Annotated in this window: 51 protein-coding genes, 3 tRNA genes, 2 pseudogenes and 1 riboswitch (2 of these 57 only partly in view); of the genes and pseudogenes, 21 read left to right on the top strand and 35 right to left on the bottom strand. The window is 61.5% G+C overall.

Going from position 1 to position 56,193, the window contains the following annotated elements:
• From nuoN to EEQ99_RS13905, 18 genes are all read right to left on the bottom strand, one after another.
• A protein-coding gene (gene nuoN / locus EEQ99_RS13820) for an NADH-quinone oxidoreductase subunit NuoN (protein ID WP_048338649.1) crosses the window boundary here: on the bottom strand, positions 1-564 show its 5' end (the start). It extends 882 nt beyond the left edge of the window; 564 of the gene's 1,446 nt are visible here — the first part of the coding sequence; the start codon lies at positions 562-564; its stop codon lies beyond the left edge, outside the window.
• Between the two features lie 18 nt (positions 565-582).
• Positions 583-2,094: an NADH-quinone oxidoreductase subunit M gene (locus tag EEQ99_RS13825; protein ID WP_047616524.1), complete on the bottom strand. Its 1,512-nt coding sequence runs from the start codon at positions 2,092-2,094 to the stop codon at positions 583-585.
• The gene (gene nuoL / locus EEQ99_RS13830) at positions 2,094-4,094 is read right to left on the bottom strand and encodes an NADH-quinone oxidoreductase subunit L (RefSeq protein WP_127430621.1); all 2,001 of its coding nucleotides are present in this window, start codon (positions 4,092-4,094) and stop codon (positions 2,094-2,096) included. Before nuoL ends, EEQ99_RS13825 begins: the two co-directional genes overlap by 1 nt.
• Before the next feature lie 7 nt (positions 4,095-4,101).
• Entirely contained in the window at positions 4,102-4,410 is a 309-nt protein-coding gene (gene nuoK / locus EEQ99_RS13835) for an NADH-quinone oxidoreductase subunit NuoK (protein WP_063474307.1), read from the bottom strand.
• Positions 4,411-4,433: 23 nt separating this feature from the next.
• Complete coding sequence (locus EEQ99_RS13840; RefSeq protein WP_047616520.1) at positions 4,434-5,048, bottom strand: NADH-quinone oxidoreductase subunit J; 615 nt, start codon at positions 5,046-5,048, stop codon at positions 4,434-4,436.
• A gap of 141 nt (positions 5,049-5,189) precedes the next feature.
• Positions 5,190-5,681: an NADH-quinone oxidoreductase subunit NuoI gene (nuoI, locus tag EEQ99_RS13845; RefSeq protein ID WP_003547385.1), complete on the bottom strand. Its 492-nt coding sequence runs from the start codon at positions 5,679-5,681 to the stop codon at positions 5,190-5,192.
• A gap of 40 nt (positions 5,682-5,721) precedes the next feature.
• Complete coding sequence (gene nuoH / locus EEQ99_RS13850; RefSeq protein ID WP_047616518.1) at positions 5,722-6,765, bottom strand: NADH-quinone oxidoreductase subunit NuoH; 1,044 nt, start codon at positions 6,763-6,765, stop codon at positions 5,722-5,724.
• Between the two features lie 12 nt (positions 6,766-6,777).
• On the bottom strand, positions 6,778-8,859 hold the full coding sequence (gene nuoG, locus EEQ99_RS13855) for an NADH-quinone oxidoreductase subunit NuoG (protein WP_127430622.1): 2,082 nt from the start codon (positions 8,857-8,859) through the stop codon (positions 6,778-6,780).
• A 218-nt stretch (positions 8,860-9,077) separates the two neighbouring features.
• A complete protein-coding gene (locus tag EEQ99_RS13860; RefSeq protein WP_063474304.1) occupies positions 9,078-9,833 on the bottom strand; it encodes an NADH-quinone oxidoreductase subunit E in 756 nt (251 codons plus the stop codon).
• A gap of 2 nt (positions 9,834-9,835) precedes the next feature.
• Entirely contained in the window at positions 9,836-11,140 is a 1,305-nt protein-coding gene (nuoF, locus tag EEQ99_RS13865; RefSeq protein WP_003547378.1) for an NADH-quinone oxidoreductase subunit NuoF, read from the bottom strand.
• A 10-nt stretch (positions 11,141-11,150) separates the two neighbouring features.
• Positions 11,151-12,317 carry an NADH-quinone oxidoreductase subunit E gene (locus tag EEQ99_RS13870; RefSeq protein WP_047616510.1) on the bottom strand — a complete coding sequence of 389 codons (1,167 nt, stop codon included), beginning with the start codon at positions 12,315-12,317 and terminating at the stop codon, positions 11,151-11,153.
• Positions 12,318-12,333: 16 nt separating this feature from the next.
• Positions 12,334-12,606 (bottom strand): hypothetical protein, encoded by a 273-nt coding sequence (locus EEQ99_RS13875; protein WP_047616508.1) that lies wholly within the window; start codon positions 12,604-12,606, stop codon positions 12,334-12,336.
• Positions 12,606-13,796, bottom strand: a complete 1,191-nt coding sequence (locus tag EEQ99_RS13880) for an NADH-quinone oxidoreductase subunit D (protein WP_047616506.1) — start codon at positions 13,794-13,796, stop codon at positions 12,606-12,608. Before EEQ99_RS13880 ends, EEQ99_RS13875 begins: the two co-directional genes overlap by 1 nt.
• A gap of 63 nt (positions 13,797-13,859) precedes the next feature.
• Positions 13,860-14,462 carry an NADH-quinone oxidoreductase subunit C gene (locus EEQ99_RS13885; protein WP_047616504.1) on the bottom strand — a complete coding sequence of 201 codons (603 nt, stop codon included), beginning with the start codon at positions 14,460-14,462 and terminating at the stop codon, positions 13,860-13,862.
• Between the two features lie 19 nt (positions 14,463-14,481).
• Positions 14,482-15,066, bottom strand: a complete 585-nt coding sequence (locus tag EEQ99_RS13890) for a NuoB/complex I 20 kDa subunit family protein (RefSeq protein WP_003578567.1) — start codon at positions 15,064-15,066, stop codon at positions 14,482-14,484.
• Complete coding sequence (locus tag EEQ99_RS13895; RefSeq protein ID WP_010055493.1) at positions 15,057-15,422, bottom strand: NADH-quinone oxidoreductase subunit A; 366 nt, start codon at positions 15,420-15,422, stop codon at positions 15,057-15,059. The genes EEQ99_RS13890 and EEQ99_RS13895 overlap by 10 nt, the downstream gene beginning before the upstream one ends.
• 246 nt (positions 15,423-15,668) lie before the next feature.
• Positions 15,669-15,745 (bottom strand) — tRNA-Asp (locus EEQ99_RS13900).
• Positions 15,746-15,830: 85 nt separating this feature from the next.
• Positions 15,831-15,907: transfer RNA gene (locus EEQ99_RS13905), tRNA-Asp, on the bottom strand.
• 428 nt (positions 15,908-16,335) lie between these two features.
• On the opposite strand from EEQ99_RS13905, the gene EEQ99_RS13910 reads away from it, so the two are divergent.
• From EEQ99_RS13910 to EEQ99_RS35485, 3 genes are all read left to right on the top strand, one after another.
• Positions 16,336-16,411: transfer RNA gene (locus tag EEQ99_RS13910), tRNA-Val, on the top strand.
• A 102-nt stretch (positions 16,412-16,513) separates the two neighbouring features.
• A complete protein-coding gene (locus EEQ99_RS13915; protein WP_127430623.1) occupies positions 16,514-16,912 on the top strand; it encodes a hypothetical protein in 399 nt (132 codons plus the stop codon).
• A gap of 464 nt (positions 16,913-17,376) precedes the next feature.
• Positions 17,377-17,589: a hypothetical protein gene (locus tag EEQ99_RS35485; protein WP_048338652.1), complete on the top strand. Its 213-nt coding sequence runs from the start codon at positions 17,377-17,379 to the stop codon at positions 17,587-17,589.
• Between the two features lie 55 nt (positions 17,590-17,644).
• Here EEQ99_RS35485 and EEQ99_RS13925 read toward each other — a convergent pair whose 3' ends face one another.
• Both EEQ99_RS13925 and EEQ99_RS13930 read right to left on the bottom strand, forming a co-directional pair.
• Positions 17,645-18,193: a glutathione peroxidase gene (locus EEQ99_RS13925; RefSeq protein ID WP_047616651.1), complete on the bottom strand. Its 549-nt coding sequence runs from the start codon at positions 18,191-18,193 to the stop codon at positions 17,645-17,647.
• Between the two features lie 129 nt (positions 18,194-18,322).
• Positions 18,323-18,676, bottom strand: coding sequence for a hypothetical protein (locus tag EEQ99_RS13930; protein ID WP_097543023.1), 354 nt, complete (start codon positions 18,674-18,676; stop codon positions 18,323-18,325).
• 164 nt (positions 18,677-18,840) lie between these two features.
• On the opposite strand from EEQ99_RS13930, the gene EEQ99_RS13935 reads away from it, so the two are divergent.
• The gene (locus tag EEQ99_RS13935; protein ID WP_047616496.1) at positions 18,841-19,446 is read left to right on the top strand and encodes a class I SAM-dependent methyltransferase; all 606 of its coding nucleotides are present in this window, start codon (positions 18,841-18,843) and stop codon (positions 19,444-19,446) included.
• A gap of 5 nt (positions 19,447-19,451) precedes the next feature.
• On the opposite strand, the gene EEQ99_RS13940 is transcribed toward EEQ99_RS13935, so the two are convergent.
• Positions 19,452-19,853 carry a (R)-mandelonitrile lyase gene (locus EEQ99_RS13940; protein ID WP_244604801.1) on the bottom strand — a complete coding sequence of 134 codons (402 nt, stop codon included), beginning with the start codon at positions 19,851-19,853 and terminating at the stop codon, positions 19,452-19,454.
• Between the two features lie 242 nt (positions 19,854-20,095).
• Here EEQ99_RS13940 and EEQ99_RS13945 point away from each other — a divergent pair, with 242 nt between their 5' ends.
• Complete coding sequence (locus EEQ99_RS13945) at positions 20,096-21,082, top strand: aldo/keto reductase (protein ID WP_047616494.1); 987 nt, start codon at positions 20,096-20,098, stop codon at positions 21,080-21,082.
• A gap of 181 nt (positions 21,083-21,263) precedes the next feature.
• Here EEQ99_RS13945 and EEQ99_RS13950 read toward each other — a convergent pair whose 3' ends face one another.
• The 6 genes from EEQ99_RS13950 to clpP all read right to left on the bottom strand — a co-directional run bounded on the left by EEQ99_RS13950 (position 21,264) and on the right by clpP (position 30,465).
• Positions 21,264-23,462, bottom strand: a complete 2,199-nt coding sequence (locus EEQ99_RS13950) for an esterase-like activity of phytase family protein (protein WP_127430625.1) — start codon at positions 23,460-23,462, stop codon at positions 21,264-21,266.
• A gap of 95 nt (positions 23,463-23,557) precedes the next feature.
• Positions 23,558-24,466 (bottom strand): riboflavin transporter RibN, encoded by a 909-nt coding sequence (ribN, locus tag EEQ99_RS13955; RefSeq protein WP_425299665.1) that lies wholly within the window; start codon positions 24,464-24,466, stop codon positions 23,558-23,560.
• An 85-nt stretch (positions 24,467-24,551) separates the two neighbouring features.
• Positions 24,552-24,810, bottom strand: a riboswitch (FMN riboswitch).
• Positions 24,811-24,950: 140 nt separating this feature from the next.
• Positions 24,951-25,226, bottom strand: coding sequence for a DNA-binding protein HupB (gene hupB, locus EEQ99_RS13960; RefSeq protein WP_003558438.1), 276 nt, complete (start codon positions 25,224-25,226; stop codon positions 24,951-24,953).
• A 206-nt stretch (positions 25,227-25,432) separates the two neighbouring features.
• The gene (gene lon / locus EEQ99_RS13965) at positions 25,433-27,850 is read right to left on the bottom strand and encodes an endopeptidase La (RefSeq protein ID WP_047616487.1); all 2,418 of its coding nucleotides are present in this window, start codon (positions 27,848-27,850) and stop codon (positions 25,433-25,435) included.
• Positions 27,851-28,254: 404 nt separating this feature from the next.
• Entirely contained in the window at positions 28,255-29,532 is a 1,278-nt protein-coding gene (clpX, locus tag EEQ99_RS13970; RefSeq protein WP_003573940.1) for an ATP-dependent Clp protease ATP-binding subunit ClpX, read from the bottom strand.
• 303 nt (positions 29,533-29,835) lie between these two features.
• Entirely contained in the window at positions 29,836-30,465 is a 630-nt protein-coding gene (gene clpP / locus EEQ99_RS13975; protein ID WP_003573944.1) for an ATP-dependent Clp endopeptidase proteolytic subunit ClpP, read from the bottom strand.
• Positions 30,466-30,856: 391 nt separating this feature from the next.
• Between clpP and EEQ99_RS13980 the strand changes: the two genes are divergently transcribed.
• Positions 30,857-32,110 (top strand): GGDEF domain-containing protein, encoded by a 1,254-nt coding sequence (locus EEQ99_RS13980; protein WP_047616484.1) that lies wholly within the window; start codon positions 30,857-30,859, stop codon positions 32,108-32,110.
• A gap of 56 nt (positions 32,111-32,166) precedes the next feature.
• Positions 32,167-33,411 carry a cytochrome P450 gene (locus EEQ99_RS13985; protein WP_063474299.1) on the top strand — a complete coding sequence of 415 codons (1,245 nt, stop codon included), beginning with the start codon at positions 32,167-32,169 and terminating at the stop codon, positions 33,409-33,411.
• A gap of 20 nt (positions 33,412-33,431) precedes the next feature.
• On the opposite strand, the gene EEQ99_RS13990 is transcribed toward EEQ99_RS13985, so the two are convergent.
• The 4 genes from EEQ99_RS13990 to EEQ99_RS14005 form a co-directional block, all read right to left on the bottom strand.
• Positions 33,432-35,561 (bottom strand): bifunctional diguanylate cyclase/phosphodiesterase, encoded by a 2,130-nt coding sequence (locus EEQ99_RS13990; protein ID WP_127430627.1) that lies wholly within the window; start codon positions 35,559-35,561, stop codon positions 33,432-33,434.
• Between the two features lie 223 nt (positions 35,562-35,784).
• Positions 35,785-36,135 carry a cupin domain-containing protein gene (locus EEQ99_RS13995; RefSeq protein ID WP_047616480.1) on the bottom strand — a complete coding sequence of 117 codons (351 nt, stop codon included), beginning with the start codon at positions 36,133-36,135 and terminating at the stop codon, positions 35,785-35,787.
• A 17-nt stretch (positions 36,136-36,152) separates the two neighbouring features.
• Positions 36,153-37,436, bottom strand: a complete 1,284-nt coding sequence (locus EEQ99_RS14000) for an O-acetylhomoserine aminocarboxypropyltransferase (RefSeq protein WP_047616478.1) — start codon at positions 37,434-37,436, stop codon at positions 36,153-36,155.
• A 117-nt stretch (positions 37,437-37,553) separates the two neighbouring features.
• Positions 37,554-37,982, bottom strand: a complete 429-nt coding sequence (locus tag EEQ99_RS14005) for a CoA-binding protein (protein ID WP_048338657.1) — start codon at positions 37,980-37,982, stop codon at positions 37,554-37,556.
• 121 nt (positions 37,983-38,103) lie between these two features.
• Between EEQ99_RS14005 and EEQ99_RS14010 the strand changes: the two genes are divergently transcribed.
• Entirely contained in the window at positions 38,104-38,427 is a 324-nt protein-coding gene (locus tag EEQ99_RS14010; RefSeq protein ID WP_127430628.1) for a hypothetical protein, read from the top strand.
• 478 nt (positions 38,428-38,905) lie between these two features.
• Positions 38,906-39,742: an EamA family transporter gene (locus EEQ99_RS14015; RefSeq protein ID WP_127430629.1), complete on the top strand. Its 837-nt coding sequence runs from the start codon at positions 38,906-38,908 to the stop codon at positions 39,740-39,742.
• 1 nt (position 39,743) lies between these two features.
• Here EEQ99_RS14015 and EEQ99_RS14020 read toward each other — a convergent pair.
• Together EEQ99_RS14020 and EEQ99_RS14025 are read right to left on the bottom strand one after the other, a co-directional pair.
• Positions 39,744-40,575 (bottom strand): annotated as a pseudogene (locus tag EEQ99_RS14020) (enoyl-CoA hydratase).
• 99 nt (positions 40,576-40,674) lie between these two features.
• Positions 40,675-40,905: a DUF1127 domain-containing protein gene (locus EEQ99_RS14025; protein ID WP_127430630.1), complete on the bottom strand. Its 231-nt coding sequence runs from the start codon at positions 40,903-40,905 to the stop codon at positions 40,675-40,677.
• Positions 40,906-40,978: 73 nt separating this feature from the next.
• Between EEQ99_RS14025 and EEQ99_RS14030 the strand changes: the two genes are divergently transcribed.
• The 7 genes from EEQ99_RS14030 (at position 40,979) to EEQ99_RS14060 (ending at position 47,784) form a co-directional block, all read left to right on the top strand.
• Entirely contained in the window at positions 40,979-41,878 is a 900-nt protein-coding gene (locus EEQ99_RS14030) for a LysR family transcriptional regulator (RefSeq protein WP_174824456.1), read from the top strand.
• A gap of 316 nt (positions 41,879-42,194) precedes the next feature.
• Positions 42,195-42,659 carry a 50S ribosomal protein L13 gene (gene rplM, locus EEQ99_RS14035; protein ID WP_012483399.1) on the top strand — a complete coding sequence of 155 codons (465 nt, stop codon included), beginning with the start codon at positions 42,195-42,197 and terminating at the stop codon, positions 42,657-42,659.
• Between the two features lie 2 nt (positions 42,660-42,661).
• Positions 42,662-43,129: a 30S ribosomal protein S9 gene (gene rpsI / locus EEQ99_RS14040; RefSeq protein ID WP_047616469.1), complete on the top strand. Its 468-nt coding sequence runs from the start codon at positions 42,662-42,664 to the stop codon at positions 43,127-43,129.
• A gap of 318 nt (positions 43,130-43,447) precedes the next feature.
• Entirely contained in the window at positions 43,448-44,632 is a 1,185-nt protein-coding gene (cml, locus tag EEQ99_RS14045; RefSeq protein WP_127430631.1) for a CmlA/FloR family chloramphenicol efflux MFS transporter, read from the top strand.
• Between the two features lie 223 nt (positions 44,633-44,855).
• Positions 44,856-45,818: an agmatinase gene (speB, locus tag EEQ99_RS14050; RefSeq protein WP_127430632.1), complete on the top strand. Its 963-nt coding sequence runs from the start codon at positions 44,856-44,858 to the stop codon at positions 45,816-45,818.
• Between the two features lie 61 nt (positions 45,819-45,879).
• The gene (argC, locus tag EEQ99_RS14055; protein ID WP_127430633.1) at positions 45,880-46,812 is read left to right on the top strand and encodes an N-acetyl-gamma-glutamyl-phosphate reductase; all 933 of its coding nucleotides are present in this window, start codon (positions 45,880-45,882) and stop codon (positions 46,810-46,812) included.
• Positions 46,813-46,992: 180 nt separating this feature from the next.
• Positions 46,993-47,784 (top strand): sulfite exporter TauE/SafE family protein, encoded by a 792-nt coding sequence (locus tag EEQ99_RS14060; RefSeq protein ID WP_127430688.1) that lies wholly within the window; start codon positions 46,993-46,995, stop codon positions 47,782-47,784.
• An 18-nt stretch (positions 47,785-47,802) separates the two neighbouring features.
• Here the strand turns inward: EEQ99_RS14060 and EEQ99_RS14065 are convergent, their stop codons facing one another.
• On the bottom strand, positions 47,803-48,906 hold the full coding sequence (locus EEQ99_RS14065) for a COX15/CtaA family protein (RefSeq protein ID WP_127430634.1): 1,104 nt from the start codon (positions 48,904-48,906) through the stop codon (positions 47,803-47,805).
• Positions 48,907-49,021: 115 nt separating this feature from the next.
• Here EEQ99_RS14065 and EEQ99_RS14070 point away from each other — a divergent pair, with 115 nt between their 5' ends.
• Positions 49,022-49,231 carry a DUF2842 domain-containing protein gene (locus tag EEQ99_RS14070; protein ID WP_018483581.1) on the top strand — a complete coding sequence of 70 codons (210 nt, stop codon included), beginning with the start codon at positions 49,022-49,024 and terminating at the stop codon, positions 49,229-49,231.
• Positions 49,232-49,349: 118 nt separating this feature from the next.
• Entirely contained in the window at positions 49,350-50,591 is a 1,242-nt protein-coding gene (locus EEQ99_RS14075; RefSeq protein WP_127430635.1) for a GNAT family N-acetyltransferase, read from the top strand.
• 107 nt (positions 50,592-50,698) lie between these two features.
• Here EEQ99_RS14075 and EEQ99_RS14080 read toward each other — a convergent pair whose 3' ends face one another.
• Positions 50,699-52,867, bottom strand: coding sequence for a GumC family protein (locus tag EEQ99_RS14080; RefSeq protein WP_127430636.1), 2,169 nt, complete (start codon positions 52,865-52,867; stop codon positions 50,699-50,701).
• 192 nt (positions 52,868-53,059) lie between these two features.
• Here EEQ99_RS14080 and EEQ99_RS14085 point away from each other — a divergent pair, with 192 nt between their 5' ends.
• The 3 genes and pseudogenes from EEQ99_RS14085 to EEQ99_RS14095 all read left to right on the top strand — a co-directional run.
• Positions 53,060-53,635, top strand: coding sequence for a polysaccharide biosynthesis/export family protein (locus tag EEQ99_RS14085; RefSeq protein WP_047616454.1), 576 nt, complete (start codon positions 53,060-53,062; stop codon positions 53,633-53,635).
• A gap of 3 nt (positions 53,636-53,638) precedes the next feature.
• A pseudogene (locus EEQ99_RS14090) lies at positions 53,639-54,809 on the top strand (glycosyltransferase family 4 protein).
• A gap of 73 nt (positions 54,810-54,882) precedes the next feature.
• Positions 54,883-56,193, top strand: partial view of an undecaprenyl-phosphate glucose phosphotransferase gene (locus EEQ99_RS14095; RefSeq protein WP_047616450.1) — the 5' portion only. Its footprint extends 252 nt past the window's final position; the window shows 1,311 of its 1,563 coding nt (coding positions 1-1,311); it begins with the start codon at positions 54,883-54,885; its stop codon lies beyond the right edge, outside the window.

Here is a 56,193-nt window from a genome sequence, read left to right on the forward strand (position 1 = left end):
GTGGGTGTGGCCGGTGAAGCCATAGACCAGCGACATGCCGTAGAGCAGCATGCCGGAGGACAGCGCGCCGAGGACGAAATATTTCAGCCCTGCTTCGGTCGACTTCAGGCTGTCACGGTTGATCGCGGCGACGACATAAAGCGCCAGCGACTGCAGTTCCAGCGCCAGATAGAGCGAGATCAGGTCGTTGGCCGAGATCATCAGCAGGATGCCGAGGGTCGCAAGCACCAGCAGGACCGGGAACTCGAACTTGTCGAGCTGGTTCTCGCGGGCGTGACCGATCGTCATGAACAGAGCCACCAGCGAACCGATCAGCGCCACCAGCTTCATGAAGCGGGAGAAGCCGTCGGCCATGTAGACGCCGCCATAAGCAAGGCCTTCTGCGGGCACGAAGAGCAGCCACAGGCCCGAGGCCAGGAGCAGGACGATGGCGAGGCCGGTGACGACAAGGCCCGACCGCTCGCCTGAGAAGACGCCGACCATCAACAGGACAAGGGCGCCGACCGCGAGGATGAGCTCCGGCGCGGAAAGATGCAGACTGAGGAGAATTGTTTCAGCGGTCATGTCCAATAAGTCCCGTCATCATTTCATAGACAGCGCAACATTCTGCGCTGCGTGCACGGCGGCCGTGTAGTTGTTGACCAGCAGATCCACCGAGGCGGCCGTCGCATCGAAGACCGGAGCCGGGTAAACGCCGAAGAAGATGGTCAGCGCGACCAGCGGGTAAAGGATCAGTTGCTCACGCGGCGACAGATCGAGCAGCGCCTTCAGCTTCTCCTTCTCCAGCGCGCCGAAGATCACCCGGCGATAAAGCCAGAGCGCGTAGGCAGCCGAGAGGATGACGCCGGTGGCGGCAAAGAGCGCGACCCAGGTGTTGACCCGGAAGACGCCCATCAGCGTCAGGAATTCGCCGATGAAGCCCGACGTGCCGGGAAGCCCGACATTGGCCATGGTGAAGACCATCATCGCGACGGCATATTTCGGCATGTTGTTGACGAGGCCGCCATAGGCGTTGATCTCGCGGGTGTGGGTGCGGTCGTAGACGACGCCGACGCAGAGGAAGAGCGCGCCGGAGACGATGCCGTGCGACAGCATCTGGAAGATCGAGCCCTGAACGCCCTGCATGTTGGCCGCAAAGATGCCCATGGTCACGTAGCCCATATGGGCCACGGAGGAATAGGCGATCAGCTTCTTGATGTCGTCCTGCATCATCGCCACCAGCGAGGTATAGATGATGGCAATCACCGACATGGCGAAGACGAGCGGCGCGAAATAATCGGAGGCGACCGGGAACATGCCGAGCGAGAAGCGGATAAGACCGTAGCCGCCGAGCTTCAGGAGCACGCCGGCCAGGATCACCGAGCCTGCCGTCGGTGCCTGAACGTGGGCATCGGGAAGCCAGGTATGGACCGGCCACATCGGCATCTTCACCGCGAAGGAGGCGAAGAAGGCAAGCCATAACCAGGTCTGCAGCGCCGGCGGGAACTTGTAGGCGAGCAGCGCGGTGATGTCGGTCGTGCCGGCCTGCCAATACATCGCCATGATGGCGAGCAGCATCAGCACCGAGCCGAGCAGCGTATAGAGGAAGAACTTGTAGCTCGCATAGACGCGGTCCTTGCCGCCCCACACGCCGATGATCAGGAACATCGGAATGAGGCCCGCTTCGAAGAAGACGTAGAACAGCACGATATCGAGCGAGACGAAGACGCCGACCATCATCGTTTCCAGGATGAGGAAGGCGATCATATATTCCTTCAGGCGCTTCTCGATCGAGAGCCAGCTCGCCAGCACGCAGAAGGGCATGAGGAAGGTCGACAGGATGACGAACAGCATCGAGATGCCGTCGACGCCGACGTGGTAGCCGATGCCGGTGCCGAGCCAGTTATGCTTCTCGACCATCTGGAAGCCCGGATTAGCATTGTCGAAGCCGGTCCAGATCAAGAGCGAGACGACGAAGGTGAAGACGGTGGTGATGAGCGAGATCCACAGCACGTTCTTCCGGCCGGTTTCGCTCTCGCCGTTCATCAATAGCAGGAGCACCACGCCGACGAGCGGCAGGAAGGTGACCGTTGAAAGAATAGGCCAATCGGTCATCAGAAGGAACTCCCGAGCATCATCCAGGTAACGAGCGCCGCAATGCCGATCAGCATGGCGAAGGCGTAGTGATAGAGGTAACCGGTCTGCAGGCGGACGACGCGATCGGTGACGGCGACGACGCGGGCGGCGACGCCGTTCGGGCCGTAGGTGTCGATGACACCGACATCACCCTTCTTCCACAGGAAGCGGCCGAGCGCCTTGGCGGTGCGGACGAAGAGGAAGTCGTAGAGCTCGTCGAAATACCACTTGTTGAGCAGGAACTGGTAAAGCACGCGGTGCTGCTTGGCGAGGACGCGCGGCGTCTGCGGCGAGCGGATATACATGTACCACGCGGTGACGAAGCCGAGCACCATGGCGATGAAGGGGCTCAAGCCCACCAGCGCCGGCACATGGTGGAACTCTTCGACCAGTTCGTTCTCGGCGCCGGTAAAGAGCGCGCCCTTCCAGAACTCGGCATATTCCTCACCGTAGAACCGGCCTTCGAAGAAGTAGCCCGCAAGCACCGCGCCGATCGCCAGCAGATAGAGCGGCACCAGCATGACCTGCGGCGACTCGTGGACGTGATGCATGACCTCGTGCGAGGCGCGCGGCTTGCCGAAGAAGGTCATGAAGATCAGGCGCCAGGAATAGAAGCTCGTAAACAGAGCCGCGATGACCAGCAGCGAGAAGGCAAAGCCCGAGACCGGCGAATGCGATGCATAGGTCGCCTCGATGATCACGTCCTTGGAGAAGAAGCCGGCAAGGCCGACCGGCGTGAAGGGAATACCGACGCCGGTGATCGCCAGCGTGCCGATGAACATCATCCAGAACGTCACCTTTATGTGCGGATACAGGCCGCCCATGTAGCGCATGTCCTGTTCGCCATCCACGGCATGGATGACCGAGCCGGCGCAGAGGAAGAGCAGCGCCTTGAAGAAGGCGTGGGTGAAGAGATGGAAGATCGCCGCGCCATAGGCCCCTACCCCGAGCGCCACGAACATGTAGCCGAGCTGCGAGCAGGTGGAATAGGCGATGACGCGCTTGATGTCGTTTTGCACCAGGCCCACGGTCGCCGCGAAGAAGGCGGTGATCGCGCCGATCACGGTGACGACGACAAGCGCATCCGGTGACAGTTCGAACAGCGGCGACATGCGGGCGACGAGAAAGACGCCGGCGGTGACCATGGTGGCGGCATGGATGAGGGCCGAGACCGGGGTCGGGCCTTCCATGGCGTCCGGCAGCCAGGTGTGCAGCAGGAACTGCGCCGACTTGCCCATCGCGCCCATGAACAGCAGCAGGCAGATGCCGGTCAGCGCATGCGCCTTGTCGAGCTGCATGCCGAACAGGTTGAGGATCACCTCGCCCGCCTCGCCGCCGCCTTCATGCGGGGCGAAGTTCGAGGCATTGGCGAAGATCGTGTCGAAGTTGATCGAGCCGAACAGCACGAAGACGCCGGCAATGCCGAGCACGAAGCCGAAGTCGCCGACGCGGTTGACGATGAAGGCCTTCATCGCCGCGGCCGTCGCCGACGGCTTCTTGAACCAGAAGCCGATCAGCAGATAGGAGGCGAGACCGACGCCTTCCCAGCCGAAGAACATCTGGGCAAGGTTGTCTGCCGTCACCAGCATCAGCATGGCGAAGGTGAAGAGCGAGAGATAGGCGAAGAAGCGCGGACGGTGCGGATCGGTGTGCATGTAACCGATCGAATAGACATGCACCAGCGTCGAGACCGTGTTGACGACGATCAGCATGACCGAGGTCAGCGTATCCACGCGCAGCGACCAGGAGACGTCGATGCCGCCGGACTGGATCCAGCGCAGCACCTCGACCTTGATCGGGCCGCCTTCGGCATGACCCATGCCGACGGTGAAGAAGACGAACCAGGACAGGATGGCGGCGATGATCATCAGGCCGCTGGTGACATATTCCGAAGCCTTGGCGCCGATGGCGCGGCCGAAGAGGCCGGCGACGATCGCACCGATCAAGGGAAGAAAGACGATAGCCTTATAGAGGAACATGAGCCACTCAGCCCTTCATCATATTGACGTCTTCGACCGCGATCGAGCCGCGGTTGCGGTAGAAGACAACGAGAATTGCAAGACCGATCGCCGCTTCGGCTGCCGCGACCGTCAGGATGAACAGCGCGAAGACCTGGCCGACGATGTCGTTCAGGAAGGAGGAGAAGGCGACCATGTTGATGTTGACGGAAAGCAGGATCAGTTCGATCGACATCAGGATGACGATGACGTTCTTCCGGTTGAGGAAGATGCCGAAGACGCCGAGCGTGAAGAGGATGGCGCTGACCGTCAGGTAGTGGGAAAGTCCGATGACCATGTTCTTTGTTCCTTGACCTGCCTTTAGACGCCCTGCCCGGGCTTGACCGACACCACCTCGACGGCGGTGGCGGGCGTGCGGGCAACCTGCCTGGGGATATTCTGCCGCTTGATGTTGGTGCGGTGCCTGAGCGTCAGCACGATCGCGCCGATCATGGCCACCAGCAGCACCAGACCGGCGATCTGGAAGAAATAGACGTAGTTGGTGTAGAGCACGTCGCCGAGGGCGGCCGTATTGGTGCGCTCCGTCAGCGCCGGGATCGGCATGGCGACCGATTTGGCGATCTCAGGCGAGATGACGCTGCCGCCGATGACGACGATCAGCTCGGCCGCCAGGATCACCCCGATCAGCCCGCCGATCGGCGCATATTCGAGAACGCCGGCCCTCAGTTCGGTGAAGTCGATATCGAGCATCATCACCACGAAGAGGAAGAGCACGGCGACGGCGCCGACATAGACGACCAGCAGGATCATCGCCAGGAATTCGGCACCGAGCAGCAGGAAGAGGCCGGCCGCGTTGAAGAACACCAGGATCAGGAACAGAACCGAGTGAACCGGGTTCTTCGCCCAGATGACCATGAACGCCGACGCCACCGCGACAAAGGCGAAAAGATAGAAAAATAGAGCCTGCAGACCCATGTTGGTGCCTTTTTCATCTTCCCCCGGGCAGCCGGGAGTTTCCCTGCCCGATAGAGCTTTGCGCGGCGCGAACCGTCAAAGCTCCTGTGCATATTGACCGCGATCGGAGCAACTGCTCCATCGCGGCATTTCAAATCTCAATCAGCGGTACGGCGAGTCGATCGCGATGTTGCGGGCGATTTCGCGCTCCCACCGGTCTCCGTTGTCCAAAAGCCGCGCCTTGTCGAAATAAAGCTCTTCGCGGGTTTCCGTCGCAAATTCGAAATTCGGGCCTTCGACGATCGCGTCGACCGGGCAGGCTTCCTGGCAGAAGCCGCAATAGATGCACTTCACCATGTCGATGTCGTAACGCACCGTGCGGCGCGTGCCGTCATTGCGGCGGGGACCCGCCTCGATGGTGATCGCCTGGGCAGGACAGATCGCCTCGCAGAGCTTGCAGGCGATGCAGCGTTCCTCGCCGTTGGGATAACGGCGCAGCGCATGCTCGCCGCGGAAACGCGGGGAGACCGGACCCTTTTCGAAGGGATAGTTGATCGTCGCCTTCTGGCGGAAGAAATAGCGCATCGACAAGAAGAACGCGCCGACGAATTCCTTGAGAAACAGCGAGCTGATGGAGCCGGACAAGCTTGCCATCTTCAACCTCCAATTTTGCCGGAAACGAGAGCGGACATGATCATGCCCAACCCGTCAGTTTCAGCACGAATGCAACGATGACGACCATGGCGAGCGACAGCGGCAGGAAGACCTTCCAGCCGAGGCGCATGAGCTGGTCGTAGCGGTAACGCGGTACGAAAGCCTTGACCATCGCGAACATGAAGAACACGAAGCAGGCCTTCAGCATGAACCAGATGATGCCCGGCACCCAATTGATGAGCCAGAAATCGACCGGCGGCAGCCAGCCGCCAAGGAAAAGGATGGTCGTCAGCGAGCACATCAGGACGACGGCGGCATATTCGCCGAGCATGAACATCATGTATGGCGAGGAGCCGTATTCGACCATGAAGCCGGCGACGAGTTCCGATTCGGCTTCCGGAAGGTCGAAGGGCGGACGGTTCGTCTCGGCGAGCGCCGAAATGAAGAAGATGATGAACATCGGGAAGAGCGACAGCCAGTGCCAGTCGAGGAACGACGACGGCAGGCCGAGCATGGTGCCGAGGCCGGTATGCTGGGCATTGACGATATCGGTCAGGTTCAGCGAGCCGACGCAGAGAAGCACGGTGACGATGACGAAGCCGATCGAGACTTCATAGGAGACCATCTGTGCCGCCGAGCGCAGCGCGCCGAGGAAGGGATACTTCGAGTTCGAAGCCCAGCCGCCCATGATGATGCCGTAGACCTCGAGCGAGGAGATGGCGAAAATATAGAGGATGCCGACATTGATGTTGGCGATCACCCATCCGTCGGCCAGCGGCACCACCGCCCAGGTGGACAGCGCCAGAAGCACCGTCACCAGCGGGGCCAGCAGGAACACCGCCTTGTTGGCGCCGGCCGGAATGATCGGCTCCTTGAAGACGAACTTCAGAAGGTCGGCGAAGGACTGGAACAGGCCGAAAGGACCGACGACGTTCGGGCCGCGGCGCAGCTGCACGGCCGCCCAGATCTTGCGGTCGGCGAGCAGCACATAGGCGATGAAGACGAGCAGGCAGACCAGAAGCAGCAGCGACTGACCGATCATGATGATCGCCGGCCAGACATAGGTCGAAAAGAAAGAATCCATAGTCCCCTGCCCTTACTCTGCCGCGACTTTGAAGTTGTTGCGGGCCAATGCCGAGCACTCCGCCATGACAGCCGAGGCGCGCGCTATCGGGTTCGTCAAATAGAAGTCTTTGACCGGCGACGCAAACCCTGACTTGTTCATCTTGCCGGCTTTTTTCGCAACTGCGGCAATTTGGGCGCTATCGCTTTCGGCGATCTCGTCGATGGCGGCGAAATGCGGGAAAGCGGCGTAGAGCCGGACGCGCAGTTCGCTCAGCGAATCGAAGGGAAGCTTCTTGCCGAGCACGTCGGAAAGCGCGCGGATGATCGCCCAGTCCTCGCGGGCGTCGCCCGGGGCAAAGCCGGCGCGGTTGCCCATCTGGACGCGGCCTTCGGTGTTGACCCAGGTGCCGGACTTTTCCGTATAGGCCGCAGCCGGCAGGATGACGTCGGCATGATGCGCGCCGTTATCGCCATGCGAGCCGATATAGACGGTGAGCCTGGCCTTCTTGGTGGCGAAATCGAGTTCGTCGGCGCCAAGCAGGAAGAGCACGTCCATCGCGCTCAGCATTTCGGCGGCATTGACGCCGGCAGCACCCGGCACGAAGCCGAGGTCGAGGCCGCCGACGCGCGAGGCTGCGGTATGGAGGACGGCAAAACCGTTCCAGCCTTCGACGACCGCGCCGACCGAACCGGCAAGCTTGGCGGCACTGGCGAGAACGCCGGCGCCGTCGCTGCGCGACAGCGCGCCCTGGCCGATGATGATCATCGGCTTGGCGGCGTTCTTCAGCACCTCGGCGAAGGCATGGTTGCCGTCGACCAGATCCTTCAGCGTGTCGGGACCGGCGCCGAGGTAATCATAGCTGTAGCGCAGTTCGCCCGCCTCGCCGATCACGCCGATCGGGAACTTGCCGCGGCGCCAGCGCTTGCGGATGCGGGCATTGAGGATCGCCGCCTCGAAGCGCGGATTGGCGCCGATGATCAACAGCGCGTCGGCCTGGTCGATGCCCGAAATGGTCGGGTTGAACAGGTAGCTTGCGCGGCCGAGCGACGGATCGAGTGCCGCCCCATCCTGGCGACAGTCGAGATTGGTCGAGCCCAGCGACTTCACCAGTTCGGAGAGCGCGTACATTTCCTCGACGGAAGCAAGGTCGCCAGCGATCGCGCCGATCTTGTCGCCCGAGGTGGCGCTGACGGCGGCCTTGATGGCGCCGAAGGCTTCGGCCCAGGTGGCGGGCTGCAGGCGGCCGTCGCGGCGCACATAGGGCCGGTCGAGGCGCTGGGTCTTCAGCCCGTCCCAGATGAAGCGGCTTTTGTCTGAGATCCACTCCTCGTTGATCGCCTCGTTGACGCGCGGCAGGATGCGCATGACTTCGCGGCCGCGAGTGTCGACGCGGATCGCCGAACCGACGGCATCCATGACGTCGATCGATTCGGTCTTGTTCAATTCCCAGGGGCGCGCGGTGAAGGCGAAGGGCTTGGAGGTGAGCGCGCCGACCGGGCAAAGGTCGACGACGTTGCCCTGCAGCTCGGAGGTCATCGCCTGTTCGAGATAGGTGGTGATCTCGGCATCCTCGCCGCGGCCGATCAGGCCGAGTTCGGAAATGCCGGCAACCTCCGTCGTGAAGCGGACGCAGCGCGTGCAGTGGATGCAGCGGTTCATCACCGTCTTGACGAGCGGGCCGATATACTTGTCTTCGACGGCGCGCTTGTCTTCCTGATAGCGCGAGGTGTCGATGCCGAAGGCCATCGCCTGGTCCTGCAGGTCGCATTCGCCGCCCTGGTCGCAGATCGGGCAATCCAGCGGATGGTTGATCAGCAGGAATTCCATCACGCCTTCGCGGGCCTTCTTGACCATCGGGGTGTTGGTGAAGACCTCGGGCAGTTCGCCGTTCGGGCCGCCGCGAATGTCGCGCACGCTCATGGCGCAGGAAGCCTGCGGCTTCGGCGGGCCACCCTTCACCTCGACGAGGCACATGCGGCAATTGCCGGCAACCGACAGGCGCTCGTGGAAGCAGAAGCGCGGAACCTCGGCGCCGGCATCCTCACACGCCTGCAATAGCGTGAAATGATCCGGAACTTCGATCTCGTTGCCGTCAATCTTCAGTTTTGCCATCGTCGCTCAGTCCTGTTTCCCGTTTGCCTGATGACGGCAAACAAACCTATTTTTGCAACATTCTCATTGCCAAGCCGGATCTTTCGTCCTGCCGACACCGGATGTCGCCGAAATTCTCTGTCACGCGTTCCAGACCCGGAACCCGCACCGGCATCGAAAGGCCCCCGCCCGTCCGCCGATCTGCCCATTCTTCCGGCCGATTGACACGGCCGGACAGTTCATTTCTTCCTGCGGCCTCGCCCTGCCAGAACTTTTGCCTGACCGGTCCAGTCGTCACGGCCGATGCGGCCGTTGAAGCCGAGTTCGGCGTCGAGCCGGGCGATTTCCGCGTCGGTCCAGGCGGCAATCTCGGCGAAGCTGCGAATACCCTTGGCGTTCAGCACCTGCTCCAGCTTCGGGCCGATGCCGGCGATCAGCTTGAGATCGTCGGCCTTGACAGCCCGCGCAGCCGGTCTTGCCTTCACGGCCGGCTTCAGCTGGCCCGGCTTCGTATCGCTAACCGACTTCGTTTGGCCGACAGACTTCGCTTCAGTGACCGGCTTCGCTTCAGTGACCGGCTTCGTCTGGCTGGCCGGGATCGGTTCGCTGACCGGCCTGACGACAGTCAGTGTCGGCCCTGCCTTCTTCCCGGCCGCCGGCTTGGTGAAAGCCTTGACGGCAGGGCGAATATTCTCCGGCCGGATTTCGACATCGGGCGCCGGCTCGTCCGGCGGCGTGTCATCGAGAGCGGCAGCGACTTTGCTCGTGGTTTCCAGGGCGCTCTGCCAGGCGCCGAAGAAGGCGCCGGCCATCTGCGTCGAGAAACCGAAGCCGATCGCCGTTGCCGCGGCAAAGGCTGCAGCCGGATGCGCCATCAGCGGATGCACCGGCATCGCCTGTGCATTTTCAAGCATCTCGGCGGCAAGGCGGCCGAAACCGGCCGCGAAATCGGCGACTTCTTCCTTCTTCCCAGCCTTGGATGCATTGTCCGCCATGATTATTCAGCCGCCTCCAGAACCGCGCCGTGATCGAGCGCGCTCGCCGTATACTGGTCGATGCGCTTTTCGATCTCGGGACGGAAGTTACGGATCAGACCCTGCACCGGCCATGCGGCTGCGTCGCCCAGCGCACAGATGGTGTGGCCTTCGATCTGCTTGGTCACCTGGAACAGCATGTCGATTTCGCGCTTCTGGGCATTGCCCTTGGCCATGCGTTCCATCACCCGCCACATCCAGCCCGTGCCTTCGCGGCACGGCGTGCACTGACCGCAGCTCTCGTGCTTGAAGAAGGCGGAGATGCGGGCGATCGCCTTGATGACGTCGGTGGACTTGTCCATGACGATCGCCGCCGCCGTGCCGAAGGAGGAGCCGACGCCGCGCAAGCCGTCGAAATCCATCGGGCAGTCGATGATGTCCTTGGCCGGAACGATCGGGCAGGATGCGCCGCCCGGAATGACGGCGAGCAGATTGTCCCAGCCGCCGCGGATGCCGCCGGCGTGGCGATCGACCAGCTCGCGGAAGGTGATGCCCATTTCCTCTTCGACCGTGCACGGCTTGTTGACGTGGCCGGAGAGCATGAACAGCTTGGTGCCGACATTGTTCGGGCGGCCGATGGCGGAGAACCAGCCGGCGCCGCGGCGCAGGATCGTCGGTGCAACAGCGATCGATTCGACGTTGTTGACAGTCGTCGGGCAGCCGTAGAGGCCCATATTGGCCGGGAATGGCGGCTTCAGGCGCGGCTGGCCCTTCTTGCCTTCGAGGCTTTCGAGCAGCGCGGTTTCCTCGCCGCAGATATAGGCGCCGGCGCCATGATGGACGAAGATGTCCATGTCCCAGCCGAGCTTGTTGTTCTTGCCGAGCAGGCCGTAATCATAGCATTCGTCGATCGCCGCCTGCAGCGCCTCGCGCTCTCTTATATATTCGCCGCGCACATAGATATAGGCCGCATTGGCGCCCATGGCGAAGCTCGCGATGACGCAGCCTTCGATCAGCGTATGCGGATCGTGGCGCATGATGTCGCGGTCCTTGCAGGTACCGGGCTCGGATTCGTCGGCGTTGACGACGAGGTAATGCGGGCGTCCGTCGCTTTCCTTCGGCATGAAGGACCATTTGAGACCCGTGGGGAAGCCAGCGCCGCCGCGACCGCGAAGGCCGGATGCCTTCATCTCGTTGATGATCCAGTCACGGCCCTTTTCGAGGATCTGCTTGGTGCCGTCCCAGTGGCCGCGGCTCATCGCGCCCTTCAGGGACTTGTCCTTGAGGCCGTAGATGTTGGTAAAGATGCGGTCTTTATCTTGTAACATGCTTCACCTCTTACCGCGGCTTCTTGCCGAAGACCTTGATATATTCCGCTTCCCCGCCCTTGGCGAGCGCCTTGGCCTGCTTGACCCAGTCATCGCGCTCGATGCGGCCGCGGAAGTTCAGGTAGCCGTCGACCCATTCGCGTTCGGCCTTCTTCCAGCCCGCGACCTGCGCGAAGGTGAAGATGCCGATTTCGTTCAGCGTCGCCTCGATCTTCGGACCGACGCCCGAGATCATCTTCAGATCATCCGGGGCTGCGGGCTTTTCGATGCCGGACGGACGGTTCTTGTCGGTCAGGGAAGGCTTGGCCGACGGGGCGGCTTCGGCCTTGACGGTAGCTTTCGGCGCCGGTTCGGCAGCCGCCGTGCCCGATATCGGCTGCTCTTCGGCGGCCTTGGCGTTCTTCGCCGCCGCCTTCGGTGCGGTTGCCGGCGTCTTCAGCGCTGCATTGGTCTCGGCATCGGTGCTCTTCGGGCGGGCGGCCTCGGAAGGCGGAACCGGCGCGGCGTCGACCGGGGCCGACACGGTTTCGGCATCGGCCTTCTTGGCGCGCGTCCTGGCCTTCGGCTCTTCCGTCGTCAGCGAGGTCGGGCCGCCTTCGGGCGCTGAAAATATCCGGTCGATCTGGGTGCCGGGCTTGATGCTGGCGCCATTGCCGGCGGCAAAGACGTCGATGATCTCTTCGAGACGCTCTGGCGTCAGGTCCTCATAGGTGTCCTTGCCGATCATCACCATCGGCGCGTTGACGCAGGCCCCGAGACATTCGACCTCTTCCCAGGACAGCGTGCCTTCGGCATTGCGCTCGAAGGCATGGGCATGGATCTTGCTCTTGCAGACCGACATCAGCGCTTCCGAGCCGCGCAGCATGCAGGGCGTCGTGCCGCAGACCTGGACATGGGCGCGCGTGCCGACAGGATGCAGCTGGAACTGCGTATAGAAGGTCGCGACCTCGAGCACTCTGATATAGGCCATGTCGAGCATGTCGGCGATCTTTTCGATCGCCGCGCGCGTGACCCAACCGTCCTGCTCCTGCGCCCGCATCAATAGCGGAATGACCGCCGATTGCTGGCGGCCGGCGGGGTATTTCTGGATCGTCTTGTCCGCCCAGACCGCATTCTCATCGCTGAAGGCGAATGCGGCAGGCTGAAATTGATCTTCGGCTAATCGACGAACGGACATTCTTCCTCACGCCTTGTCAGTTTAGGGTTCCACACCGCGAAGCGGTCAAAGACTGCATTTCGCAGGCATAGGCCGACTGGTCTTTCTGCATAAACACTACGAATTTGCCGCCGTTCGGAACGGCAGCCTTGATCTGATAGCCCTTGGACAAAAGCTCGCCCATGGACGATTGCTGCGCCGGCGGCGTCTCTTCCTTATGGCCCAGCGGCGTGCCGAGGCTATCGGCCTCCTGAGCCGAAACTCCGGATGCCGAAAGAAGGAGTGCGACGGCCAGCGGCAGAAGCTGCATCAGCGGTCCACCTCGCCGAAGACGATGTCGAGCGAGCCGAGCACGGCCGCGACGTCGGCAAGCTGATGGCCGCGGCACATGAAGTCCATCGCCTGCAGATGGGCATAACCCGGCGCGCGGATCTTGCAGCGATAAGGCTTGTTGGAGCCGTCGGAGACGAGATAGACGCCGAACTCGCCCTTCGGCGCCTCGACGGCGGCGTACACTTCGCCGGCCGGCACGTGGTAGCCTTCGGTATAGAGCTTGAAGTGGTGGATCAGCGCTTCCATCGAGCGCTTCATCTCGCCGCGCTTCGGCGGTACGACCTTGCCGTCGATCGACGAGAAGGGGCCGGTCTTGGCATCGGACAGCAGGCGATTGACGCATTGCTTCATGATGCGGACCGATTCGCGCATCTCGATCATGCGGATCAGGTAGCGGTCGTAGTTGTCGCCGTTCTTGCCGATCGGAATGTCGAATTCGAGATCGGAATAACATTCATAAGGCTGGGCGCGGCGCAGATCCCAGGCAGCGCCCGAACCGCGCACCATGACGCCGGAAAAGCCCCAGGCCCAGCAGTCTTCCAGCGAGACGACGCCGATATCGACGTTGCGCTGCTTGAAGATGCGGTTGCCGGTGAGCAGGTCGTCGATGTCGTCGAGCGCCTTCAGGAAGGGGTCGCACCAGTCGCCGATATCCTGCACGAGCTGTTCCGGCAGGTCCTGATGGACGCCGCCCGGGCGGACATAAGCAGCGTGCATGCGCGAACCGCTGGCGCGCTCGTAAAACACCATCAGCTTTTCACGCTCTTCGAAGCCCCAGAGCGGCGGCGTCAGCGCCCCGACGTCCATGGCCTGCGTGGTGACGTTCAGAAGATGCGAGAGGATGCGGCCGATTTCCGAATAGAGCACGCGGATCAGCTGGCCGCGGATCGGAATCTCGATGCCGAGCAGCTTTTCGACGGCCAGCGCATAGGCATGCTCCTGGTTCATCGGCGCGACATAGTCGAGGCGATCGAAATAGGGCACGGCCTGAAGATAGGTCTTGGTCTCGATCAGCTTCTCGGTGCCGCGATGCAACAGGCCGATATGCGGATCAACCCGCTCCACAATTTCGCCGTCAAGCTCCAGGACAAGACGAAGAACGCCATGCGCCGCCGGATGCTGCGGTCCGAAGTTGATGTTGAAGTTGCGGACGTTATGTTCTGTCATGGCGATGGCTCGCGTTCTCAGATAACCGATGAGTGGCGGCGAAAGCCGCCAGCCGCCTTTAATTTATTGCTTCGCTTTTTCATCACCGGGCAGCACATAGTCGGTGCCTTCCCATGGCGACATGAAGTCGAAGTTGCGGAATTCCTGCTTCAACTCGACCGGCTCGTACACGACGCGTTTCGCGGCGTCGTCGTAACGGACCTCGACGAAACCTGTCGTCGGGAAGTCCTTGCGCAGCGGGTGGCCTTCGAAACCGTAGTCGGTCAGGATGCGGCGCAGGTCCGGGTGACCGGTGAAGAGCACGCCGTACATATCCCAGGTCTCGCGCTCGAACCAGTCGGCGCCGGGATAGACGGCGCAGGCCGAGGGAACTGGCGTATCTTCGTCGGTCGCGACCTTGACGCGGATGCGCAGGTTCTTCTTCGGCGACAGCAGATGATAGACGACATCGAAACGCAGCTCGCGCTGCGGCCAGTCGACGCCGCAAATATCGATCAGGTTGACGAAACCGCATTTGGCGTCGTCGCGCAAAAAGGTCAACAGCGCGACCAGGTTTTCACCCGTCGTCGTCACCGTCAGCTCGCCATACTTCGTCTGCGATGCGGCGACCAGGTTGCCGCGCGCTTCACCAAGGTAGGACGCAAGCTCAGTCAGGGCTTCACTCATATTGCCTTGTCCTTAACCCTTAGCGTTCGATCGTGCCGGTACGCCGGATCTTCTTCTGCAGCAGAAGCACGCCGTAAAGCAGCGCCTCCGCCGTGGGGGGACAGCCCGGCACGTAGATGTCGATCGGCACGATGCGGTCGCAACCGCGCACCACCGAATAGGAATAGTGATAATAGCCGCCGCCATTGGCGCAGGAGCCCATCGAGATGACGTAGCGCGGCTCGGGCATCTGGTCATAGACCTTGCGTAGCGCCGGCGCCATCTTGTTGGTCAGCGTGCCGGCGACGATCATCACGTCGGACTGGCGCGGCGAGGCGCGTGGCGCAAAGCCGAAGCGCTCGACGTCGTAGCGCGGCATCGACAGCTGCATCATTTCGACGGCGCAGCAGGCCAGACCGAAGGTCATCCACATCAGCGAGCCCGTGCGGGCCCAGTTGATCAGCTCGTCGGTCGAGGTGACAAGGAAACCCTTGTCGGCGAGCTCATTGTTGATCTCGCCGAAGAAGGCGTCGTTGCTGCCGATCGGCTTGCCGGTCGAGGGATCGATGATCCCCTTCGGCTGCTGGGCGACGAGGGGCTGATTGCTCACAGGGGCTACTCCCATTCCAGGGCTCCCTTCTTCCATTCATAGATAAAGCCGATGGTCAGCACGAGAAGGAAGACCATCATGGACCAGAAGCCGAACCAGCCGATGGCGCCGAAGGAAACGGCCCAGGGGAAGAGGAAGGCGACTTCGAGGTCGAAGATGATGAAGAGGATCGACACGAGGTAGAAGCGGATGTCGAACTTCATGCGGGCGTCGTCGAACGCGTTGAAGCCGCATTCGTAAGCCGAGAGCTTTTCCGAATCAGGCGCTTTGAAAGCCACGGCGAACGGCGCAATGAGCAGCGCCAGGCCGATAACGAGCGCGATAGCGATGAAGATAGCGATCGGAATATAAGAACTGAGCAGTTCAGTCATCATGTTCATCCCTGCTTGCCGGAGGCGCCAGGCGCGCATTTGGGCAAATGCCCGGCAAGCGAACGTGCGTTGCAACAAGCCGTGGTTAGCGCAGCCGACGCCCCGGCGCAAGAGATTTACAGAGGCAATTCGACGCGTCGCGCGCGGACATTATCAAGCAGATGCAACGATGTCGCGACAAATCCACGCAAGCTGCCTGAAGCTGCATGTCTGACCATTGGAAACTGCATGGCTTTCGGAAGAAAATGGCGCGAGTGACGGGGCTCGAACCCGCGACCTCCGGCGTGACAGGCCGGCACTCTAACCGACTGAGCTACACCCGCGCATATGATCGGCCATTGGCGGCCGCGAGGATGAAGAAAACCGGACAAACGACAAATCGCATTTGCGTTTTACAAAGACTTGAAATGGCGCGAGTGACGGGGCTCGAACCCGCGACCTCCGGCGTGACAGGCCGGCACTCTAACCAACTGAGCTACACCCGCAATTCATTTCAAGCAGTCCGGATGCCTTCGCACCCTCACCAAAACGGCTGCCCGTTTCGATGAGCGGCTAACTACGGGGTTCGTCTTTTAGTGTCAAGCAGGTTTGGAGACAAAACCATGACAGTCTGTGAAATGTTTCGGCGGGTTGGGTGCCAGACGAACAAAAGCCGGCACTTCCGTGTTCCGCAGCGATGCTCAGGCGCAGACGCAGCGCCTTCGAAACGGAGATGCTCGCCACCCTCCCCTCACTTTTCCACAGCCGAGCCGAACCTAAGCGGCATTGCCAGACACGGGGCAAGACACGGGGCAAGACACGGGAGCACCACCAAAAAAATCAAAAAATCTTCACAAACACTCTTGCGGTTTTGCCGCGTTCCGCATAGATCACGGCCACCAACGCGGCAGGCCGATCCGGCTTCGTTTGCGATGGGCGATTAGCTCAGTTGGTAGAGCGCCTCGTTTACACCGAGGATGTCGGGAGTTCGAGTCTCTCATCGCCCACCATTTCCAAACTTTCCCGCTGCTTGTCCATCCGATTCGGGATTCCGAATTCGCTCGCTAATGCGCTCGCGATCTGTGCAAGGTGTTCCGGTCAGGAGACACCTCATGAAAATCGTTGCCATCACCTCCGCACTGCTTCTCGCCAGCGTGGCTGCGCCGCCGTGCATTGCCAAGGAGCCCGCGCAAGAGGTGTTCCTGTCTGTCGGAGACCAGACGATGACGACGTCGGGAGAAACTCCGGGCCGCGAAGCCAGAACATATCTCCTGAGAATGCAGTCGGATCTGCCGATTGTTTTTTCGGTCGATGCCGACAATTCAGCCTGCAGCCTGGAAATCATGAAAGCCAGCCAGCGCGGCGTCTTCAGCAAAATCAGCCGATTCCCCGCATCTTTTAGAGACAGCGGTCAAAGTGGCGATGAATATAGGTTTTCGTTTTTCCAGAACCGCGTTTCATTTATGAGCGGCGCCCGATGCGCCTTCTCATTTTCTCTGAAGCAGAAGTGATTGCGTGATTGGGGTGATGGGTACGCCTTCCGTCTGGCGGGCACTCATCGTTACGCTTCGCCAGTTGTTGATCCACCGCCGAAACCAGCTGCGAATCGTCTTCCGGTGGATCGACGCAAAGCGAAACGGTGATCCTTCCTAAACCCCATACGCCGCCTGTCGGTTGTCACGATTCTCCGTGCCCGGTGCAATCGGCTGGCCGATGCCCGGCTCGCCGCATGATCCGAATTGTGGGCGGGTCTACATTCTCGAGGCGGCATTCGGCGAGACGTTCCGGCGCAGTAAGGCGTTACGCCCGGCAGCTTCAGATGCGCGCCATCGCGACAGCACTCCACCAAAATGGACTACTCCTGGCCGCCGCGCCACCTCCTATTGGGCGAATGGATGGGGCTCGGCAAAAGTGGGAATATTTGCCGCCCGGAAAGTTTCCGCGCTTAAAGGCTTACGACGCCTGGAGGTGTGCCATGAAGGCCCTGTGCTCCGCCTTGACGCTGTGCATCGCTATTGCCCTTTGTACGCCAAGTGCCATCTATGTCAGCCTGCCCGGATACGCCTTCAAGACGAATCCGAAATGCCAGCGCCACGAACCAAAAACGCGATTCGACAGAAGGTGTGACTGGCCGAGACTGGGCTACAAGGACTTTACGCCCCCGCTTGTGACCGTGCTTGGGATCTGAACACCGGCCGAGCACTCATCGCAGTCCAGACGCCACTGGTGTCGCCCGAGGGCCTTCATCTCTTCGCCAATTCCTTATCCACCGCCGAAACCAGCCGCGAATCATCTGCGGTCACGTCAGGCGCGAAACGGGCGGCGACTCTGCCGTCGCGGCCGATCAGGAATTTTTCGAAGTTCCAGAGGATGTCGTCCTCGTCGCCGCCTGTCATGCCGTGGGATTTCAGGCGCTCGCGCATCGGTCCGTCGCCGGTCGTCGCGACACCCGATTTGGTCAGTTGCCGGTAAAGCGGATGCTGCGCCTCGCCCTTGACCGAGATCTTCGAGAAGATCGGGAAGGTGACGTCATAGGCGCTGGTGCAGAAGTCGAGGATCTCGGCGTCGGTGCCGGGTTCCTGGCCCTTGAAGTCGTTGGCGGGGAAAGCGGCGATGACGAAGCCGCGCTCGCGCTTTTCGCCATAGAGCTTTTCCAGCCCCTCATATTGCGGCGTGAGCCCGCATTTCGAGGCGACATTGACGACCAGGAGCACCCTGCCCTTGTATTCGTTGAGCGTGGTCTCGCGACCATCCACAGTCTTGACCGGGATATCCAGCACGTTGCCTGTCACGGGAACCTCCAATTCGTAAGGATATGGTTCGCCCAAGTTAGCGATATCGCCGCCGTTGTCATCAGCGTCGGGATCAACTTGGCTTCCACAGGACGCCGGTGCGGCTTCCGGCCGCACCGGGCCACAGCCTCAGGCGGGAGACGTTTCCTTCACATCGTCGAGCAGGAAGTGCACGATGAGATAATCCGTCTTGTAATGGCGGCCGCTGTCCGACACGGAATCGACGCTGCCGCCGTCCTTCGGGTGCCAGGCGTGGTAATGGGGATTGGTGGTGATCAGGGTGATGGCCTTGCCATCCCTTTCGCCAAGCCGGAAGCGCATCTCGGCGAGCGGCCAGATCCGCTCATAATCCTGCATGGTGATTCGCGCCTTCAGCGCCTTGCGCTGCAGAGGCGCTTCGCCGGCCTCGGCTGGTGTTTCCAACATCACCTCCTCAGCACCGCTGATGATGGCGTTGAATTCTTCAGGCCACATGCGTCTCATGAAATCGCTCCTCCCGAGGCTTTTTCGTCAGTTCACAGATGGAACTTAGCGGTTTGTCGAAAAGAAGCAAATTCCCGTCATGCGGTTGTCATCGGCACCAGTCGCTCCTACCTTCCCGTCAAACCGCATCAGGGCCGTCGTCGCCCGCAATCCCGAGATCAGAGATGAAGACACGTGAAGAAAGGCAGGCGCTCCGGGCGAGCATGCCGCGCACGCCGCTCAGCGCCCATCATATGGAAAACGCCCGGCTGCTGCCGGACCGCGGCGAATTGCTCTATCGCATCCCGAACGGCGGCATCGGCGTCGAGGTCGGCGCAGCCTTCGGCGAATATACGGCGGAGATCCTGGAAAAGAACCGTCCGGCGCAGCTCTACCTCATCGATCCCTGGTCGATGGATCGCTACAGCTCCGGGTTAGACGCGATCCACACGAACTTCGCGGCCGAGATCGCGGCCGGCCGGTTGCACCTGATGCAAGGCACATCGCTGGAGAAGCTTGCCGAATTCGAGGACGATTTCCTCGACTGGGCCTATATCGATACCGACCATTCCTTCGACCTCACCTGGCAGGAACTGCTGCTCTGTGACAAGAAGGTGAAGCGGACGGGGCGCATTGCCGGGCATGATTTCTGCACCGGCAATACGGTCAAACCGATCGTCTATGGCGTCGTCGAGGCGGTCACCAAGTTCTGCAAGGATTACGGCTGGCAATTCGAGTTCCTGACGGTCGAATCGCACGCGCATTTTTCCTATTGCCTGAAACGGCTCTGATCCGCTCACACTTTGCCGGAATATTGCTCGTCGCTGACCTTTTCCATCCAGTCGACATGGCTGCCGTCCAGCGCCTCGTGCACGGCAATATGCGTCATCGCCATATCCGGGGCAGCACCGTGCCAATGTTTTTCATCAGGTGCGAACCAGACGGTATCGCCGGGGCGGATTTCGCGGATGTCCCCGCCCCAGCTCTGGGCGAGGCCCTTGCCTGATGTGACGATCAGTGTCTGGCCGAGCGGATGCGTATGCCAGGCCGTGCGGGCGCCGGGTTCGAAGGTGACGGAGACCGCCCTCGCCCGGGCCGGCGCCGGCGCTTCCATCAGCGGATCCTGGCGGACGGCGCCGGTGAAATAGTCGGCCGGTGGCTTCGTCGAGGGGCGAGAGCCGGCGGGTTTGATCTCCATGATCTTTCCTTTTCCATTCATTGAGGTTGAAGCCTTGTGGCGGAACGATATTTCATCGAGGCGGCCAATCAAAGCCGGATCGACAATTGCCGCAAAGTCGCCCGACTGATAATTCCAATGTCTTTCATCACCAAAGCGCATCGCATCGCGCTTGCTTCATGCGACGCGCCTTGGCTCTTTGTTTTTATGCATGTCGTTATCCCTACACAGTTTCAGGCGACATGCAGTAGGGAGGATTTTTCATGAAACACCATGCTTTTGGCCGCATGCCCTTCACCGTCACCAATGTCGGCTTCGGCGCCTGGCAGATCGGCGGCTCCTGGGGCGATATCAGCGAGGCGGACGGACGCGCCGCCCTGAATGCCGCACTCGATGCCGGCATGACATTCATCGATACGGCTGATGTCTACGGCGACGGCCGCTCGGAAAAAATCATCGCCGACGTGCTGAAGACGCGCGGCGGCGCCCGCCCGATGGTCGCCACCAAGGCCGGCCGCCGCCTCAACCCGCATGTCGCCGAAGGCTACACCACGGCCAATCTCGAAGGCTTCATCGATCGCAGCCTCAAGAACCTCGTGGTCGACAGCCTCGACCTCGTGCAACTGCACTGCCCGCCGCGCGAGGTGCTTTACCAACCGGAGGTCTTCGAGAGCCTGGACGCGCTGCAGAAGGCCGGCAAGATCAAGGGTTACGGCGTCAGCGTCGAAAAGGTCGAGGACGGGTTGAAGGCGATCGAATATCCCGGCGTCGTCAGCATCCAGATCATCTACAACATCTTCCGCCAGCGCCCCGACCACCTGTTCTTCCAAGAGGCGCGCCGCAAGAACGTGGCGATCATCGCCCGCGTGCCGCTCGCAAGCGGTCTCCTCTCCGGCAAGATCACCCGAGACACGCACTTTGCCAGCGACGACCACCGTAATTTCAATCGTCACGGCGAGGCCTTCGATGTCGGCGAGACCTTCGCCGGCGTGCCCTTCGAGGTCGGCCTGCAGGCGGTGGAAGAGGTGCGCAAGCTGGTGCCCGCAGGCGCCACGATGGCCGCCTTCGCGCTCCGCTGGATCCTGATGGCTGAAGCCGTCACCGTCGTCATCCCCGGCGCCCGCAATGCCGAGCAAGCCAGAGCCAACGCCGCCGCCGCCGACCTTGCCCCGCTTTCGGCCGACATCATGGCCGCAACCCGCGAGATCTACGAGCGGCTGATCGCGCCGCATGTGCATCAGCGCTGGTAGGGTTGGAGTGCTGATTCTTTGCTGGGGAGGCCAGATGGCCCCTCATCCGGCTTCCGCCACCTTCTCCACGCTCGCGGGGTGAAGGGACCATGCCGCAACGCCTCCGTTCCCCGTATACCTCTCGCAGGGCACGTCCCCTCTCCCCGTTTTACGGGGAGAGGGCTAGGGCGAGGGGCAGGTTTCAGTTTGTCGCATTCAGCTCGACCGGGAAGAACAGTGTCTCGCCGGAGGAGTCGCTGACGCCGTCATTGTCGGTGACCGCGTAGGGTTTGCCCGAGGCGTCGAAGGTGAAGCCTTCGAGCTTGTCGAGCACATAGCCGTTGGTCGCGGTCTTGAGTTCACCGAGGAAGTCGTGTGCTTCGGTCTTCTTGACGACCGGCAGTGCACCGCCAAGCTTGGCGGGCTTCAGCTCCGATATCGCGACCTTGTAGAGCTTCTTCAGCCTGGCGGCATCGCCGACCAGGTTGTCGCGCTCGATGATGTAGACGCTGTCGCCCTGGGCCGAGATTTCCGACAGGCCGACCCAGCCGCTTTCCGTCTTGTCGAGCGGATAGCGCACGGCGCCCCATTCCTTCCTCTTCGGATTGTAGGAGACGAGCTTGACGAAGCCCTTCTCGTCGTCACCCCACTCGCGCTGCACCGCCATCCAGAGTGTCGTATCGTCACCGGTGCCGACAATGGTCACGCCTTCGAAGCCGTAGCGGATTTCGTTGGCGGCAAGCTCCTTCGGCAGGGCGATCTCGGCCTTGATGTCGCCCTTGGCATTGACGTTATAGAGGGCGTGCGGAACGAGACGTTCACTGTAGCCTTCCGAGGCGAGCCAGAAGGAGCCGTCGGCGGCAGCCGCGATGCCTTCGATGTCGAGCTTCTGGGCCGGAGCGCCGTCACGCCTGACGACAAGGGCCTCGGTGATGACGGCCGGCTTCTTGCTGGCATCGATCGTGTAGATCGTCGGCTGCGAGCCGAGAACGCTGTCGCTGACGGCATAGAGCATGCCCGGCTTGCCCGGAACGGCAGCAAGACCCGAAAGAGCTGCAAAGCCGATCGGATTGCCGTCCTTGTCGGCGGAGACGATCTGCGGATAGGCCTTTTCGCCTTCCGAGCGCTCATAGATCATCACATGCGAGCGCGCACCGCCGTCCTTGCCGAGGTCGAGTTCGTTGGCGGTCGCAAGCAGATTGCGCGCAGGAATGGCGATCGCGCCTTCCGGCGAAATGCCGGACGGCAGCAACTGGACGAGTTCGGGATCGGCGCCGGTATCCTTATAGACGCCGACGACCGAGGCGCGTTCGGCGAGCAGGAAGAAATATTGCTCGTCGCCGAATTTGGCGGCTTCGAGACCTTCGGGCTCGACGCCCTTCGATCCCGACCGGCTTTCCGGATAGTGGCCGATATGGGCGACAGCGCGTTCGAAGGATGCGCCCGATTCGTAGAGAAGCTTGCCCGTCTTGTCGAAGATGGTGAAACCACGCGAGCCGCCCTGGTAGTCGCCTTCATTGGCGACGAGGAGGCGGTTGTCGTCGAGCCACTTCACGGCGTCGGGCTCGCGCAGCACGCCCTTGGATTCGCCTGAAAATTTCAGGGCGCCGTCACGCTTGGTGTCGATGCCGGTCAGATCGACGCTGCCGGCGGAGAAATGCGTCTTCACCGCGGCCGTATTGGCGTCGATGATGACAATCTCGTTGTTTTCCTGCAGCGTCAGCGCAATCTCGTTCAACCCGTTGAAGGCGACGAATTCCGGCTCCGGATCCTCCGGGGCGACGCCGGCAAGGCCGGTCAGCGCCACATGCTTGATGGTGCCGCAATCGACGGTGCCGTTCCTGACCTGGAAAACGACGAGGTCGCCGGCCGGCATCTGCGGGATCTTGCCGTCATTGACCTCTTCGTCACGCTCGTTTTCGATGGCGATGGCGCCGAGCGTCTTGTCCTTGTTGAGGGCGATCGAATCCGGCTGGCCGCCGAGATCGCAAGTGCTCTCGATCTTCCTGGTCGCGACATCGACGATCGCGAGACGCCCCGAGGGCTTTGCCTTGCTTTCGGAGGTGTTGACGGCGACGAGCGCCTTGCCGGCGCTCGAGGTGACCGAGGTCGGCTCACCGTCCATCATGACAGCGCCGCCGGCTTTCGGAGCCTTGGCGTCGGTGATGTCGATGAAGCCGATCGCGCCGAGCGGGCTGTCGCTATAGATCAGCGTGTTGCCGTCGTCGGTCGCAGTGATGATTTCGGCGGAGCTGACCGACAGCTTGTCCTTGTCATCAGGCAGGTTCTGGGCGACCGGGAAGGAAGCGATGCGGTTGAAAACTGGTTCGGCCGCGGCCGGAAAGGCGACGGATGCGAGAAGCACGGCAGCAAGCGCTGCCTTGCGCGATGAAATGGTCATGAAATCCCCCATGTGTCGAATATTCGAAACATGAGTTTTCTGCGGGAGCGGCATGACAGAGGCATGACAGAGGCGGCATTTTTCGCCGGATCACCTCAGGCGGGTTTGCGCTCCCTGCGCATCTCGTTTCGCATGATGAAAAGCGACGCGGAGAGGATCAGAGCCGCTCCCAACCAGAGATAACCCGCCGGCGCATAACCGAAGAACAGCCAACCGGCCAGCACGTTCAACGGCAGCTTCAGATCGTCGAAAGGCTGGACATAGGCGGCATCGGCTGCGGCATAGGCAAGAGTGAGGAAATACTGGGCTGCCGCGGTCAAAAGCCCCGCCAGCAGGAACAGGGCAAGGGTCGCCCCGGTCGGCACGGCAAAGCCTGCCGCGAGCGCCAGCCCGCCATTGATCGGCGTCAGCAGCACGAGCAGCCAGACGGTGATCGTCTCCGGTCGTTCGATGCCCGTCAGGCTCTTGGTGATCAGCGACGAGGCGCCCCATAATAGCGCCGAGAGCACGGGCAGGAGAGCCGCCCAGCCAAAACCGTCCGACCAGGGCTGCAGAATGATCATCGCTCCGGTGAAACCGGCCGCGGTCGCCGCCCAGCGGGCCGGGCCGACGCGCTCGCCAAGGAAAAGCCGGGCGCCCAGAATGATGAAGAAGGGTGAGGTCATCACCAATGCGATCGCCTGCCAGATCGGCACCGAAGCAAGGCCGGCGATCCAGGCCTCGACGCCGAGCGCGGCAAGTGCGACGCGCGCCAGGTGACGCCAGGGATAGCGCGTGCGCATCGCCGCAAGGCCGAGCCTGCGAAGGAAGGGCAGCGAGAACAGGAAAGCGAAGCCATATTGCCAGAAGGCGGCCGGGGCCGAGGGGAAGGCAAGCTTCATCGTCAGCCATTGGGTGACGACGTTGAGAAGCGAAAAAGCAATGCCGGCAAGGACCATCCAGAGGGCGCCGACAACGGCGCGAGACGGCTCTGCGGCTAGGGAAGTCTGATTCATGTCTCTCATCCGAAACCAGGGACCAACATAAATCAGGACGCATGAGCCACGACCAAGCGACACGGGGCAGACCCCTGCCCTTCGCACAGCCGACACTCATTCTCTTCCATCCGGACTTTAACCGTCGGCTCCGGAATCGCACCGGATCTGCTGACCCCTCCCCCGCTTCGACATGAGAGAAGGCGCTCGCGGGCTTGAGCCTACTGGATAATTTCCTTAAATCGGAACCGATTTAAGGGAAAAATTATGCAGCAACTTAAAATGCTACAGCGTCCTTTGCGCGTCTGAAAAGACGCGCGGCGCTGTAGACCCTTACCGCCGGTGGGGAGTTTCACCCCGCCCTGAGAACAGAAATGTCGTAGATCAAAGCCCGCGCGGCGGCAAGATCAACCAAAGCAAAAAGGTCCGGCAAAGCAAAAGGGGTCCGGCAAGCCGAACCCCCTCTCAAATCCTGCACAACCGGTCTCGTTTCCGGTTGGCGGATAATCTCAGATCAGCCGTTGACGGCATCCTTCAGGCCCTTGCCGGGCGTGAATTTCGGCACGTTGCGAGCCGGAATGTCGACTTCAGCGCCCGTGGACGGGTTACGGCCCTTCGTTGCAGCGCGATGAGAAACGGTGAAGCTGCCGAAACCCGCGAGGCGGATGTCGCCCTTGTTCTTGAGTTCAGCCTGGACAACGTCGAAAACCGCGTCAACAGCGGAAGCCGCGTCAGACTTCGTCAGTCCTGCCTTTTCGGCTACTGCGGACACGAGTTCATTCTTGTTCATGTTTCCACCCCTTTCTAAATGGTATGAAACGACTCAAATGTAAGCTAGGCGCAGAATAGGTTTCATCAGGCCCGCCGGAAACCCAAAAGCCCTGCAAATCAAGGAAAAGCAAGCGTCTACATGACGTTTTCACAAAAAAGGCTGGCGTTTCCGCCAGCCTTTTTGCGTGTTTTGTCCCAATGGGGCATAAATGTGGCACAGGCCACTCAATGCGCTATGGTTGCGCCCGTCTCATCGAGGCCTTCGACCGTTGCGATGACGGGCGTTTCCACCGTGCCGTCCCATTCGATCGGCTCCGGCCGCCGGATCAGCGCATGCTTGATCACCTCGCCCATGCGGGATACCGGGATGATCTCCATGTTGTTCTTCACGTTGTCCGGAATCTCCGCCAAGTCCTTGGCGTTTTCTTCCGGGATCAGCACCTTCTTGATGCCGCCGCGAAGCGCTGCGAGCAGCTTTTCCTTGAGACCGCCGATCGGCAGCACACGGCCGCGAAGGGTGATTTCACCGGTCATGGCCACATGCCTGCTCACCGGGATACCGGTCATGATCGAGACGATCGCGGTTGCCATGGCGACGCCGGCCGAGGGGCCGTCCTTCGGTGTCGCGCCTTCCGGCACGTGCACGTGGATGTCGCTCTTGTCGAAGCGCGGCGGCTCGATGCCGAAATCGACGGCGCGCGAGCGGACATAGGAGGCCGCTGCCGAGATCGATTCCTTCATGACGTCCTTCAGATTGCCGGTGACCGTCATGCGGCCCTTGCCCGGCATCATCACACCTTCGATGGTCAGCAGCTCGCCGCCGACCTCCGTCCAGGCAAGACCGGTCACGACGCCGACCTGATCCTCGCCCTCGGCTTCGCCATGGCGGAAGCGCGGGACGCCCAGATAGTCGGAGATGTTGGCGGCCGTCACGTGAACGGACTTCGTCTTGCCCTTGATGATCTCGGTGACCGCCTTGCGGGCGAGCTTCATCAATTCGCGTTCGAAGCTGCGGACACCGGCTTCGCGGGTGTACTGCTGGCTGATCGCCATCAGGGCGTCGTCGCTGACCGAGAATTCCTCCGGCTGCAACGCATGTTCCTTGATGGCCTTCGGCAGCAGGTGCCGCTTGGCGATCTCGCGCTTTTCATCCTCGGTGTAGCCGGCGATACGGATGATTTCCATGCGGTCCATCAGGGGTGCTGGAATGTTCAGCGTATTCGCCGTCGTGATGAACATCACGTCCGACAGGTCGTATTCGACTTCCAGGTAGTGGTCCATGAAGGTCGAGTTCTGCGCCGGATCGAGCACTTCGAGCAGAGCCGAGGACGGATCACCGCGGAAGTCCATGCCCATCTTGTCGATCTCGTCGAGCAGGAAGAGCGGGTTGGACTTCTTCGCCTTCTTCATCGACTGAATGACCTTGCCGGGCATCGAGCCGATATAGGTGCGGCGGTGACCGCGGATTTCGGCTTCGTCGCGAACGCCGCCGAGTGCCATGCGGACATACTCACGGCCGGTCGCCTTGGCGATCGACTGGGCGAGCGAGGTCTTGCCGACGCCCGGAGGGCCGACGAGGCACAGGATCGGGCCCTTGATCTTGGTGGCGCGGGCCTGCACGGCCAGATATTCGACGATGCGCTCCTTGACCTTGTCGAGACCGAAGTGATCGGCTTCGAGGATCTTCTCGGCATTGTTGAGATCGGCCTTGATCTTCGACTTCTTGCCCCACGGAATGCCGAGCAGCCAGTCCAGATAATTGCGCACGACGGTGGCTTCCGCCGACATCGGGCTCATCTGGCGCAGCTTCTTCAGTTCCGCATCGGCCTTTTCACGGGCTTCCTTGGACAGCTTGGTCTTGGAGATGCGCTCTTCCAGCTCGCTCATCTCGTCGCGGCCTTCCTCGCCGTCGCCGAGTTCCTTCTGGATCGCCTTCATCTGCTCGTTAAGATAATATTCGCGCTGGGTCTTCTCCATCTGGCGCTTGACGCGCGAGCGGATACGCTTTTCGACCTGCAGGACCGAGATCTCGCCTTCCATGAAGCCGAGAGCTTTTTCGAGGCGCTGTTTGACGCTGGTCGTCTCCAGCATCTCCTGCTTCTCGGTGATCTTGATCGACAGATGCGAGGCGACCGTATCGGCGAGCTTGGAATAGTCGTCGATCTGGCTGGCGGCGCCGACCACTTCGGGCGAAATCTTCTTGTTGAGCTTCACATAGCTTTCGAATTCGGAGACGACCGAACGCGACAAGGCTTCCAGTTCGACCGGATCGTCATGCGGCTCCTCGAGCACATGGCCGAGCGCCTCATAGAAATCCTCGCGGCTGGTATAGGTGTCGATCTCGGCGCGGGCGCGGCCTTCGACCAGAACCTTGACGGTGCCGTCGGGCAGCTTCAGGAGCTGCAACACGTTCGCCACGGTGCCGACATTGTGGATCGCGGACGGATCCGGATCGTCGTCACTGGCGTTGATCTGCGTCACCAGCATGATCTGCTTGTCGGAACCCATGACCTCTTCGAGCGCACGGATCGACTTTTCCCGTCCGACGAACAGCGGCACGATCATATGCGGGAAAACCACGATGTCGCGCAGGGGCAGAACAGGGTAGGCAGTGCTGCTCGCTACAGACGTTTTCTTCGTCATTTTATGTCCTTTCCATCGTCCCGTTACCGGGCTCTCTGCACGGCCGCTTGGGACCGGCCGGCACTCTCACTTGTTGCTACAAGTGGAGGTTCTGACTACGCTTTTCAAGCCACGCTAACGCCCGCGTTCCCCGGATGTGACGGCTTTGTTACAACGGAACGCCAACACTATGAAGCGCGTGGCTGGACCGGCGCTTACCACTTCCGACCCGGCTAAAATACAAACGCCAACAATAGGCTTACGGAATCACCGCATCATTGCCAAGCACTCCCCTTTGCGCAACATCGGCAAAGGCAATTCCGGTTCCCACCGGCAAAATACTAACAGCGCCTCGCATGGTTTTTCAAATAGAAAGGGGCCTGCCGATGGCAAGCCCCCAAAATAATCATAGGAAAGCAGCAAGATCACGCCGAAGCGTTGGCCTTTTCTTCCTGACGATCGGCATAGATGTAAAGCGGACGGGCCGAACCGCGCACCACTTCCTCCGAGATGACGACCTCGCGCACGCCTTCCAGCGTCGGCAGTTCGAACATCGTGTCGAGCAGGATCTTCTCCATGATCGAGCGAAGGCCGCGGGCACCGGTCTTGCGCACGATCGCCTTGCGGGCGATTTCGCGCAGGGCATCCTCGTGGAAGGTCAGTTCCACGTCTTCCATCTCGAACAGGCGCTGATACTGCTTGATCAGCGCGTTCTTCGGCTCGGACAGGATCTGGATCAGCGCATCTTCATCGAGATCCTCGAGCGTCGCCAGAACCGGCAGACGGCCGATGAACTCGGGGATGAGGCCAAACTTGACCAGGTCTTCCGGCTCCAGTTCGCGCAGGACTTCGCCGACGCGGCGGTCGTCCTGGGCCTTGACGGTAGCGCCGAAGCCGATCGAGGTCTTCTCGCCACGGGCGGAGATGATCTTGTCGAGGCCGGCGAAGGCGCCGCCGCAGATGAACAGGATGTTCGTCGTGTCGACCTGCAGGAATTCCTGCTGCGGGTGCTTGCGGCCGCCCTGCGGCGGTACGGAAGCGACCGTGCCTTCCATGATCTTCAGCAGCGCCTGCTGCACGCCCTCGCCCGAGACGTCGCGGGTGATCGACGGGTTGTCGGACTTGCGCGAAATCTTGTCGACTTCGTCGATGTAGACGATGCCGCGCTGCGCACGCTCGACATTGTAGTCGGCAGACTGCAGGAGCTTCAGGATGATGTTTTCGACGTCCTCGCCGACATAACCGGCCTCGGTCAGCGTCGTCGCATCGGCCATGGTGAAGGGAACGTCGATGATCCGGGCGAGAGTCTGGGCAAGATAGGTCTTGCCGCAGCCCGTCGGGCCGACGAGCATGATGTTCGACTTCGCCAGCTCGACTTCGCCGTTCTTGGAGGCGTGCGCCAGGCGCTTGTAGTGGTTGTGCACGGCGACCGACAGGATCTTCTTCGCCTGCCGCTGGCCGATGACATATTCGTCGAGGACCTTGATGATGTCCTGGGGCGTCGGAACGCCGTCGCGGGACTTGACCATCGAGGACTTGTTCTCCTCGCGGATGATGTCCATGCACAATTCGACGCATTCATCGCAGATGAAGACGGTCGGTCCGGCAATCAGTTTCCGGACTTCGTGCTGGCTCTTTCCGCAGAACGAACAATAGAGAGTGTTCTTGGAGTCGCCGCCGTTGCTGCCGCTGACCTTGCTCATATCATTTTCCTTCCAGCACGCCGCATTTCAAGGCGAAATCGCGGTCCACTCTATCAGCTCCTGGCGGCACTCCGTTTCCGGAGCCTTTGCCGAGAAGGGCTTCAGGGGGTACGAACCGGTCCCAACCAATCATGTCCGGGTTCCGGCGGCAACGAATTCCCCTTCGAATGCCGAATGCTATGTCATAAAAATTCAACATAGCATTAATAGTTACTATTAGCGTCTTCGTCGCCGGATGAAAGCCCTTGTTCAATCACAAATGGGATAGAACTGTGGCGACAAAAACACCATCCCAATTAATTACTAGGCCTGTTCGCCTTCCATTTCGAGGCGCGACGTCAGAACCTTGTCGATGACGCCCCAGCCCTGGGCTTCGTCCGCATCCATGAAATGGTCACGATCGAGCGTCTTTTCAACTTCTTCATAGGTGCGGCCGGTGTGCTTGACATAGACCTCGTTCAGGCGGCGCTTCATCTTGAGGATGTCGCGGGCGTGGCGCTCGATGTCCGAAGCCTGGCCCTGGAAGCCGCCCGAGGGCTGATGCACCATGATGCGGGAATTCGGCGTGGCGAAGCGCATGTCCTTGTGGCCGGCGGCCAGCAGCAGCGAGCCCATGGACGCGGCCTGGCCGATGCAGAGCGTCGAAACCGCGGGCTTGATGAACTGCATCGTATCGTAAATCGCCATGCCTGCGGTGACGACGCCACCGGGCGAATTGATGTAGAGGGCGATTTCCTTCTTCGGGTTTTCGGCCTCGAGGAAGAGAAGCTGGGCGCAGACGAGCGTCGCCATGTGGTCTTCGACGGCGCCCGTCAGGAAGATGATGCGTTCCTTCAACAGGCGGGAATAGATGTCGTAGGAGCGTTCACCGCGGTTGGTCTGTTCCACGACCATCGGCACGAGGGCCATAGCGGTATCGACTGGGTTTCTCATGTGCGTCCTTTGTCAACGTCTCGCCGGCCGGCGCCGGGAATCAAAGAAAAATGTCTTATCCCTACATAGAGTGTCCCTGCCCTCCTCTTCAAGACACGCCTGAGGATAACGTTAAGAAGGCGGGGCCGGGCGGTTCCTGGTAGCCTCTTTCCCCCAAACGCCTGTTAACGGCGAGCCCTCGGCATTGTCTCCCCCGGTTTTTCTCCATGACAGGATGAAGGAAGGCTTACTTCATTCGACCGTGCTTATACACGTTTACCCAACGGAAAGCCTACCGGCAGATATCGGCCCAAAACCATGCCGCAGCGCAGCGACATTAAGGAAGTGGCGAGCTTCCTCGGCAAGGATGCAAGCCAACTGAAAAGGGCCGACAGACGAGGGGTTTGCTGCCGTGTTCAATATTGCTACAGGTCTCGCCATCTGGTGTTCCGAGGCCATGACGCTTGCTTTGGTGCTGTTCGTCGCCTGGCGCCACAACGTCAGGAACGAGGCCTATCTCTATTGGGGTCTCGGCTTCCTTCTGACCGGCATCGGCTTTGCGATGATTGCCTTGCGCAGCGAAATCCCAAGCGTGCTTTCCATCGAGGCGGGCAATGCCATTGCGCTGCTCGGCCAGAGCGCCTGGGTGGCGGGTTTTCTCGCACTCGACCGCAAGAGGATCGAATGGTGGGCGCTGCTGCCGCCGGTCATCTGGCTGGCCGGGGTTTTCCTGCCCTGGGTCAACAGCGATTATTCGAACCGCGTGGTGCTCTACAATCTCGCTTCGGCGACAGGTGCGACGGCACTCGCCATGGCGGTTGCCGCCGGCGACATGCGCCGCGAGCGCACCCGCGTCAAACTGATGGGCGTCTTCGTCATCCAGGGCTGCCTGTGCTTCGGCTCGGCGCTGACGACGGCGCTGACGCTGCCGAGCGACATCGAGGCGACCAATCTCGGCGGCGTCTCCGCCATGGCCAGCGCCTTCCTGCTGACCATCGCCTTCGCGTTCACGTGCCGGCTGATCATGGAGCGCTCCGAACGGCACCTGCGTGCGCTGACCCTGACCGATTCGCTGACCGGCGTGCTCAACCGCCGCGGCCTGCTCGGCTATTTCGACGCCACCCAGGAAAAAGCCCATAACGAGCAGCGCCAGGTCGCAGTGATGCTCTTCGATCTCGACCATTTCAAGCGCGTCAACGATCGTTTCGGCCACCAATCCGGCGATGCCGTACTCACCGCGTTTGCCCGCATGGCCCGCCAGTATATTCCAAACAGCATCTTCGGCCGCATGGGCGGCGAGGAATTCGCAGCCTTCGCCGCGGTTACGGACCAGACGGAAGCCGAGGCGATCGCCGAAGCCATCCGCACCGAATTCTGCCGCCTGCCCGTCAGCACCGGCGAAGCGATCGTCCCGGTCACGGTCAGCATCGGCATCGCGCTCGCCTCCTCGATCGAAGCCAATATCGACAAGCTGATCTCGGCTGCCGACCGGGCGCTCTATGCCGCCAAGGCCGCCGGCCGCAACTGCACGGTCACCTTCGGCGAAGCGGAGGCCGCAGCCCCTGCACCGGCCACACCGAGCAGCACCGCCGGCGAACTCGTGCCGACGGTCGACGATCAGGTCGAGGCCCTGCGGCGCATGGGCACGCTGTCGCGGGCCGGCTAGCCCGCTTCTTCACCCGCATCTTTCCGAGGCACGGCAAATCCGCTAAGCCTCGGGACATGATGATACCGTCCTTTCTCTCGATCGATCCGGCTCGCCGCCACGTCTCGCTGGACGGCCGCAACCCGGCCTTCTACGGCAACCCGAATGCCGCCTATGCAGCACTTCACGCCCATTGCCCGACCTTCTACTGGAGCGAGCAGAAGCAGTGGTTCTTCACAGGCTACGACCATGTGAACGCGCTGCTGCGCGATCGCCGCTTCGGCCGGCAGATCCTGCATATCGCCAGCCGCGAGGAGCTCGGCCTTGCCGAGCCGATGCCGCATCTTGCCAGTTTCGATCTCTCGGAACGGTATTCCCTGCTCGAACTCGAACCGCCCGAGCACACGCGGCTGCGCACGCTCGTCAACCGCGCCTTCGTCTCCCGCCATGTCGAGAAGATGAAACCGGAGCTTGCCGAACTCGCCAACCGGCTGATCGACGGCTTCGCGAAAAAGGGCGAGGTCGAGCTGCTCTCGGCCTTTGCCGACATCATCCCGGTGACGATGATCGCCCGGATGATCGGCATTCCCGAGGAGATGGGGCCGCAGCTGCTTGCCTGGTCGCACGCCTATGTCCGCATGTACATGTTCGGCCGCACGCGCGAGCAGGAGGAAGAGGCCGAACGGGCGGCCAAGGAATTTTCCGACTACGTCAAGACGGTGATCGCAGAACGCCGCGCCGAGCCGCGCGACGACCTGCTTACCCACATGATCCATACCGAGCACAAGGGCCAATATCTGACCGAGGAGGAGCTCGTCTCGACGACGATCGTGCTGCTCAATGCCGGGCATGAGGCGACCGTGCACCAGATCGGCAATTCCGTGCGCATCATCCTCGACAGCGGCTGCGATCCCTCGGAACTCTTCCGGGACGAAGCGACGACGGAGCGCACGGTCGAGGAAACCTTGCGCATCGGCGCGCCGGTGCACATCTTCCAGCGCTGGGCGCTGGAGCCTGCCGAAATCGACGGCGTCTCCTTCAAGCGCGGCGACAAGGTGAGCCTCATCCTCGCCGCCGCCAATCTCGACCCGGCGAAATTCACCGATCCCCTCGCCTTCCGGCCGGATCGCAACGAGGCGGCGAACCTCTCCTTCGGCGCCGGTATCCATTTCTGCATCGGCGCGCCGCTGGCCCGGCTGGAGCTCAATGTCGTGCTGCCGATCCTGTTCGAACGGCTTCCCGGTCTCAAACTGTCAAAGACGCCGGTGGTCAAGGACGTCTACCATTTCCACGGGCTGGACCGGCTGGATCTGCAATGGTGATCACCGCCGCGCCTGGAAAGTCATGCGGCTGACTCTTCTTCCAGCTTGCTGGATATGTCGTGTGCCGACATAGGTCTTCCAAGCAGATATCCCTGCAGCTGATCGCAGCCGGCGTCGCGCAAGATCGCCGCCTGGCGGGTATTCTCGATCCCTTCGGCGGTCACCGGAATCTGCAGGGCGGTCGCCAGGGAAATGGTCGCCCGAAGAACATCGGCGCCATTTGCGCCTTCGTCGAGAGCCGACACGAGCGAGCGGTCGATCTTCATGCGATCAAACCCGAACTGCCGCAATGCGCCAATGCTGGCGTAGCCGCAGCCGAAGTCATCGAGCGCAAACTTGATGCCGACGCGCTTCAGCTGATCTATCGATCGTCGCGCCTGGTCCGGATTTGTCATCAGGACACCTTCGGTGATCTCCAGCGTCAGCCGGCTTGGATTGAAATCGAGTTCCTGCAGCACCGAGATCACTTCGGCGGCAAATTCCGGATTGCAGAGCTGGATCGGCGAAACATTCACCGACAATGCCAGATCGGGCCAGTTCTTGGCATGCTCGATCGATGTTCTGAGCATATGAACGCCAAGCGCATCGATGAGGCCGCATCTCTCGGCAAGCGGGATGAAAATCTCCGGACTGATGTTGCCCGTCGCCGTTCGCCAGCGTGCCAACGTCTCAAGACCAGTGACGGCGCCTGTTGTGGCGGAGACGAGAGGCTGGAAAACGGCTTCGATCGCGCCACTGCTGATGGCGTGCTTCAACAGGCCTTCCAGCTCGGCGACGCGTTGGCGTTCCCGGTCCAGTTCAGGATCGTATTCGATCGCCTGACCCCTGCCATTTGTCTTGGCGCGATAGAGGGCCATATCCGCTCTGCGGAGCAGCTCCAAAGGCGGAATGTCTCCGTTGAGCGCAGCCGCTCCGATGCTTGCGCCGACTTCGATCGTTCGTCCGTCGATTTTGAAGGGCTCGGTAAACAGCGCCAGAATGGTCTTTTCCATGTCTTCGCACGTAGCGGATCCGACGTGCACCAATGCAAATTCGTCGCCCCCCAGCCGGGCCGCGGCAACGACTTCGGGGTGGCAGGCGGTCAGCGCGTTCGAGACCAGCCGGATCAAATCGTCCCCCACCGCATGCCCCCAGGCATCGTTGACGGCCTTGAAGCCATCAAGGTCGACCAGATAGAGCCGGAGTGGCGTAGAGCCCACATCCTCCAGGTCTTCCAGCAGGCTGAGAAGCCCATGCCTGTTCAACAGGCCACTCAGGCTATCATGGCCCGCCTCGAAAAGTGCTGCTTGCGCCAACTGGCGCAGGCGTCGCGCCTCGGACGCGCCAACCATCAGAACGCCGATCAGGAACAGCGCAAGGATGGCGATAGCGGCCGCGACGTAAGGAGCAACCTGATGAAACACGGTGCTTCCGGGCGCCTTGCTCGGCCAGACGAGATAGCCGATGACGGCCCCCTTCATGTCGGTGATCGGCGCGTTCAGGAACGCCGGCTTGGGCGTCGTCTCGAGGTGCAGGCCTTCGAGTTCATGTTCGTTCGAGAGCGTGTCGAGAACCTCAGGCGTGATGTCCTTGTAGAAGCTCAACGTGCTGAGCTTCGGAAGCTCGCCGCTCGCCTCGAACGGCTGGATTGCCTGCGAGGCGATCAGCGCGACGCCGCTCTCGGTCTTGATGAAATTGACCACCGGCGCCCGCCCAGGATCGGCGGCCGCATTGATCTGCTGATCAAAGGTTTCGCCAAAAAACGCGCTCGGCTGGAAGGGCTTGCCTTTGGCATAGGCCGAGACAACCGAAGACCGGTCGGGGCCGATGACGATCGCGCCGTCATAGAGCGCGTAATCCTCGCTGGTTTTTCCCCAATTCTCATAGGCCCAATCGGCGGCGGTCGGCGATGAGGTCGCACGATAGGCATCGTCCCATACGGCATTGTCAGTCGTTGTCGAACCCAGGCGAGCCACAAATGCGCCGATTGCGGCGCGGGCAGCGCGATTGGCCCTGGCATCGTCGATCTCGTTTGCCGACCGGGTCATCTTGACGACGACATGAGCCATAAGGCCGGTCAGGACGAGAGCGACGACGAGGAAGCAGACGGTTGTCGCAATGATGGAAGACGTCTGAGTCCGAACGTGCCTACCTGCAAGATTCGACGACATGCAAATTCCGCAAAGATTAATTGCAAGGCCATGTCTGTGGGACGGCAGGAGACATCATGTCCGCAATGCGCTGCAGATCAGATCTAGCATTTGACGATGTAGGCCCGATTAATGGGATTGGTTAAAAGCGTTCTATCCGGCAAAGAAGCGCTGTCATTGGCGGAAAAACAGGCCATTATCGCCGCAAACCGGGACAGGCCCGGGGTCGCCGGCGTCGGTCTGCTCAAACCTTGATCACATAATCCTTGCGAGTCGTTTCAACGACTTCCCACGTTCCCCTAAAGCCGGGCCTGAGGATCATCCGATCACCCGCCTTCAGATGCACCGGCTCGCCGCCCTCCTCCGTCACGATCGAATGGCCGGAGAGCAGGCTGAAATATTCCCACTCTTCGTAGACAATCCGCCACTTGCCCGGCGTCGCCTCCCAGATACCGGAATAGAGGCCACCTTCGGCCTCCTCCAGGTTCCAGCTACGGAATTGCGGATCGCCCGAGATGATCCGGCCGGGCTCCGGAGCGCCGAACTCCGGTTGGACGCCGTCGATGCTGAAGGTGATGAAATTTGCCGTGGTCATTATGGACCCCTTTGATCTCAGATCTTCGAGAGCGCCTGTTCGAGATCGGCGATGATGTCCTTGACGTCCTCGATGCCGACGGAAAGGCGCACGACGTCAGACCCGGCGCCGGCGGCGATCCTCTGCTCGTCGGTCAATTGCCGGTGCGTCGTCGAGGCCGGATGGATGACGAGCGAACGGGTGTCGCCGATATTGGCGAGGTGGGAGAAGAGCTCCAGTCCCTCGACCAGCGTCTTGCCCGCCTCATAGCCGCCTTTGACGCCGAAGGTGAAGATGGAGCCGGCGCCCTTCGGCGAATAGCGCTGCTGCAGGGCATGGTTCGGGTCGTCGTCGAGGCCGGCATAATTCACCCAGGCGATCTTGCTGTGCGCCTTCAGCCACTTGGCGACGGCGATCGCATTGTCGCTGTGGCGCTGCATGCGAAGCGGCAGCGTCTCGATGCCGGTCAGGATCAGGAAGGCGTTGAAGGGCGAAATCGCCGGCCCGAGATCGCGCAGGCCGAGCACGCGGGCAGCGATCGCAAAGGCGAAATTACCGAACGTCGCGTGCAGGACCATGCCGTTATATTCCGGCCGCGGGCTCGACAGCATCGGGTAATTGCCGGATTTCGACCAGTCGAAGGTGCCGCCGTCGACGATGAGGCCGCCCATGGAATTGCCGTGGCCGCCGAGAAATTTCGTCAGCGAATGTACGACGATGTCGGCGCCATGCTCGATCGGACGGATGAAATAGGGGGTCGCCAACGTGTTGTCGACGATCAGCGGCAGGCCGTTGCGGTGTGCGACGTCGGCGATAGCGGCAATATCGACGAAGGTGCCGCCGGGATTGGCCAGGCTTTCGATGAAGATACCGCGCGTCTTGTCGTCGATCTGGCTTTCGAAGCTTGCCGGATCGTCGGAATCGGCCCAGCGCACCTGCCAGCCGAAATTCTCGAAGGCATGGCCGAACTGGTTGATCGAGCCGCCATAGAGCCTGCGCGCAGCGATGAAGTTCTCGCCGGGGCGCATGATGGTGTGGAAGACGATCATCTGCGCTGCATGGCCGGAGGCGACGGCAAGTGCTGCCGTGCCGCCCTCGAGCGCTGCGACACGCTCCTCGAGCACGGCCTGGGTCGGGTTCATGATGCGGGTGTAGATGTTGCCGAAGGCCTGCAGGCCGAAGAGGGCGGCGGCATGATCGGAATCATTGAAGACGAAAGCGGTCGTCTGGTAGATCGGCGTTACCCGCGCGCCGGTCGCCGGGTCGGGCTGTGCGCCGGCATGGATCGCCAACGTGTTGAATCCCGGATCGTTCTTGGCCATGTCGTCCTCCCGTTATTGCTGACGAGCGGGATCATAACCACTCACGAACGAAAGTTAATCGCGATCCGTTTCAACCCGCGGGCGTTCCGTGGAAAATCCGTCTCCGCCAACAGCAACTCAGGCAATGAGACGAGGATATTCGATCGCCGGGCAACGGTTCATCACCACCTTGACACCGACGGCCTCCGCCTTTGCCGCCGCCGCATCGTCGCGGACACCAAGTTGAGACCAGATGATCTTCGGCAGCGGGCTCAGCGCCAGCGCCTCCTCGATGACCCCGTCCAGATATTCGGAGGCGCGAAATACGTCGACCATGTCGATCGGCACGGGAATGTCGGCGAGCCGGGCATACACGGTACGGCCCTGAATCTGCTTACCCGCCTGCCCCGGATTGACAGGAATGACCTCATAGCCGCACGACAGCAGATAACCCATGACGCCGTTGCTCGGCCGGGCCGGATTGGGCGAAGCGCCGGTCAGAGCGATGGTCTTTACCGAATGCAGGATTCCGGCGAGGTAGTCATCCGTGTAAGCGTCGTGATTCATGTCCGTGTCTCCACTCCCGAAAGCCCTTCAGCACGGCCCCGCATGTTTTTTTGCATTTCCGTGAAACCGGCTGGGCGTCTTTTCCGTATATATGAATTGGATACTCCCTGAGGATGATTCGATGAAAAAAATCGCTCTTGCCCTCATGCTCGTGCTTGCCGCATCGCCGGCGCTGGCGATCTCGCGCTACAATCCGCTCACCATGAGCTGTGCCAGCGTGCGCGCCGCCATCCACAATCAGGGCGCCGTCATCTTCCGCTACCAGTCTCCCCGCGGCTTGCCGCTCTACGATCGCTATGTCCGCAACAGCAATTATTGCGACGCGACCGATTATGCGGAATGGACGCATATTCCCTCGAAGGACGATCCCCGCTGCCCGGTCCTGAACTGCCAGAACATCGACAACCTTGACGGGATGCTTTTCGTTCCTCATCATCAACTTTGATGGTTTTAACGGTTGTAACGGCCGCGGGAAACTATACGTCTTTCGCGCTTGCGAAAGGTTTGGGGCTCAATCCCGCGCTGCGATTTTTTGAAGATTGCACAATCAAAAGCTTTAATTTTCCCCTATGTCAAAGTTATAGAATAATATCTATATTTCAGCAGCATAGGATAATCTGCTTCCGAGTTCCGACAGCTTGTTTCTCCTTTTGTTCATGATAATGCCGCGCTATGTTCTTATGTCCATTAGAAACATCTCATAGTTGAAAGGAGCGCCTGGATTGAACGCATGTCGCGCGCACGTAAAAATTGCTCCAATGAGCCACCATTGTTCACCTACTGAAAGAATGCTATTCGACACATGACCGCATAAGCGGCCGCCGCCGTGCATTTTCGTGCAAATCTCAGTTGTCTTTTCAGGAATTCGAAACGCTGAAGCGAGGCGTGTTCCGCTTCTTCTCATCCTTTCCGGATTTACTCCCTTGCCTCTCGACGTCATCCTGCTCGTTCTCATCGGTGCACTGCTGCACGCGACATGGAACGCCATCGTCAAGGCGGGGAGCGACAAATCCCTCGATGCGGCACTGATCTCGGCCGGCGGTGCGGTTTCGGCGCTGCCGTTCCTGGCATTCCTGCCGCTGCCGCAAGCCTCAGCCTGGCCGTTCATCGGCGCCTCGGCCATCCTGCAATTCGCCTATTTTCAATTGGTCGCCGCCGCCTACCGCGCCGGCGATATCGGCCTCGTCTATCCATTGATGCGTGGCAGCGCACCGCTGCTGATTGCCGCGACAAGCGGTTTCATCCTCAAGGAAGATCTTTCCTGGGGCGCTCTTGCCGGCACGATGACGATTTCGGCCGGGGTGCTGACGCTGGCTTTGGAGGCGCGGCGCGGCAGCAGCCGCGCCGTCATGTTCGCGCTTGCCAATGCCTGCGTCATCGCCAGCTACACCTATGTCGACGGTATCGGCGCACGCATCTCCGGCAATGCGGTTTCCTACACTTTGTGGATGTCGCTGTTGCCGCCGGTGCTGCTGTTTGCCTGGGCAGCGTCGCAGCGCGGCGCTGCCGCCGTCGCGCGCCACGTCCGTCGCAACTGGTGGCGCGGCCTCATCGGCGGCGCCGGCTCGATCGCTTCCTACGGGCTGGCGCTCTGGGCGATGACGAAAGCCCCGGTCGCGACCGTCGCCGCTCTGCGCGAAACCGCGATCCTCTTTGCGCTGGTGATCTCGATCACCGTCTTCAAGGAAAAGGCCAGCATCTGGCGCTACGTCGCCGGCGTGGTTATCGCAATCGGCGGACTGGTTCTGAAACTGGCGTGAGTCATTCGCCCTTCCATTCCGGCATACGCTTGCCGAGGAAGGCGCCGATCCCTTCCTGCGCGTCCTGCGTCAGCATGTTTTCGACCATCACCTTGGCGGTATAATCATAGGCCGCCTCCACCGGCAGTTCGAGCTGGCGGTTGAAGGCTTCCTTGCCGATCCTCAGCGCCATCGGCGATTTGCTGGCGATCACCGCCGCATATTTGGACACGACCTGCACCAGATACTGTTTTGGCACGATGCGGTTGACGAGGCCGAAATCCTTGGCGGTCGAGGCGTCGATCGTCTCGCCGGTCAGCAGCATTTCCATTGCCTGCTTGCGGTGCGCGGCACGGGAAACGGCAACCATCGGCGTCGAACAGAACAGGCCGATGTTGACGCCCGGCGTGCAGAATGTCGAACTGTCAGTGCAGATCGCCAGATCGCAGGAGGCAACCAGCTGACAGCCGGCAGCCGTTGCAAGCCCGTCGATCTCGGCGATGACAGGCTTCGGCAGATGGGCGATCTTCAGCATTAGATCGGCAGCGAGCCGGAAGGACTTTTCGAAGAAAGCCGGCCCCCTGATCTTCATCGGCGCGATGGGTCGTGAGTTCCTTGAGATCATGCCCGGCGGAAAAGACATTGCCGGTCGAAGCGATGACGACGACGCGCACATCCGAATCCGCCTCGGCCGTCTCCAACTCGTGCATCAGCGCTTCGAGAAGCGCGATCGAAAGCACATTGGCCGGCGGATTGTTGAGCACCAACCGCAGCACGCCGTCGCGCAGCGAGCGGGTCAGCAATCCGCACTCTTCTGCCCTGGCTGCGTCCGGGAAGGATACGATTTCGGCCATGATGCTGCTCCCTGCGCCCGCTCGATTCCAGCAGACGTTTTGCCACAAGGCGCTGGCAATTTCGAGCAGGATCCGCACTCCGCGCGTAAGCCGCTGCCGTCAGGACCAGAACCACGACTTCGATGCCTCGGCACTTGCCTGCGCACGCGTCAGACCGACATCGCGAAGCTCGTCGTCGGTGAGTTCGGACAGCGTGCGGCGGCTACGACGCTTTTCGAGATGATGTTCGATGACGGCCACCCGCCGCAGGCCCCAACGCGCCAGGCGGCGCAGTTTCGATCGAACGATATCGCGAGGCGCCACAAAGATCCCGCTTGTTTCCAAAGCCATCTGTTCTTCCCTTCTTCAAGGGATGAAAGATGCGCTGGAAGACGCCACGAAAGAAGCTTATAGATATTATGATATGTATAAGGATTTCTTTGGCATGGCGCTCAACCTCGATCAACTCGCGACCTTCGTCAATGTTGCCGATCTCGGAAGCTTTACGGCTGCAGCCGACAAGGAGGGCCTCACTCAACCGGCCGTCAGCCTGCAGGTAAAGGGCCTCGAACAGCGGCTCGGTGTCCGGCTGATCGAGCGCGTCGGGCGACGGGCGCAGCCCACCGCGGCAGGTCTCGATCTTCTCGCGCATGCACGACGCCTGCTGCAGGAATCGGCGGCGGCGGAAGAAGCGATGCTGCCGTACAGAGATGGCGCAAGCGGCCGCGTGCGCATCGGCAGCGGCGGCACGGCGTCGATTCATCTGCTGCCACGCGCCATCGCCGCCGCCAGAAAACGCATGCCCGGCCTCGAAATCACCGTGCGCATCGGTGATGCCGATGACGTTCTGCGCGATCTGGAGGACAATAGCCTCGACATCGCCGTCATCGCCCTGCCGGCATCGGGACGGAACTTCGAGATCGAACCCTTCTACGAGGAGGAACTGCTGGCCGTCGCTCCCGCAGGCAGTCTCATTCCCGAAGGCGGGCCGGACGCCGCCTTCATGCGCGACAGGACGCTGCTGCTTTACGAGGGAGGCAATACGCGGCGGGCAATCGATGGGTGGCTTGCCGCTCCCAATACCAGAATCCGCCCCGCGATGGAGTTCGGCAGCATCGAGGCAATCAAGGAACTGGTGGCGGTGGGGCTCGGCTGGTCGATCCTGCCGGGACTGGCGCTGAAGCGCGAACGCGCCGGTCTGGTGACGACATCATCGCTGAATCCGCGGCTCACGCGCCGCCTCGGCATGGTGCTGCGCCGGGACAAACATCTGACACGCGGCCTTCGCGAAATGATGAAATGCCTGCGCGAGTTCAAAGGTTAGGGCCGCTTTCGACCGCGGGATGCGGTTTCAAAAGCCGGCAGCGACGAGATAAAAAACGTCAGCCTCCCCAGTTCACTACCTAACAAATGTGAGGTATCATAATACCATACATCTAACATATTGTTTTCGCTTGGAATTTTTTACAGGCGTCGGAAGAGTCGATATTGACCCGATGTCACATTCCCTTTATACACCGCGCCAGAACGCAGCCTGTCCGGGCTGCTTTCTTTTTGGCATGCCTCGCGCCTGCCAATCCAAGCAACAAGAAACGCCCTTTAAGCCCTAGGGCCAAGGGTCCCAAAAGAGAGTATTCACTATGGCAACCTTCTCCCAGAAGCCTGCAGAGGTGGAGAAGAAGTGGGTGATCATCGACGCCGAAGGGCTGGTCGTTGGCCGTCTCGCTTCCATCATCGCTATGCGCCTGCGCGGCAAGCACAAGGCAACCTTCACGCCCCACGTTGACGACGGCGACAACGTCATCGTCATCAATGCCGACAAGGTCGTTTTCACCGGCAAGAAGTATTCCGACAAGGTCTACTACTGGCACACCGGTTATGCCGGCGGCATCAAGGAACGCACCGCACGCCAGATCATCGAAGGCCGCTTCCCGGAGCGCGTCCTCGAAAAGGCCGTCGAACGCATGGTTCCGCGTGGCCCGCTCGGCCGTCGCCAGATGAAGAACCTGCGCGTTTACGCCGGCTCCAACCATCCCCATGAAGCCCAGCAGCCGGTCGCCCTCGACGTTGCCGCGCTCAACAAAAAGAACGTAAGGAGCGCCTGATCATGGCTGACCTCTCCTCCCTGAAGGATCTCGGCACGGCTTCCGAAGCTGCTGCTCCGGCCCACGTCCGCAAGGTCGATTCGCTCGGCCGCTCCTACGCGACCGGCAAGCGCAAGAACGCCGTCGCCCGCGTCTGGGTGAAGCCGGGCTCCGGCAAGATCATCATCAACGGCAAGGAATTCGCGGAATATTTCGCCCGTCCGGTGCTGCAGATGATCCTGCGCCAGCCGATCGTTGCGGCTGCCCGTGACGGCCAGTTCGACATCGTCGCAACCGTTGCCGGCGGTGGCCTGTCCGGCCAGGCCGGCGCTGTTCGCCACGGTCTCTCCAAGGCGCTGACCTACTTCGAGCCGGGCCTGCGCTCGGTGCTGAAGAAGGGCGGCTTCCTGACCCGCGACAGCCGCGTCGTCGAACGCAAGAAGTACGGCAAGGCAAAGGCCCGCCGCTCCTTCCAGTTCTCCAAGCGTTAATCGCTTCGGACAGACGGAATTACGAAGGCCGGGGAAACCCGGCCTTTTTATTTGCGCTGTTCAACCCAGGCGGAAGCGTGCCGGCTGCCATTGTCGCATTTCGGTTCTGCTGGTAGAAACTCTGCTGGTAGAAACTGGGCAAAGCGCTTCGCGAATGAGCGAAGCCGCAGTCAGGGTCGTATCATGGGAACAACCAAGTCCGCAGACAAATAGGCCGCAACAACCCTGCCCTGTTGTTGCGGCGTCTGTCCGGCCAATTCCGATACTGATGAAAAGACAGATCGCCGCCGAATGAAATCATTTGAGCGGATGCTTCCCATGTCTTATCCCAAAATCCAGCGCTGGACCTATTCCCTGCCGGCAGCCTTGCTGCTGATGGCGCCTTTCGACATCCTGACCTCTCTCGCCATGGATATCTATCTGCCGATTGTGCCTGTTATGCCGGAGGCGCTCGGCACCTCGCCGGCCGTCATCCAACTGACCCTCAGCCTCTATATGCTTGTGCTCGGCGCCGGGCAGATCGTCTTCGGCCCGATTTCCGATATTGTCGGACGACGGCCCGTCCTGCTCGCAGGCACGGCACTCTTTGCCGCTTCCTCCTTGCTGCTTGCCGGCACCTCGTCGGCACCGCTTTTCGTGGCCTTGAGATTGTTGCAGGCAATCGGCGCGTCAGCGGCCCTGGTCGCGACTTTCGCAACAGTGCGCGACGTCTACGCGGGGCGCCCCGAAAGCAGCACGATCTATAGCCTGCTCGGCTCCATCCTCTCCTTCGTGCCGGCATTAGGCCCGATCGCCGGAGCCTTGATCGCGGATCGCTTCGGCTGGCGCGCCATCTTCCTCGTCATCGGCCTCCTTTCGGTTGCCGCCCTTTTCAACGCCGGTTTTCGGTGGCATGAGACCCGTCCCGCCGCCGCCGCGAAGATCGCCCTCCGCCCGATCCTTAAGAGCTTTCCGTTCTGGGTCTATACATCAGGCTTCAGCACGGCGATGGGTGCCTTCTTCGTCTTCTTCTCGACGGCACCCCGCGTCCTGATCGACAGAGCCGGTTTCTCCGGCATCGGCTTCAGCGTCGCCTTTGCCACGGTAGCGCTGGTGATGGTCGTGACCGCGCCTTTCGCCAAACGCTTCGTCATGCGCTGGGGCATTGCAGGCAGCCTTGCCAGAGGCATGGCGACGCTGCTTCTCGGCGCCGCGCTGCTTGCCTTTGGAGAATTGTTTCTGCAGCCCTCCTTTGTCAGCTTCGTCGTGCCGATGTGGATCATCGCGATCGGCATCGTCCTGGCGACGGCGGTGACCGCCAACGGCGCGCTCGATGCCTTTGGCGACACGGCGGGAACAGCGGTCGCCTTGTATTTCTGCGTCGAGAGCATCATCGTCGGCTTTGCCGGAACGGTCTTCGTACTTCTGCTCGGCGGCGACAGCGCCTGGCCGCTCGTCGGCTATATCTCTGCGAGCGCGCTGGCGACGCTCGCCGGATTGTGGTCCCTGCGGCAACCGGCCTGACAGCAGATGGTCAAGAACGACCGCTCGATCGGAACGAGCGGCCGTCATCCGATCGATAGCTTGAAATCTGCCCGCACCTCGCCTACCCCTTTCCCAGCGCAAGGGAGCAGCCAATTCCTTCGCGAGACCGCCACCCGACGCTCCGGCGCCGAACGGTGATCATGCAACGCAGCGTCCGCACCGAACGCGACTATGGTTTTGCAACCGAAAAAAGGAGCATGACTTGGCGAACAGATCGATTGACCACGCCTTCACGGCGACCAGCCTCACTTCGGCCGCCAGCGACCCGACCTTTGCCGGCGCGCTGTCCTTCATGCGCCGCCGCTTCACCAAGGAGCTCGCCGGCGTCGACGTCGCCGTCTGGGGCATTCCCTTCGATGCCGCGACATCGAACAGGCCGGGCACACGCTTCGGGCCGCAGGCGATCCGGCGCGCCTCGGCGATCTTCGACAATGATGCGCAATATCCCTTCAATCGCGATCTGTTCGCCGACATGGCCGTGATCGACTACGGCGATTGCCTGCTCGACTACGGCAATCATCAGGATACGCCCGCCGCCATCGAACGCCAGGCGAATGTCATCCTCGACAGCGGCGCCTTTCTGCTGACGCTCGGTGGCGATCATTACGTCACCTGGCCGCTGCTGAAAGCCCATGTGGCAAAACATGGGCCGCTGGCGCTCGTGCAGTTCGACGCGCACCAGGACACCTGGTTCGACGAGGAACGGCGCATCGACCATGGCTCCTTCGTGGCGCGAGCGGCTCGCGAAGGCATCATCGATCCCGACCGCTCGATCCAGATCGGCATCCGCACCCATGCGCCGGAGGATTGCGGCGTCAATATTCTCTATGGTCACCAGGTCGAGGAGATGAGTGCCGGCGATATCGCCTCGGCGATCATCACCCATACGCGCGGCGCGCCGGCCTATCTCACCTTCGATATCGATTGCCTCGATCCGGCCTTTGCGCCGGGCACCGGCACGCCGGTGGCCGGCGGGCCGTCGAGCGCCAAGATCCTCTCGGTGCTGCAGCGCCTGCACCAGCTCGATATCCGCGGCGCCGATGTCGTCGAGGTATCGCCACCCTATGATCATGCCGATATCACCGCCATTGCGGGGGCAACGGTGGCGATGTATATGCTGGGACTTCATGCCGAGCGACGCGCCATCGCCGTGTCACAAGGCTGACCTATCATCGCTCAAACTGAATCCGGAAACCTTCAGAACCCATTGAAAGCGCAGGTTTAACATGGCACCGAAAATCTTCATCGACGGCGAACACGGCACGACGGGTCTGCAGATCCGCACGCGCATGGCCGGCCGCCGCGATGTCGAGCTTCTGTCCATTCCAGAAGCCGAGCGGCGCAACGCCGCGCTGCGCGAGGACATGCTGAACAGCGCCGATATCGCTATTCTCTGCCTGCCCGACGACGCATCGAAGGAAGCGGTTCAGATGGTTTCGGCCAACAACAATGTGCGCGTCATCGACACCTCGACCGCCTTCCGCGTCAATCCCGGCTGGGCCTATGGCTTTGCCGAAATGGACGGCGCGCAGGCCGACAGGATCAAGGCCGCCCGTTTCGTCGCCAATCCCGGCTGCTACCCCACCGGCGCGATCGGCCTCATTCGGCCGCTGCGCGCCGCCGGCATTTTGCCGGACGGTTATCCCGTCACGGTCAACGCGGTCTCCGGTTATACCGGCGGCGGCAAGCAGATGATCGCGCAGATGGAAAACCCGGATCACCCGGATGCGATCACCGCGCCGCATTTCCTCTACGGCCTGCCGCTGACCCACAAACATGTGCCCGAGATGACCGTGCACGGCCTGCTCGACCGCGCGCCGATCTTCTCGCCGTCGGTCGGCAAGTTTGCTCAAGGGATGATCGTGCAGGTGCCGCTGCATCTCGACGATCTCGCCGAGGGCACGACGATGGAGAGCATTCATGCTGCGCTCATCGCTCATTATGCCGGCCAGGATATCGTCAGTGTCGTACCGCTGGCCGAAAGCAAGACGCTCGCCCGTATCAACGCCGTCGAGCTCGAAGGCAAGGACACGATGAAGCTCTTCGTCTTCGGCACACCAGGCGCTTCGCAGGTGAACCTCGTGGCGCTGCTCGACAATCTCGGCAAGGGCGCTGCCGGCGCCGCCGTCCAGAACATGGACCTGATGCTCGCCTCGTAAAGCGTGAGCAGCGGTATCGACGTGATGCCGCTCAAACTTCGCGTCGATCTCATCATCATGATCTCGCGGCCGCCCGCCTCGGCGGCCGCAGTTCCGCTTTTGGCTCGATCATCGGCGACGATTGGGCTATGAGAGCGGATCTTCCTCGCCTGCCTTTCCCGAATCACGGAGCCTGATGTCATGACGCTCGATGCGCTGGTCGATGGCGTGCACGCATGGTTTACCGCCGCCCTGCCCGACCAAGGCATCTATGCGCTGATGGTCTTTGCCTTCATCGCCGGACTCGCCCGCGGCTTTTCCGGCTTCGGCGCCGCACTGATCTTCGTTCCGCTCGGCGGCGCGATCGTCGGGCCGAAGCTGATCTCACCGATCCTGCTCGTCATCGACGGCATTGCCTCACTCGGGATGATCCCGCCGGCCTGGCGCGGCGCCAACCGGCGAGAAGTCTTCGTCATGGCGGCAGGTGCTGCGCTCGGCATTCCGGCCGGCACGGCGATACTGGCGTTACTCGACCCGCTGCTCCTGCGCTGGAGCATCACGATCATCGCCATCTGCCTGCTTGCGCTGCTGATATCGGGATGGCGCTACCACGGAGAGGCGTCCGCGCCGCTCACCAGCGGCGTCGGGCTGATCGCCGGGCTTTTCAGCGGCGCCGCGCAGCTCGGCGGACCGCCGGTTGTCGCCTATTGGCTCGGCGGCAAGAGCGACTTCACCCGCGTCCGGGCAAATGTCGTGCTCTATTTCTCGATTTCCAGCGTTTTCAGCGCCATCAGCTACTATGTCGGCGGACTGTTCGTGCCTGCCGTCTTCGCGCTCACCGTCGTCATTCTGCCGAGTTATGCGGTCGGGCTCTATGGCGGCTCGAAACTGTTCGGGCTTGCCGAAGAACGGACCTTCCGCATCGCCTGCTATGTCCTGATCGCGGCCGCCGCGATCATCGGCATGCCGCTGCTCGATGGGGTGCTGCGGTAGAACCCAGCAGCGACGGCATCAATCGCGCTCGGTGATCATCGTCCCGTGCGGATATTCGCCGTAAAAGCCGCGCCAGTTGGCGACGGCGAAACCGAAAACCACCAGCGCACCGGCCTGATGCAGCAGGCCCCAATGAAGCGGCACCTGCATCAGCAGCGTGGCGATGCCGATCGCCGCCTGCAGCGTCACCAGTGCGAAAAGCAGCACGGCGCGGCGTGCATGGGTGGTCCAAGGTGCTGCGCGAAGGGCGATCGCCATGTTGATCAGCGTCAATGCGAAGAGCGTGTAGGCGCCGATGCGGTGGATGAATTGCACTGTCTTCGGGTTCTCGAAGGCATTGATCCAGAAGGGCTGCTGGATCAGCAGATCGGAGGGGATGACGGCGCCATCCATCAGCGGCCAGGTATTGTAGGAAAAACCGGCGTCGAGCCCCGCCACCAGCGCGCCAAGATAGATCTGGAACAGCGAGAAGATGGCGATCGCTGCGGCAAAGGCGCGCGAGCTTCGCGCCGGCGGCGGATCGTCGGAATGTCTGGAGAGACCGCGCATGATCCACATGCAGCCGGCAAAAATCAGACAGGCCATGACGAGATGCGTGGCGAGCCTGTACTGGCTGACGTCGGTGCGGACGGAAAGGCCAGAGGACACCATCCACCAGCCGATAAAACCCTGTAGGCCGCCGAGCGCCAGGATGCCCAGAAGCGGCCAGCGCAGGCGCTTTTCGATGCGCCCCGTCAGCCAGAAATAGATCAGCGGCAGCGCGAAGATCACGCCGATGCCACGGGCGATCAGCCGATGTGCCCATTCCCACCAGAAGATGCCTTTGAACTCGTCGACGGTCATCGAACTGTTCAACTGCTGAAATTCGGGAATGCGCTGGTAGAGGCGGAATTCCTCCTCCCATTCGGCGGCCGACAGCGGCGGGATGACGCCATGGATCGGCTTCCACTCGGTGATCGACAGGCCGGAATTGGTCAGCCGCGTGGCGCCGCCGACGAGCACGAGACAGAAGAGCGCCAAAAGCACGAAGCCGAGCCAGAGGCGCAAGGCGCGGCGGTCGCGATTCTGCTTGCGCACTTCGCTCAGGATCGCCTGTTCCATGATCGGGTTTGCGACGGCCATGATGTCTCCTTCTATCCGGCAGTTGATTTGCCCCACCGGCTCATGCAAAACAAGCCCCGAACCTTTGCGGCATGCCGTCGCGCCGGTTCGCCCCCTCCATGCCGAGAGATAACCGATGCCCGTCCGCCTCCGCAAATTCATCGGCACGATCCTCATCATCGTGCTCGTGCTCGTCTATGCGCTGGTGGCGAACACGATCGCGGTGGCAACGCTCGGCAACGCGCCCTGGTGGGGACATCTGCTCTATTTCCTGCTCACCGGCCTGCTCTGGGTATTGCCGGCGATGGTGATCATCAAATGGATGGCCGGGCCGCCGCAGCGGTAGGCCATTAACGGCCGAATAACCGTGATGCGCGGAAAACCTCGCCCACCGCGCGCGGTTAAACCAAATATACGTCTGCCATACCTACGTTCCCGTTCAGCATTCTTGACCGGAGAAAACCGTGCAGACGCAAAAGCTCGATGTCCATGAACAGCCGTCCGACACGGTGGCGCTGGCCGATACGGCCATGTCGCGCCTGCGTCAGCTGAGCATGAAACTCGCCATGGCGGAAATCGACATCGACGTCTTCGACGCGATGCAACCGCTGGAAGATGACTGGCGGGCTCTGGAGCGCGACAATCTGCAATCACTCCATCAAAGCTACGACTGGTGCGCCGCCTGGGTGAGCGCCTTCCAGCGGCCGCTTGCAATCCTCAAAGGCACCCATGCCGGCCAGACGGCTTTCATTCTGCCGGTCGAAATCGTCAAGTCCCGGGGACTGGCGATCGCGAAGTTCATCGGTGCCGATCACAGCAACATCAATACCGGCCTGTTCTCCGAGAGTTTTGCAGAAAGCGGCGGGTCCATCGATGCCGGCAAGTTCGCCGGCCAGCTTCAGCAGGCGCTCAAGGGCCGGGCTGATCTGCTGCTGCTGCAGAACATTCCGCTGGAATGGCGTGGGCGACAGACCCCGCTCACGGGGCTGCCGATGGTGCAGAACCAGAATCATGCCTACCAGCTGCCGTTCTTCTCGACTTTCGAGGAAACGCTGAAGCAGCTCAACGCCAAGAACCGGCGCAAGAAATTCCGTGTTCAGTCGAAGCGCCTCGAGGCAGCCGGCGGCTTCGAATACGTCATTCCCGCGACATCGGAAGAGCAGCATCGCCTGCTCGATATCTTCTTCGGCCTGAAGAGCGCCCGCTTTGCCAGCCTCGGCCTGCCCGACGTTTTCGCCGACGGGGAAACGCAGGCCTTCCTGCATGGCTTGCTCGACAAGCTGGATGACAGCAGGCAGTATTTCGGGCTGCAGATGCAGGTGCTCCGGCTCAAGGGCGCGCTTGAGGGCAAGATCGCCGCGATATCGGGCATCTCGCGCAAGGGTGACCACATCATCTGCCAGTTCGGCGCGATCGATGAAGAGCTCGTGCCAGATACGAGCCCCGGCGAATTCCTCTATTGGCAGACCATTTCGGGATTGCATGGCAAGGGTGTCGAGCTGTTCGATTTCGGCCTCGGCGACCAGACCTACAAGCGCTCCTGGGCGCCCGTGGAGACCGCCCATTACGACGTGGTGCTGCCGGTCTCGCCGTTCGGCGTTCTCGCCGGCGCCGCCCACCGGATCGTCACCCGCGGCAAGGCCCATATCAAGGCGCGCCCGAAGCTCTATAAATTCGCCCAGAGCATCCGGGCACGAATTGGCTAAAGCGGTTCAGCTTTTAACTGAAACGCAGAACCGCTCTATCCTTTTGTTTTTACGCATGTCGTTGCCGCAAAACCGCGGCACACTTTTGCGCGACATGCTTTAACCGTTCAGGCCGCCCGGCCGAACTCCTGCTCGGCCCCTTCGCCGCCCGACATCAGCACGACGCGCTCATAGCCTGCAGCCTGGAATTCCGTCATCAGTGTAACGAAGATGGTCTCTTCGACTTCAGGCAGCGAGAGGATGATCTCGACGTCGCGGCTGCGCGTCAGCCGCGAGACGCCGGCGACATCGGCCGAGCCGCATTCGACCACCACGAGGTCGTAGGCGGCGGCAAGCGCATCGAGCAGCAGCGACAGCCGGTCGACACCGCGCATGGCCCGGCGCACGTCGCTCTGTCCCTGCGGGATCAGATGGGCATCGGACAGGCGGTCGCTGTGGATCGTGTCGCCGAAGGCGGCTTCGCCGCAAAGCAGGTCGGTGACGCCAAGGGCGGCCTGATCCTCGACCATCAGTTCCGTGGGGTAGCCGGAACCGGTCATATCGATGAGGATGACGCGGCGGCCGGCGTCGGCGAGCGTGCGGGTCAGCGAAACCGTCGCCGCCGAACCATTGTCACCGGTCGGCGATATCGCGATTGCCAGCGGCGCACGGCTGCCGGTCAGATAATCCGCGACCGACGAGATGGAGAATTCATTGTCGTCCTCCGGTGCCTCCTCGGCAGCCTTCACGTCCTCTACCGGCTCATCCTCGTCAGCGACCACGGCGAGCATGCTCGGCTGGACGGGCTTTCTGGCGGCCGCGGCGATCGGAGCGGCCTGCGGCACATGCTTCTCCTCGACGGCTGCTTCCACCTCGATTGCTTCAGGGGAGGCATCCACCGGGCGGAGCGCCCTGCCACTGAAGAGTTCGGCCAGCATGGTGATGATGGCGCTCATGATCAGCGTCGCGACGGCAGCGACGACGACGATCGGCACCACTTTCGGGAAATAGGGATCGACCGGCTCGACAGCCCTGGACACGATACGGGCATCCGCGGGGCTCGAATTGCTGTCGGCGCGGGAGGCGGCCTCGCGGTAGCGCACCAGATAGGTTTCGAGCAGCTGGCGCTGGGCGTTCGCCTCACGCTCCAGCGCATTGAGGCCGACCTCATCCTCACCGGCGCGGGCGCTGGTGGCCTGCACGGTGTCCGACTGGCGCTCGAGTTCGCTGGCGCGGAGATCTGCGACCTTGGACTCGTTCTCGATGCTCGTCAGGATCTTCTGCGTCTCCTGGCGGATCTGGGTACGGATATCGGCGAGCTGCGCACGCAGGCTTTTCAGCCGCGGATGGTTGTTGAGAAGACTGGTCTGCAGATCGGATATTTGCGACTGCAGGCCGGATTCCGTCGCCTTCAGCCGCTGGATCGCCTGCGAGGACATGATGTCGGGCAGCGTATCGGAGGCTTCGCCCGACGACAGCGCATTGCGCACCGCCTGCGCCCTCGCCTCGGCATTGGCCTTGTCGCCCCGCACGCGGGTCAGCTCAGCGGAGATATCGTTCAATTGCTGGGCCGGGAAAGTGGTGGTGCCGTTCGTCTGCAACAGCCCGTGCGACGTGCGGTATTCGGCGACCTTCTTCTCGGCTTCGCTGACCTTCCCGCGCAGGCTTTCGATCTCCGGCTCCAGCCAGCGGGTTGCCTCGGAGTTGGAATCGAGCTTGGCGCCGCTCTGGGTCGAAAGGTAGACATTCGCCATGGCGTTCGGAATGGCGGCGGCGAGTTTCGGGTCCTTGGAAGTGAAATTGATGCCGATGACGCGTGAACCCGGCACCTGATAGACCTGCAGGCGTTCGACGAAGGCATCGATGACGCGCTCCTCCGGCGGATTTTCCAGCGGGTTCTTTTTCAGGTGCAGCTTCACCAGGATGCTGCTCATCGCCGAGCCGTTGGCGGCATCGTCGAATTCCGGCAGGTTGTAGAGCTTCAGGTCGTTGATCACCTTCTTGAGGAGATCTGCCGATTGCAGGAGCTGCACCTGGCTGGCGATGTTGAGTTCATCCATCAGCGGACCGGCGCTGGCGTCGTTGACCTGCTGGGTGTTGGCAAAGGCCGGCGCACGGGGTTCGATGAGGATGCGCGTTTCGCTGCGATATTGCGGCGACATGATCTTGGCGCCGGCAAAGGCGACGCCCGCCCCCACGAGGGTGATCGTCAAAATCCGCAGACGGCGCGCCCAGACCGCGCGGGCCAACTGGCCGAGGTCGATGTCCACATCCTGATCACGAGCTACGCTGGACATGCTCTTACTCCACAACAAAGGTGCCGCAAGCGTAAACGACCATGGTAACTCAACGGTTAATGGCGACCTTGCCAAGTAGAGGAGGGACGATCGATCAAGGATACCGGGAAATTGCAAGCGTCCTTTACCGGGCATTAACCCTAACGGATCGATAACGACTGCACCGAGTTCATTTTCTGTGAGCACAAACGGATGTCTTTCGTCCAGCCCAAGATCTTTTTGGCCCTGAGCCTTGCAGCCATGACGGCAGCACTGGGCGGCTGCACGACGTATAAGCCGGCTCCGAAGGCCTTCAACGAGGCGACCATCCAGCCCTATACGCTCGACAGCGGCGATCGGTTGCGTGTTACCGTTTTCGACCAGCAGAGCCTGACCAACACCTATACGGTGGATCAGGCCGGCTATATCGCCTTCCCGCTCATCGGCCAGGTCCCTGCCCGCGGCCGGACCCTGCAGCAACTCTCGGGGCAGATCGCCCAGAAACTGCAGCAAGGCTATCTTCGCGATCCCGACGTCACCATCGATGTCGATCGCTACCGTTCGATCTTCATCATGGGTGAAGTCGGCCAGCCCGGCCAGTATGCCTATGTTCCCGGCATGACGGTGCAGAATGCCATCGCGGTTGCCGGCGGCTTCACCAGCCGCGCCAACCAGAGCATGGTCGACGTCACCCGCAAGATCAACGGACAGGTGCTGACCGGCCGCATCAACATATCGGGCCCGATCATTGCAGGCGACACGATCTACGTTCGCGAACGGCTCTTCTGAGCAATGTCAAAACAGAGACCGCTCCGCATCCTCCATTGCTTCAGGTCGCCGGTCGGCGGAATATTCCGCCATGTCCGCGATTTGGTCGAGGAGCACAGCAAGGCCGGTCATCAAATCGGCATCCTCTGCGACAGCTCGACCGGCGGCGAGTACGAGGACAGCCTGTTCGACGATATAAGACCCTATCTCTCGCTCGGCCTGACACGCGTGCCGATCCGGCGTTCGATCAGCCCGTCCGATATTGCGACGATGTGGGATACATACAAGAAAATCAAAAGTTTGCGGCCGGATGTGCTGCACGGACACGGCGCCAAGGGCGGCGTGCTCGCGCGACTTGCCGGCTCAGCGTTGCGGGTGAACAGGTATCGCGTAGCCCGCCTCTATACCGCACATGGCGGAAGCCTGCATTATTCGCGCTCCTCCTTCAGTGGACAGTTCGTCCTGAGGATGGAGCGGCTGCAGGAATATTTCACCGATGCGCTGGTCTTCATCTGCGAATATGAGCGCGACACCTATGCACGCAAGGTGGGTAAGCCGCGGACGAAGACGAAACTGATCTATAACGGTATCAGCGAGCGTGATTTCGAGCCGATCCCGACCCGTTCGGATGCCGTGCATTTCATCTATGTGGGAATGCTCCGGGACCTCAAGGGTCCCGATCTGTTTGTCGATGCCTTCGCCAAGACCGAACGGCTGCTCGGCAGGCCGCTGTCGGCGCTGATGATCGGCGACGGGCCGGATCGCGACCGCTACCGCGAGATGATGGTCGAACGCGGCCTCGGCAAACGTATCGGCATGCTGCCGGCAATGCGGGTGCATGAGGCTTTCTCGATGGCGCAGAACCTCGTCGTTCCCTCGCGCGCCGAAGCCATGCCCTATATCGTGCTCGAGGGGCTCGGCGCCGGCAAGACGATCATCGCAAGCCGAGTCGGCGGCATTCCCGAGGTGCTCGGCGCCGACAGCGCTGCACTGGTGGAGCCCGGCAATTCCGACGATCTCGCCCGCGTCATGGCGGAAACGCTGAGCACGCCCGGCTGGCACGCCAGGACGATGCCGAAGCCCGAGGCGGTGAAGGCGGTGTTTTCCTCCGCCGTCATGGCGCGCGATGTGCTGAAATTGTACCACGAACTCGTCGAGACCGCTGCCGGCCCAAGCAATGCCCGCCGCCTCGTAAATATTTCTTAGGGGCTTTCTGGTATTTCGCTCGGTGACAATGAGCGACAATGCCCCATAGACAAGCTGGCCCCATGAACAAGCTGGAAAAAGGCGATCAATTCGACGTGGAAGCGCTGCGCAAGCAGGTCTCCGACATCGAGGTGCGCGGCGACGCAGGTCAGGAAAAACCTTCCGACCCGACCGAGATCAACCCCTATGCCCGCCAGATCGCCGAGCAGTTCCGCGATGGAACCTATTCGCCGGCCATCATCATCGGGCAATTGCGGCTGTTGGAATTCCTGGCGCTCTTCGCAATCGCCCTGATCGTCCACTATGTCTGGCCCGGCGACGGCCACGATTCCGCGCTGGTGCGGGCTGGCATGGCGGCGATCGCTTCTGCCTTGACCGTCATCGGCCTCCAGCTTACCGACACCTACACCATTCCCGCGCTTCGGGCGAAGCTGCGGCTGATGCCGCGCATTCTGGCGTCGTGGACGATCGCGCTTCTTCTGACCCTCGGCCTGTTTACGCTCATTCGCGGCACCACATGGGCAATGGTCGATGCCTATATTTCTTGGTTCGCAGCCGGCGCGCTCTTCCTTGTGGCCGAACGTTTCCTCGTCGCTTACGGCATCCGCAACTGGGCGCGCAACGGCATCATGGAGCGCCGCGCCGTCATCGTCGGCGGCGGCGAGCCGGCCAAGGATCTGATCCGCGTCCTCGAACAGCAGGACGACAACGACATCCGCATCTGCGGCATCTTCGACGACCGCGGAGAGAAACGCTCGCCGATCATGGTCGCCGGTTATCCGAAGCTCGGCACCGTGGCCGAACTCGTCGAATTCGTACGGCTGACGCGCATCGACATGCTGATCATCGCCCTGCCGCTTTCGGCCGAGGCCCGCATCTACGACCTTTTGAAGAAGCTCTGGGTTCTGCCGGTCGATATCCGCCTTGCCGCGCATGCCAACCGGCTGCGCTTCCGGCCGCGCGCCTACTCGCATGTCGGCACGGTGCCGATGCTCGACATTTTCAAGAAGCCGATCCGCGACTGGGATTCCGTCGCCAAGCGCGGCTTCGACATCTTCTTCACCGTGGTCGCGCTTGCGCTGCTCTGGCCGGTGATGGTCGCGACCGCGATCGCCATCAAGGCGACCTCCGAAGGCCCGGTCTTCTTCATGCAGAAGCGCCACGGCTTCAACAACGAGATCATCAACGTCTTCAAGTTCCGCTCGATGTACACCAACATGGCCGACCCCACAGGCAAGGCTGCGGTGACCAAGGGCGATCCACGTGTTACCCGCGTCGGGCGTATCATCCGCAAGAGCTCGATCGACGAATTGCCGCAGCTTTTCAATGTGCTGAGAGGCGAGCTTTCGCTGGTCGGTCCGCGGCCGCATGCC

The organism is Rhizobium anhuiense, assembly GCF_003985145.1.
Taxonomy (GTDB): Bacteria; Pseudomonadota; Alphaproteobacteria; order Rhizobiales; family Rhizobiaceae; genus Rhizobium; species Rhizobium anhuiense.

Bases quoted from the DNA above. Each gene is read 5' to 3' on its own strand.
- EEQ99_RS13950 (WP_127430625.1), bottom strand. From the start codon at position 23,462: ATGACCATTTCATCGCGCAAGGCAGCGCTTGCTGCCGTGCTTCTCGCA.
- clpP (WP_003573944.1), bottom strand. From the start codon at position 30,465: ATGAGAAACCCAGTCGATACCGCTATGGCCCTCGTGCCGATGGTCGTG.
- nuoL (WP_127430621.1), bottom strand. From the start codon at position 4,094: ATGTTCCTCTATAAGGCTATCGTCTTTCTTCCCTTGATCGGTGCGATC.
- EEQ99_RS13985 (WP_063474299.1), top strand. From the start codon at position 32,167: ATGATGATACCGTCCTTTCTCTCGATCGATCCGGCTCGCCGCCACGTC.
- EEQ99_RS13945 (WP_047616494.1), top strand. From the start codon at position 20,096: ATGAAACACCATGCTTTTGGCCGCATGCCCTTCACCGTCACCAATGTC.
- EEQ99_RS13990 (WP_127430627.1), bottom strand. From the start codon at position 35,561: ATGTCGTCGAATCTTGCAGGTAGGCACGTTCGGACTCAGACGTCTTCC.
- EEQ99_RS35485 (WP_048338652.1), top strand. From the start codon at position 17,377: ATGAAGGCCCTGTGCTCCGCCTTGACGCTGTGCATCGCTATTGCCCTT.
- nuoF (WP_003547378.1), bottom strand. From the start codon at position 11,140: ATGTTACAAGATAAAGACCGCATCTTTACCAACATCTACGGCCTCAAG.
- EEQ99_RS14080 (WP_127430636.1), bottom strand. From the start codon at position 52,867: ATGTCCAGCGTAGCTCGTGATCAGGATGTGGACATCGACCTCGGCCAG.
- EEQ99_RS14010 (WP_127430628.1), top strand. From the start codon at position 38,104: ATGAAAAAAATCGCTCTTGCCCTCATGCTCGTGCTTGCCGCATCGCCG.
- hupB (WP_003558438.1), bottom strand. From the start codon at position 25,226: ATGAACAAGAATGAACTCGTGTCCGCAGTAGCCGAAAAGGCAGGACTG.
- EEQ99_RS14070 (WP_018483581.1), top strand. From the start codon at position 49,022: ATGCCCGTCCGCCTCCGCAAATTCATCGGCACGATCCTCATCATCGTG.
- rplM (WP_012483399.1), top strand. From the start codon at position 42,195: ATGGCAACCTTCTCCCAGAAGCCTGCAGAGGTGGAGAAGAAGTGGGTG.
- EEQ99_RS13840 (WP_047616520.1), bottom strand. From the start codon at position 5,048: ATGGGTCTGCAGGCTCTATTTTTCTATCTTTTCGCCTTTGTCGCGGTG.
- EEQ99_RS13875 (WP_047616508.1), bottom strand. From the start codon at position 12,606: ATGCAGCTTCTGCCGCTGGCCGTCGCACTCCTTCTTTCGGCATCCGGA.
- rpsI (WP_047616469.1), top strand. From the start codon at position 42,662: ATGGCTGACCTCTCCTCCCTGAAGGATCTCGGCACGGCTTCCGAAGCT.
- EEQ99_RS13940 (WP_244604801.1), bottom strand. From the start codon at position 19,853: ATGGAGATCAAACCCGCCGGCTCTCGCCCCTCGACGAAGCCACCGGCC.
- EEQ99_RS13935 (WP_047616496.1), top strand. From the start codon at position 18,841: ATGAAGACACGTGAAGAAAGGCAGGCGCTCCGGGCGAGCATGCCGCGC.
- nuoH (WP_047616518.1), bottom strand. From the start codon at position 6,765: ATGGATTCTTTCTTTTCGACCTATGTCTGGCCGGCGATCATCATGATC.
- ribN (WP_425299665.1), bottom strand. From the start codon at position 24,466: ATGAGAGACATGAATCAGACTTCCCTAGCCGCAGAGCCGTCTCGCGCC.
- EEQ99_RS13825 (WP_047616524.1), bottom strand. From the start codon at position 2,094: ATGACCGATTGGCCTATTCTTTCAACGGTCACCTTCCTGCCGCTCGTC.
- EEQ99_RS13930 (WP_097543023.1), bottom strand. From the start codon at position 18,676: ATGAGACGCATGTGGCCTGAAGAATTCAACGCCATCATCAGCGGTGCT.
- EEQ99_RS14085 (WP_047616454.1), top strand. From the start codon at position 53,060: ATGTCTTTCGTCCAGCCCAAGATCTTTTTGGCCCTGAGCCTTGCAGCC.
- EEQ99_RS14030 (WP_174824456.1), top strand. From the start codon at position 40,979: ATGTATAAGGATTTCTTTGGCATGGCGCTCAACCTCGATCAACTCGCG.
- EEQ99_RS13995 (WP_047616480.1), bottom strand. From the start codon at position 36,135: ATGACCACGGCAAATTTCATCACCTTCAGCATCGACGGCGTCCAACCG.
- EEQ99_RS14060 (WP_127430688.1), top strand. From the start codon at position 46,993: ATGACGCTCGATGCGCTGGTCGATGGCGTGCACGCATGGTTTACCGCC.
- nuoK (WP_063474307.1), bottom strand. From the start codon at position 4,410: ATGGTCATCGGACTTTCCCACTACCTGACGGTCAGCGCCATCCTCTTC.
- EEQ99_RS13880 (WP_047616506.1), bottom strand. From the start codon at position 13,796: ATGACAGAACATAACGTCCGCAACTTCAACATCAACTTCGGACCGCAG.
- EEQ99_RS13915 (WP_127430623.1), top strand. From the start codon at position 16,514: ATGAAAATCGTTGCCATCACCTCCGCACTGCTTCTCGCCAGCGTGGCT.
- lon (WP_047616487.1), bottom strand. From the start codon at position 27,850: ATGACGAAGAAAACGTCTGTAGCGAGCAGCACTGCCTACCCTGTTCTG.
- EEQ99_RS13890 (WP_003578567.1), bottom strand. From the start codon at position 15,066: ATGGGAGTAGCCCCTGTGAGCAATCAGCCCCTCGTCGCCCAGCAGCCG.
- argC (WP_127430633.1), top strand. From the start codon at position 45,880: ATGGCACCGAAAATCTTCATCGACGGCGAACACGGCACGACGGGTCTG.
- EEQ99_RS13885 (WP_047616504.1), bottom strand. From the start codon at position 14,462: ATGAGTGAAGCCCTGACTGAGCTTGCGTCCTACCTTGGTGAAGCGCGC.
- clpX (WP_003573940.1), bottom strand. From the start codon at position 29,532: ATGAGCAAGGTCAGCGGCAGCAACGGCGGCGACTCCAAGAACACTCTC.
- EEQ99_RS14000 (WP_047616478.1), bottom strand. From the start codon at position 37,436: ATGGCCAAGAACGATCCGGGATTCAACACGTTGGCGATCCATGCCGGC.
- EEQ99_RS14065 (WP_127430634.1), bottom strand. From the start codon at position 48,906: ATGGCCGTCGCAAACCCGATCATGGAACAGGCGATCCTGAGCGAAGTG.
- EEQ99_RS14005 (WP_048338657.1), bottom strand. From the start codon at position 37,982: ATGAATCACGACGCTTACACGGATGACTACCTCGCCGGAATCCTGCAT.
- nuoI (WP_003547385.1), bottom strand. From the start codon at position 5,681: ATGGCAAGCTTGTCCGGCTCCATCAGCTCGCTGTTTCTCAAGGAATTC.
- EEQ99_RS14025 (WP_127430630.1), bottom strand. From the start codon at position 40,905: ATGGCTTTGGAAACAAGCGGGATCTTTGTGGCGCCTCGCGATATCGTT.
- cml (WP_127430631.1), top strand. From the start codon at position 43,448: ATGTCTTATCCCAAAATCCAGCGCTGGACCTATTCCCTGCCGGCAGCC.
- EEQ99_RS13860 (WP_063474304.1), bottom strand. From the start codon at position 9,833: ATGGCGGACAATGCATCCAAGGCTGGGAAGAAGGAAGAAGTCGCCGAT.
- EEQ99_RS13870 (WP_047616510.1), bottom strand. From the start codon at position 12,317: ATGTCCGTTCGTCGATTAGCCGAAGATCAATTTCAGCCTGCCGCATTC.
- EEQ99_RS13895 (WP_010055493.1), bottom strand. From the start codon at position 15,422: ATGACTGAACTGCTCAGTTCTTATATTCCGATCGCTATCTTCATCGCT.
- nuoG (WP_127430622.1), bottom strand. From the start codon at position 8,859: ATGGCAAAACTGAAGATTGACGGCAACGAGATCGAAGTTCCGGATCAT.